Consider the following 57,671-nt stretch of genomic DNA (forward strand, 5'->3'; position numbering starts at 1 on the left):
GGAAAGAATTCACCAATTTCGAGATTCATTAAGCAAATCAGAGCAAAAAGTTGCTGATGCCATTTTAGCTGCACCACAAACAGCCATTCACTCCAGCATTGCTACCTTAGCTAAAATTGCTAACGTTAGCGAGCCAACTGTTAACCGTTTTTGCCGCCGATTAAATACCAAAGGCTTCCCCGATTTTAAACTGGCGCTGGCACAAAGTCTGGCTAACGGGACACCTTACGTAAATCGCAATGTCGATGAAAACGACACTACCGATGCCTTTACCCATAAAATTTTTGAGTCTGCCATTGCCAGCCTAAATATGACCAAGAGCAGTCTTGATATTATAGCCATTAATCGGGCAGTTAACTTACTGACTCAAGCGAAAAAAATATCATTTTTTGGCTATGGTGCCTCCTCGGTTGTGGCGCACGATGCCATGAATAAATTTTTCAGATTTAATGTCCCAGTGATCTATTTTGATGACCTTGTAATGCAACGAATGAGCTGTATGAATTCTAATCAGGGTGATATTGTGGTGTTAATTTCGCATAGCGGAAGAACCAAAAGTCTGGTTGAACTAGCCAACATTGCTAGCCAAAATGGTGCCACTGTTATTGCTATTACCTCTCAGGGAACGCCGTTGGCAAATGCTGCCACGTTATCTATTTTACTGGATGTTCCTGAAGATACCGATATCTATATGCCAATGGTTTCCCGTCTTGCCCAATTAACCATTATTGATGTGCTGGCAACAGGATTTACCCTACGCAGCAGCCTTGCCAGAGATAATCTGAAACGCGTGAAAGATGCCCTGAAAGAATCACGCTTTGATAGAGGTCTTTAATCTTTATTTTATCCCAGTTCTCATTCCGGTGAAGGAATTGCTAGTTCACAAAATCTGATAATTTGATATTAAGCAAGAGATTAGCGCGCTGTGATATGAAACCTGACAGCGCTTATTTGAGAAGCTAGCTATATAGTGGTATAAAACCCCACATAAAATCAGGTCAAAACTTATCATGTTGAATGGAGTGATACATGTCCAGAAGACTTAGAAGAACCAAAATTGTTACCACGTTAGGCCCTGCAACTGACCGTGACAATAATTTAGAAAAAATCATTGCCGCAGGTGCCAATGTAGTCCGTTTAAATTTCTCCCACGGAACCCCCGAAGATCACCAACTCCGCGCTAACAAAGTCAGAGAAATCTCAGCAAAATTAGGTAAACATGTCGCCATTTTAGGTGATTTGCAGGGGCCTAAAATCCGTGTATCTACCTTTAAAGAAGGCAAAGTATTCCTTAATATTGGCGATAAATTCCTGCTAGACGCCAACCTTTCCGTTGGTGATGGTGATAAAGAAAAAGTCGGTATCGACTATAAAGGCTTACCTGAGGATGTCGTCCCTGGCGATATTCTGTTACTGGATGATGGTCGCGTACAGCTGAAAGTTCTCGAAGTTCAGGGAATGAAAGTGTTTACCGAAGTGACCGTTGGTGGTCCACTATCAAACAATAAAGGAATTAATAAACTGGGTGGCGGTCTTTCTGCCGATGCGTTAACCGAGAAAGATAAAGCAGACATCATCACCGCAGCGAAAATCAACGTGGACTATCTGGCCGTCTCTTTCCCTCGCACCGGTGAAGACTTGAACTATGCACGCCGCCTAGCGCGTGATGCTGGCTGTAACGCTAAAATTGTCGCTAAAGTTGAACGTGCAGAGGCAGTTGCTACCGATGCAGCTATCGACGATATCATTCTGGCATCTGACTCTATCATGGTGGCCCGTGGCGATTTAGGCGTAGAAATTGGCGATCCCGAACTGGTAGCTGTGCAGAAAAAGCTGATTTTACGTGCTCGTCAGCTAAACCGCACGGTCATCACCGCGACCCAAATGATGGAATCCATGATTACCAATCCGATGCCAACCCGTGCTGAAGTGATGGATGTCGCCAATGCTGTGTTGGATGGTACCGATGCCGTGATGCTTTCTGCTGAAACGGCTGCCGGTCAGTATCCTGCCGAAACCGTCGCTGCAATGGCTCGCGTTTGCGTTGGCGCAGAAAAAATGCCCCGTCTGAACGTCTCCAAGCATCGTCTGGACGTTGAGTTTGATAACATTGAAGACACCATTGCCATGTCTACTATGTACGCGGCTAACCATCTGAAAGGAATTAGCGCGATCATCGCCATGACCGAGTCAGGTCGTACCGCATTGATGATGTCTCGGATCAGTTCCGGTTTGCCAATTTTCGCTATGTCTCGTCATGAGCAAACGTTAAATCTGTGCGCCCTTTACCGTGGCGTGACGCCAGTCATGTTTACCGGTGACTGCGATGGTCTGGCAGCCGCAATGGCCGCCACTAATCAGTTGCGCGATCGCGGCTTTTTGATGTCCGGCGATTTGGTTATCATTACTCAAGGCGACGTGATGGCATTAGTTGGCAGTACCAATACCTGTCGTATTCTGCGGATTGAGTGATTGAGTACTGATATGCAAAAGGGCCCAAATGGGCCCTTTTGCTTTCTATTAATGAAAAGTAGAGACTATTTATCTTTAGGCCACAGGTCTTGGCGTTTATAAGGTTCAGTATCCCCTTCTTTTCTGGTTTTCAGAAACTTAAGCACCCAAACATACTGTTCAGGATTGGGGCGAACCAATTTCTCAACTTCTTCATTCATTCTGCGGGCGATGGTATGTTGATCGGCGTCAGCGATATCGCTCATTTCGGGATTAATATAGATATCCAGAATTCCCTCGTCAGAACGGTAAACGGGGAATAGCGGCACAATCGCCGCATGGCATACTTTCATTAACCGCCCCACAGCAGGCAACGTGGCCTTATAAGTAGCAAAAAAATCAACAAACTCGCTGTGTTCTGCACCGTGGTCCTGATCCGGCAGATAATATCCCCAGTAGCCCTGACGTACTGAACTAATAAACGGTTTAATACCATCTTGACGGGCATGCATACGCCCCCCAAAACGGCGACGTACGGTATTCCACATCCAGTCGACCAGCTCATTTTTCTGGTTATGAAACATGGCGGCCATCGGCTGACCACGTGCAGCCATCATCATAGCCGGAATATCCACGCTCCAACCGTGCGGTACCATAAAGATCACATTACGTCCGGAAGCACGAATAGCATCTAACTGTTCATCACCATGCCAGCGTACCCGCTTCATCAGATATTCAGGGCTGCGTACGCTCTGTTCTACCATCAGCATGGTGGAATGTACGGCTGTCACAAACATCTGTTCAATAATTATTTCACGCTGTTGTTCACTTAACTCAGGAAAACAATAATATAGATTGATGCGAGCACGTCGTCTGGCACTACCAACAAATCGCCCGGCAAAATTAGCTAGCCAAGCTAACATCGGATTCCTTATTTTTACTGGCACATAGGCCAATAAGAGCATGACGCCAACCCCCAGCCAGACTCCCCAATATTTAGGCAGAAAAAAGGACTTTTTAAATAAAGGGATAAACTCAATATTTGAACGCTGTTGTTTTTGCATGCCAAAACTCATTAGATAGATGAGCAACCCTTCTGGTTGATAATAGTCTGCTCATCAGATGAATATAAAAAATTAAACAGTGCTAAAGAATGAAACGCGGCCAAATTATCGGCTGCGTTTCATTTTATTCTCAGAGATGAAGTTGTGGAACTACTTCTTTAACCTGGGCAAGGTATTCCGCTCGATCTTGACCAATCAAAGAGTCGGAACGTGGAAGCGTCGCGGTTAATGGGTTCACAGCCAGCTCGTTAACCCACAGTTCATAATGCAGGTGAGGCCCGGTGGAACGGCCTGTATTGCCGGATAATGCGATGCGATCGCCTCGTTTAACTTTTTGTCCCGGCCTCACCAAAATCTTATTCAAATGCATATAGCGAGTGCTGTACTGGCGTCCATGACGAATCGCTACATAGTTACCTGCCGCACCGCTGAATTTAGCAACGACCACTTCACCATCTCCAACCGCCAAAACAGGAGAACCAATCGGCATGGAGAAATCGACCCCTTTATGCGGTGCTACACGCCCCGTAATCGGGTGTAAGCGACGTGGATTAAACGGTGATGTCACTTTATATTGTTTCGGCGTTGGATAACGCATGAAACCTTTTGCTAAACCAGAACCTTCACGATCGTAGAATTTACCATCACCGGAACGAATAGCGTAATAATCTTTACCGGAGCTCTGCATTCTTACGCCAATCAGCTGGCTTTGTTCATTCTTACCATCCAGCACTTCTCTGGAAAGTAACACTGAAAAACGATCGCCATTACGCAATTTACGTAAATCCAACTGCCATTGAAGCGCTTTAGTGACTGCCCGAATTTCTGAGTTAGTTAAACCTGCGGCTCTGGCGCTGACCAAGAAGCTTCCATCCATTTTGCCCGTCACGATGGAGTTCTTCCACTCACCTTTTAAGGTGTTGATCGTCTCTTTAAAGCCATTCTCTGCGCGTTCATAAACACGAGTTTCACGACGAGAAACCACCCAAGTCAATGATTGAAGGACATCGTCATCATCCAGCACCCAGCTCAATTGTTGTCCAATCTTCAGGTTAGCTAATGCACTATTCTTATCGGCCAGTAAATAGATATCAGAAGCATCCATACCAAACTGAGTCAGAATGCTGCCAAGAGTATCACCGTTAGAAACAACATATTCATTCGGTGTCGACGCATCACCGGTTGTATCATCCAATTCATCCTTAGGAATTTCATCATCAGGTGTTGGCTGATCCATCGGTTCAGTATCATCAACATCCGTTGAAGTGCTACTGTCGGTTGCAGTCGTTGTGGGTATGGTGGGTAAAGGAAGCGGCGATTCCGTTATCGGTTTATATACTGCCGCCTGCCAAACCAACATGCTCCATGTGAGCAATAAAAGCGCCCCAAAGGTAAACTTATGAGGCCGGGGTAAATTGTTATAAAACAACGCAATGGTTCTAACTACTTGGAGCACTACTCGAATTCCTCGTTCTGTTACTCCAGACAGCTCGTAAACTGTTGGGATAGCTGAGTCAAAAACTGTATGTAGCTATCTTTACCTAACGTTACTTTGCTGCCTAACGGATCCAGTGTTCCGATGCGGACATTCGTCCCTTGGGCGACAGCGTTTATGACGGCTGGCTGGAATTGTGGCTCAGCAAAAACGCATACCGCTTTATGCTCAACCAACTGTGTTCGTATCTGGTGTAGACGCTGCGCTCCGGGCTGGATTTCTGGGTTTATTGTGAAATGCCCTAATTGGGTTAAACCAAATGTTTTCTCAAAATAATTATAAGCGTCATGGAAAACAAAATATCCTTTGCCGCGCAGCGGCTGCATTATATTAGCAATATTTTCTTTTGTCAGCTCTAGTTGTTTCTCGAACTGACTAAGATTAGCATCTAGTTTGTCCTTATTTTGGGGCATTAGTTCCAATAATTTATGATGAATTGCAATTGCGGACTGTTTTGCTATCTCCGGGGACATCCAAATGTGCATATTGTAGTCACCATGATGATGTTCATGCTCATCATGATTATTTTTATTATCAGTATGTTGACCCTTATTGGCTTCATCATGACCGTCGTCGTCACTGCCTTTAATCAATAATGGTTTTACTGAGTCCAAACTGGCTAATGGAATTTGTTTCTTTTCATCTACCTGTTGCAATGGTTTAGTCAGAAACGCTTCCATATCCGGCCCTATCCATACCACCAGATCCGCTGAGCGTATTTTCTGGACATCTGATGGACGAAGCGCATAATCATGCGGCGATGCGCCATCTGGAAGCAGTACTTCTACCGGAATGACCCCTTCGGTAATAGCTGACGCAATGAATCCCAGCGGTTTAGTTGAGGTTAAAACGGCGGCTGACGCGTTAATAGCCATACCTGCTGTTAATAATGTTCCAGCCAAAATCATGCGGTTAAACCATTTTGTATTTGCTGTTTTCTGCATTTGTTCTAATCTCATTTGAATAGTAATTGCCTTTGATATGTTATAATATAACACATCTTGAATTCTGCAAGAAAAATGAAACATGTCCAATTTGCTTAAGTTAGAACATATTTCTGTTGTTTTCGGTAACCGGAAAGTTCTTTCCGATGTCTCTCTGTCCCTGAATGAAGGACAGATTCTTACCCTACTCGGCCCAAATGGTGCCGGTAAATCAACGCTGGTTCGCGTGGTGTTGGGGCTGGTATCTCCCGCGTCGGGGAAAATTAGCTGCCCCAAAGATTTACGTATTGGGTATGTGCCACAGAAATTACATCTTGACCCGACCTTGCCATTAACCGTTGAGCGTTTTATGCGCCTGCGTCCGGGTGTTAAAAAAGAGGATATCCTGCCAGCCCTCAGCCGCGTTCAGGCCAAACACTTGGTAAAAATGCCAATGCAGAAGCTATCTGGTGGGGAAACCCAACGTGTTTTACTGGCCAGAGCTTTGTTAAATAGCCCTCAATTGCTGGTACTGGACGAACCGACCCAAGGTGTTGACGTTAATGGACAACTGGCACTGTATGATTTAATCGAGAAGCTACGCACCGAGCTGAACTGTGCCGTATTAATGGTTTCTCACGACCTGCATTTGGTGATGGCAAAAACGGATGAAGTCCTGTGTCTTAATCAGCATATTTGTTGTTCTGGCGCACCGGAAACGGTGTCAGAACATCCAGAGTTTATCGCGATGTTTGGCCATCGCGGTGCCCGCCAGTTAGCGATTTATCATCATAGACACAATCATCAGCATGACCTACAGGGTCGTATTGTTCTTAAAACTTCAGGCAGTCATAAAGCATGATAGAACTCTTATTTCCTGGCTGGATGGCGGGCGTATTGCTGGCTCTGGCCGCAGGTCCTTTAGGCTCCTTTGTCGTTTGGCGCAGAATGTCCTATTTCGGCGATACTCTGGCGCACTCTTCTCTATTAGGGGTGACTTTTGGCCTGTTACTCAACATTAATCCTTTTTACGCGGTGATTGCCATCACCCTGTTGCTGGCAGTTGGTTTGGTATGGCTGGAGCGTCGCCCTCAGTTTGCTGTGGATACGCTATTAGGTATTTTAGCCCATAGTGCCCTCTCTTTAGGTTTGGTCACGATCAGTTTAATGTCCAACGTACGCGTTGACCTGATGGCCTATCTGTTTGGCGACCTACTCTCTGTCACGATTAATGACCTATGGATGATTGGTGCGGGTGTGACTGTCGTTCTGGCGATTTTATGGTGGCAATGGCGTTCATTATTATCGGTCACCATTAATCCCGATCTGGCACAGGTTGATGGGATAAATCCTGAAAGAGTTCGGTTAGTGCTGATGCTGGTCACTGCATTAACCATTGGTCTGGCAATGAAATTTGTTGGTGCGCTGATCATCACCTCATTATTGATTATTCCTGCTGCCACGGCGCGCAGATTCTCGCGAACTCCAGAGCAAATGGCTGGTTTTGCGATTATTATTGGAATTATTGCCGTTACCGGTGGTTTGACACTTTCCGCGTTCCACGATACGCCAGCCGGCCCTTCTGTCGTGCTTTGCTCCTGCTGTCTATTCATCGTTAGCCTAATGAAAAGACAATCTGATTAATCTAATGAGAAATAACGAGAATATAAATTTATTATTCTCGTGAGGTAACGCCGTATTTTTTAGTATGAATGATACGGTAATAAGCTTTAAAATGGCCCGTCAGAAATATAAAGGTCTTGCAGATGACAGTTTTTTTGTCAGTGCAAGACTCTTTTTTATGTGGGTTATAAAGATGAATCCACTATTCATCCATTGCAAATGACGTAAAGTTAACACTGTGAATATAGATATTATCAGCCTGCTAAACAGTAACTACATTCTTTTACTGTTTGTCGTATTAGCATTAGGCTTGTGTTTAGGGAAAATTCGACTGGGTTCAGTTCAACTGGGCAGCTCGATTGGCGTATTGGTTATCTCCTTATTATTAGGCTACCAACATTTTACGATTAACACGGAAGCCTTGAGCTTGGGCTTTATGCTGTTCATCTTCTGTGTGGGTGTTGAAGCCGGTCCAAACTTCTTTGCCATCTTCTTCCGTGATGGAAAAAACTATTTTTTGCTGGCTCTGATTCTGGTTGGTAGTGCGATGTGCATAGCGCTAGGGTTAGGTAAAATCCTCAAATGGGATATTGGCCTCACTGCCGGAATGCTCGCAGGTTCGATGACTTCAACGCCAGTGCTGGTAGGGGCTGGTGACACGCTACGTCATACCACGTCTGATTCAACCTTATTAGCTACCGCTCAAGATCACCTTAGTCTGGGCTATGCCCTGACTTATCTGATTGGTTTGGTCAGTTTAATCTTTGCTGCTCGCTATATGCCAAAACTACAGCGACAGGATTTATCCACCTGTGCCCAGCAAATTGCCAGAGAGCGAGGTCTGGATCATGATAGCCAGCGCAAAGTTTATCTGCCGGTCATTCGCGCCTATCGAGTGGGTCCGGAGCTGGTCGCTTGGTCGGCGGGTAAAAACCTGCGCGAGTTGGGTATCTATCGCCAAACGGGCTGCTATATCGAAAAAATTCGCCGTAACGGCATTATCGCGTCACCAGACGGCGATGCGATTTTACAGATAAATGATGAGATTTCATTGGTAGGCTATCCTGATGCACACGCTCGATTAGATCCTAGCTTCCGTAACGGCAAAGAGGTGTTTGAGCGCGACTTACTAGATATGCGCATCGTCACCGAAGAGATTGTAGTAAAAAACAATAATGCGGTGGGTAAACGCCTAAGCCAGATTCACCTGACTGACCATGGTTGCTTCCTTAACCGGGTTATCCGCAGTCAGATTGAGATGCCTATTGATGACAATATCGTGCTGAATGCGGGTGATGTTTTGCAAATCAGCGGCGATGCTCACCGGGTTAAGAGCGTAGCGGAACGCATTGGTTTTATCTCTATTCATAGCCAAGTTACCGATTTGCTGGCCTTCTGTGCTTTCTTTATTCTTGGCCTGATGATTGGCCAGATTACCTTCCAGTTCAGTAACTTTTCATTCGGTATTGGTAACGCTGCGGGTCTGCTGTTCTCAGGAATTATGCTGGGATTCATGCGGGCCAATCACCCCACCTTTGGTTACATTCCTCAAGGTGCTCTCAACATGGTAAAAGAGTTTGGGTTGATGGTATTTATGGCAGGTGTAGGGTTGAGTGCCGGTAGCGGTATTGGTAATAATCTGGGGCTGGTTGGCGGGCAAATATTGATTGCAGGTCTACTGGTTAGCTTGGTTCCTGTAGTCATTTGCTACCTGTTTGGCGCCTATGTTTTACGAATGAACCGTGCCCTACTGTTTGGTGCCATTATGGGTGCCAGAACCTGTGCGCCAGCAATGGAAATTATCAGCGATACTTCCCGTAGTAATATTCCTGCGTTGGGTTATGCCGGTACCTATGCTATTGCCAACGTTTTACTGACTCTGGCGGGTTCATTGATCATTATCATTTGGCCAAGTTTACCGTAGATTAATTTAATATAAATCATATGATTACAATAAATAGTAAAAAAATGAAATATTTCTCCCTTAGGTGATGAACTATTTTGACCTATTCACGTCTTAAATAATGCCACTGCTTTACTTTAGAACTCCCTCATTGAGGTTGACCCGATAAGTCGTTTTTACGTTTCATACTTATCGGGTTTTTTATTGCCTGTAATTCAGTCACTCTCACGATTTGTTCATGCATGTCATTACACAATGGCATACAATGTAGGAAGTGCATTACCCCAAACTCATAGGGAAGCGTGATTTTTATGTCATTAATCAAAAAAATATTTATCGGTTATCTGATCTGTTTTGCTATCGGTACCGCTCTTCTTTGCAGCTTCTATCTGCCTTCAACGGATATTGTCAAAATCACCGGCTCTGAAGTTAAACGCGTGGATAACGATGGTCCAATTTCTGCGGAAAACCCGGCGGATGGCCCAACTCGCGATGTGTATTACATCTATACCATCGACAAAAACAAAAATATTATGGTTTATCGTAATGAAGATACCGGATGGAACTTCCCGTGGTATTTCAAATTCAACAGCGCTGATATTCAGGCTCAGGCTCAATCTGCTAATGATGCGAATCAAATCACTCGCGTAGTTCACTACGGCTGGCGCTTCAATATGGTTCACTTGTTCAAAAATATCATCTCGATTAAACCCGTTGATGGATTTGACGCGTCCGGTTTCTCTTTTTATACGATGATGAAAATATTAGGCTGGGTTATCTGGTTTGTTCTGATTGCCATTCAAGCTGTATTACCGTCGGTTATTACCAGCTGGCGCGACCGTAAAGATCTAAAACGGCCTGACGGCTCAATCGTTGAATAATTTATAGCGAATATAACGTGAAAAGGCAGCCAAAAGGCTGCTTTTTTTATCGCGATGGTTTATCAGAAACGGGGCTTTGTAGGTAGAACACGTTTTACTACTGATTACCCGATCACCACATCACGCCATAGCCTAAACGGGCCACCTTACCAAACCTTATCACTTTTCTTTCACTTTGATGTATTTTGAAACTCAAATTTGCTGTTTTTATCAGCCTAATGCTCTACACTGCTGCTATCTGCCTGCCGGCAAATCACCGTAGTTGGCTATATAATTTTGGCTCTGACATCGGTAGAATTCTGTCCCAGTCTCTAACAGCAGTAAATGTCGATAAATCGGCCTGTCGCTGAATCACTAAATCAATGAGTTTTGCATAATGTCCCAAACTACAACGCCCCATGCTCCAACAGTCGGATTTATTTCTTTAGGCTGCCCTAAAAATCTGGTTGATTCAGAACGCATTCTTACTGAGTTGCGAACCGAAGGTTATCAGGTTGTGCCAAGTTATGAAGGAGCCGATCTGGTTATCGTTAATACCTGCGGCTTTATTGAAGGTGCCGTACAGGAATCTCTGGAAGCTATTGGGGAAGCATTAACCGAAAACGGTAAGGTTATCGTGACGGGCTGTTTGGGCGCGAAGGAAGATCAGATCCGTGAAGTTCATCCTAAAGTGCTAGAAATCACCGGCCCTCACAGCTATGAACAGGTATTAGCCCATGTTCATACCTATGCGCCGAAGCCAGAATACAATCCATTTACCAGTCTGGTTCCTGCTCAGGGGGTTAAGCTAACACCTAAGCATTATGCTTATCTGAAGATATCCGAAGGCTGTAATCATCGCTGTACCTTCTGCATTATTCCTTCTATGCGTGGGGATCTCGAGAGCCGCCCTATTGGCTCGGTGCTGGATGAAGCAAAACGTTTGGTGGATGCTGGGGTAAAAGAACTGCTGGTTATTTCGCAAGACACTTCAGCTTATGGCGTAGATATAAAGCACCGTACCGGTTTCTGGAATGGTCAGCCGGTTAAAACCGACATGGTTAGCCTGTGTGAACAACTCTCTTCTATGGGGATCTGGGTGCGCTTACATTATGTTTACCCTTATCCACACGTAGACGATGTGATTCCACTGATGGCCGCCGGCAAAATTCTTCCTTATCTGGATATTCCTCTACAGCATGCCAGCCCAAAAATTCTGAAAGCGATGAAGCGTCCGGGTTCAGTAGAACGCACACTGGAACGCGTTAAGCGCTGGAGAGAAGTCTGTCCACAGTTGACATTGCGCTCTACCTTTATTGTCGGCTTCCCTGGTGAAACCGAAGAAGACTTCGTTATGCTGCTGGACTTCCTGCGTGAAGCGAAGCTGGATCGCGTAGGCTGCTTTAAATACAGTCCGGTTGAAGGCGCTGCCGCTAATGAACTTGCGGATCAGGTGCAGGAAGAGATAAAAGAAGAGCGCTTCCACCGTTTTATGCAGCTTCAACAACAAATTTCCACTCAACGATTACAGGACAAAATTGGCCTGACGCTACCGGTGATTATTGATGAAATTGATGAAGAAGGCGCTATTGGCCGAAGTATGGCTGACGCCCCAGAAATTGACGGCGTGGTTTATCTGAATGAAGAGCATCAGGTTAAAGTGGGTGACATTGTTCAGGTCACCATTGAGAATGCGGACGAATACGACCTGTGGGGCTCTGTAGCAAGATAACTCCGCAAGTACTTGATGTGATAACAATCCCGGCCTATACCGCCGGAATTGTTATGTCTGACAGGATAAAAAATCAGAGGCCCTGTGTAACGATTTTGGCTGCCGATGCCAAAACTTCTCTACGGGATTCTGCCTCTTTGTCATTCTGGGTAAAGTAAGTGACCAGAATTAATGGTGCTTTATCCTTTGGCCAAATAACCGCTATATCGTTAGTTGTGCCATAGGAACCGCTACCCGTTTTATCACCGACGACCCATTCAGCAGGCAGACCAGCACGAATACTGGCGGCTCCAGTAGTATTCCCTTTTAACCACTCCACCAGTTGAGCACGCTGCGGTGCAGCAAGCGCATCGCCCAGCGTCAATTTTTGCAGACTGGCAGCCATCGCTAATGGTGTTGTGGTGTCGCGTTTATCACCGGGAATCGCGGTATTTAGCGTTGGCTCAGTACGATCCAGACGAAACGCTGTATCACCGATAGAACGTGCAAAGGCGGTAGCTTTTTTCGTTCCACCTAATTGCGCTATCAGCTTGTTCATTGCCGCATTATCACTGTATTGCAATGTCGCAGCGCTTAGCTCCGCTAAACTCATTTTTGTATTCAACCGCTTTTCAGTAATCGGATTATAGTTAACCAAATCCGATTCTCGAATATCTACCTGTTTGTTCAAAAGATCTTTCTGTACTTCGCTCTGCTTTAACACACCTGAAACTACCATCATCTTGCTGGTACTACACATCGGAAAACGCTCATCACCGCGATAAGCAATGCGTGAATTATCTGCGGTGTTAATCAATACTACGCCCAATCGTCCGCCGGTACTTTTTTCCAAATCGGCCAGATTATGCTGAATTGTCAAAGTCTCGCTTGTTGTAACCGCCAGCAGAGGTGCAGAAAAAGTAATAAAAGGTACAAAAGCCGCCACTGCCAGCATGTTTTTACGTAGGATATTTTTAGTCATATTAGTCTCGTTAAATGAAAATACTTTACAATTATCACTATCTCAAAATGAGCAATAGGATTATGTATTATCACTTCATCAATAAAATGATGGTTAATCCGCATATTAAAATCACAAGAAATACTATTATCATTTTTTGCTTGCCTATTCACATCAATTGAATATATATTCATTTTGTGCGAATAAAAAGTCATCACCATTTTTTACTATCGGAGTCTGTACCATGAAGAAAGTTGTAGCCATTCTATTATTAGCCTGTGCCTCATTAGCTGCACAGGCTGCGGGTCCCATTCGTTTTGCCTCATCTGCAACTTACCCTCCGTTTGAATTTATGGATAAAGACAACACTATCACAGGCTTTGATCTCGATCTGGCTAAAGCGCTGTGCAAAGAGATGAAAACAGAGTGTACATATTCTAATCACGCATTTGATAGCCTGATCCCTGCCCTGAAATTTCGTCGTTATGATGCGATAATTTCCGGTATGGATATCACGGCTGAACGTAGTAAGCAGGTTCTGTTCAGCCAACCTTACTATGCTAACTCTGCGGTTCTCATTGTGCGTAAAGGTACCCTTACCTCAGTTGATCAAATGAAAGGTAAAAAAGTGGGTATGGAGAATGGTTCCACCCACCAAAAGTACATGAATGAAAAGCATCCTGAAATTAAAACCGTTCCTTATGACAGCTACCAGACCGCAGTTATCGACCTGAAGAATGGTCGTCTGGATGCGGTATTTGGCGATACTGCCGCAGTGAATGAATGGTTGAAAACCAGCCCTGAACTCGTCACTCTGGGGGAGCACATTACCGATCCTGCCTACTTTGGTGCTGGTTTAGGTATTGCTGTGCAGCAGGACAACGCTGAACTCATGAATAAAATCAACACGGCGCTAGACGCGATAAAGAAAGACGGTACCTATCAGCAAATCAGTCATAAATGGTTTCCACAGTAATTAATTATTTTATCGGTGGAAATGGCCTCTTTATGAGGCCATTTTTACTTTTAGTTCCGCAGTGTTAATATGCCTTTTCTCTCGTTTCCGGCTAAAGGTTAACCTGCTATGTATCATCTGCTCTATCTCTCCCCTGTTGGCCAATTGCGCATCGTGGCGGACGATATTGCTCTGCGTCAGCTTTGGTTACCCAATGAGGTGGAGAGCCGCAGACCAGAAAATACATGGGTTGAAAACGCCCATCATCCTATTATCAGTCAAGTCGTTGAAACCCTCTCCGATTATTTTGCCGGTAAGAAAGTCGATTTCAACGCAATCCCTTGTCAGCCGGAAGGCTCTGAGTTTCAAAAAAGCGTCTGGCATCAGCTAAAATCCATCGATTACGCAAAAGTCGTTAGCTATGGTGATATTGCCGCCGCGATCAATAAACCGAAAGGTGCACAGGCCGTAGGTGGTGCTGTGGGCGCTAATCCTATTGCCATTATTCTTCCCTGTCATCGAGTAATGGGAAAAAATAATTCGCTAACCGGATACTCTGGTGGTTTACACGTAAAAAAAGCGTTGTTGGAGCTGGAAGGTATTCCCTATAAAGAGAATAAGCGTTAAGAAATTATCTGACCTCGATACGTTGTAGCAAAGTCAGAACTTCATAATGAGCGGTATGGGGAAACATATCAAACAGCTGAACTTTTACTATCCCATAGCCGGTAAGCTGCTGTATGTCCTTTGCCATAGTTTGTGCATTGCAACTGGAGTAAAGGATCCAGTCTGGTGACATTTGGTTCAGATATTCACACAGTTCTTCACCAATTCCACGACGCGGTGGATTCACCAGTACCAAGTCCGGAATATTTTGCTGGTGTTTGCTACGAGCAAACTGAGTCGAATCCAACGAATCAAACTCAATATCACTTAACCCAATGGCGGCGGCCGAGCGTTTAGCACACTCAATGGCTTCAGCACTGATCTCAATGCCGGTCAGTTTAATTTTAGCGTTGGCGGCACAATGAAGACCGAAGCCCCCTACACCGCAAAACAGATCCCACATGCTATGAATATTCAGGATTGAGACCCATTCTGTTGCCGTGGCATAGAGTTTTGCTGCTACTTCAGGGTTGGTCTGAAAGAAACTGCGCGGTCGAATATACAGTGGAATATGGTTGAGCTGCTCTTCTAACACATCCTGCTGGGTGAGAATCACTTCCTGTTCACCTTCCAGCACCGCCATATGAACCGGCTGAATATTTACCGATATCACCTGTAATTGAGGTAATTGAGCCTGCAACCAAGGCAAAGCCTGACGTAACTGTTGAAGTTTAGTTTCTGAACGCAAAACAAAGCGCAGCATCAAACCGCCATTCAGACGGCTTTCAGTAAGCAGAATAAATTTCAGTTCTCCCCGCTTACGCTCCACGTTATAGGGCGTTAATCCAGCTCGGGCGATAAACTGTTTGAGATGCGGAAAAGCATCACGCATAGATTCAGGATAAAGCGGACAGCCACACAAATCGACAGCTTCGCCCTGTTTAACAGGTAGCCCCAGCACCGGGCGCTCAACGCTGCCACTCACAACCATTTTGGCTTTATTCCGACATCCTGCCTCAGCACCAGAAACGGGTATACCGATATGCTCAACAGGCACCGTTTCCAGTAGTGTTACTAACGCTTGCTGCTTCTCTTTCAGTTGCTGTGAATAGGGTTTATCTATCCATTGGCATGAATAGCAAAGCCCTGCGACGTGAAGTTGGCATTGCATCAGAACAGACTCCGGAACCACTGGATTAAGCAGAGATAGAAAAAATTAATGGATAGTATGGGTAATTGAGCGAAGCACCTGAATATCTTCTTCTGTTTCACGCTCGTTATCACTGGCCGTCAGTAGCTCGTTTGCTCTGGCTTCCATAATGATCTGAGTAGTTTGCTCTTCTGCTTCCTGAAGCAACAAGTGAAACTGTTCTAACGTAATACCTGCGGCGGCACTCAACGACTGACAAATAACCAGCTTAGGTAAATTGTCATCCTGAACATCAACAAATACTTTAGTGGTTAATGACGAGGAGTTAATCTGACTGAGATCCGCAACCAGAGGGATCAGTGCCACAGGACGAATTTCCGCTACGGCAGAGAACAAAATCACATTTTCGAGCAGATCGACTTTAGCATCAAAAATACCATCCACGCTTTGCAGGTACGGTAAATGTAACGCCTGACAAGAATCACATTCGAAAAAGGCGATGCCCAACTGTTCAAGCCAACTACGCATTAGGGCCAGATCAGGGACGATCAGCTTATCCATTATGGTATGTCCTCAGTAAATCAAAAAGAAAGTGCAATAACGCACGAATATTACCCTATTTATGACCTAATGAGGTAAGTTATTATCAATTTTTACGCTATCGCCGGAAAAAATATGCAACGTCAAAATTTTTTAGCTATGGATCCTCACCTGTTATTTAGCATCATTAATATGAAACTAAGAGATGAATATGAATCTCTCAACGACCTGACCCGTAGCTATGATATTGATCAGGAGGCACTAATAAAAAAGTTATCGGATGCTGGCTTTCAATACCAACCATCCAATAACCAATTTCGGTAACTCAGCGAGTTACCCATCCCTGCTTATGTAAATAGTCGAGAATAAATGGACGACGCTCTTTACCAACCGTCGCAGCGATTTGTTCACTCCAGCTCACATGCTTTTTATTTTCTGAGCGGGCCTCGTAATAAGCCACAATATGGGCGTCATACTGCGCCAGTAACGCCCGATTTAACGGCTGGTAGCTATTCTCATGCACCACAATCTCCGCAGGTAAACGCGGTTTCTGTTCAGGCTGTTGATCAGGATAACCCAAACATAAACCAAATAGCGGCAATACCTGTTTTGGCAATTGCAGTAACTCGGTCACTGCTGCGATATTATTCCTTAAACCGCCGATAAATACCCCGCCCAACCCTAATGATTCTGCTGCCGTTAGGGCATTTTGCGCCATCATAGCGGTATCTACCGCCCCCAACAGTAATTGCTCGGCATAGCCCAGATCGGCTTCAGGACAGATTTCCTGATTACGATGATAGTCAGCACAAAACACCCAAAACTCGGCTGCCTGAGCTACATGCTTCTGACCACCACTATATTCAACCAATGCCAAACGTAAATCTCGCTCGGTCACCCGAATAATCGAACTGCATTGCAAAAAGCTGGAGCTCGATGTTGATTGCGCTGCCCGAATGATTGCTTGGCGTTGTTCATCGGTTATCGGCTGAGGCGTAAAAGCGCGGATCGAACGGTGAGAACAGATAAGATCGATAGTCGGCGTCATAAAAAATCCTGATATTCTGTTGACATAGCCTAGAATAGGCTTAAAACAGGGGAGATCGTAACATAAGCAACACCTTTGTCAGAAGGTGATCCCCCATTGATTGGCTACAATATGTTTTTTTACACAAATTTTTCTTTATAAATTGATGCAGTTAGTGTCAGATAGATAAGATTTATCAAACTGACAGGTAATTCCTGCTTTTTTTTACTGCCTATGACGGGCATAGTAGCGGCTGATTTTATCATATTGGCTAACGGCGAAAACCGAACATATCTAATAATTTCAAGGAGTATTCATGTTTGTTGTGATTTTTGGACGTCCTGGATGTCCTTATTGTGTTCGTGCTAAAGAATTAGCAGAAAAATTAAGTCAGGAACGTGACGATTTCAGCTATAACTATGTTGATATTCACGCGGAAGGTATTACTAAAGCTGACTTGGAAAAAACAGTCGGTAAACCAGTAGAAACCGTGCCTCAAATTTTTATCGATCAGGTTCACATTGGCGGCTGCACCGATTTCGAAGCTTACGCAAAAGAAAACCTGAGCCTGTATCAATAATTATTGATAACAAACCTGACGCAATAAAAACCGGAGCTATGTTTTCTCCGGTTTTTTTATTTTTAATGACCGCTAAATTAACGCCGTTCATCGTCTCTGGTAATGCCAAAATGCTGATAAGCATGTTGAGTTGCCATCCGCCCTCTTGGGGTGCGCTGAATAAAACCCTGCTGAATCAGATAGGGTTCGATAACGTCTTCAATGGTTTCTCGTTCTTCACCAATTGCTGCCGCCAAGTTATCTAGCCCTACCGGGCCACCCAGAAACTTATCGATAATGGCCAGCAGTAGTTTGCGGTCCATAAAATCGAAACCTTCAGCATCGACATCCAGCATATCCAAAGCGCGCATTGCCACGTCACCATCAACCGAGCCATTAGCCCTAACCTCAGCAAAATCACGCACCCGGCGCAGCAGTCGGTTAGCGATACGTGGTGTTCCACGTGCTCGACGGGCTATCTGATTGGCGCCTTCCGGTGACAGGTTGAGATCCATACACTTAGCACTACGTGAAACGATCGATTCCAGATCGGCGACCTGATAAAACTCCAAACGCTGCACAATACCAAAGCGATCGCGTAATGGCGAAGTTAATGAACCGGCTCGCGTGGTGGCTCCTACCAGAGTAAATGGCGGTAAATCAATTTTGATAGAACGCGCGGCCGGGCCTTCACCAATCATGATATCTAGCTGATAGTCTTCCATCGCAGGGTATAAGATCTCTTCCACTACCGGCGAAAGCCGGTGGATCTCATCAATGAACAGCACATCATGAGGTTCAAGATTGGTTAACATCGCCGCCAGATCCCCTGCTTTTTCCAAAACGGGCCCTGAAGTGGTTCTCAGGTTTACCCCCATCTCATTGGCAACAATATTAGCTAATGTGGTCTTCCCTAGTCCGGGAGGGCCAAAAATCAGCAGATGGTCTAGGGCATCACCACGCAATCTTGCCGCTTGAATGAAGATCTCCATCTGCTCACGGACATGGGGTTGCCCCACATACTCATTCAGCAGTTTGGGGCGCATCGCACGGTCGATAGGGTCTTCTTCTGCAAACTGCGCTACGGGTGAAATCAAACGATCGGCTTCAATCATGCTTTTTCTCTTTCTACTTACAGTGCAGAACGTAATGCTTCACGGATCAGAGTCTCGCTATCAGCACCTGGCCTTACCACTTTGCTGACCAGCCTGCTGGCTTCCTGCGGTTTGTACCCCAGAGAAACCAGTGCGGATACCGCTTCCGACTCTGCATCGTTATCCGCGCTTTTCGACGGACTGAGCGGAGGCAAATCGTTATTGTTATTAAACAGATCGCCATTTAATCCTTTGAAGCGATCTTTCATTTCTACCACCAGACGTTCTGCGGTTTTCTTACCTACGCCCGGCAGTTTAATCAATATACTAATTTGTTCCTGCTCAACCGCATGAACAAACTGCTGCGCTGACATGCCAGAGAGAATAGCTAATGCCAGTTTTGGCCCGACACCATTCACTTTAATTAACTCGCGAAACAGCGCCCGTTCCTGCTTATCGTTAAAACCATACAGTAATTGAGCATCTTCACGCACCACAAAATGAGTGAAGATAATCGCTTCCTGACCCCGATCGGGTAATTCATAAAAACAGCTCATTGGCATAAATACTTCATAACCTACACCATTCACCTCAAGTAGAACTTCAGGGGGCTGTTTCTCCAGAATAACTCCACGTAAACGACCAATCACGACTCAGGCTCCTTATGGCTTACACAGGGCAGAAACTAAAGATAAACGTTCATCTTAAGTGTCCTGCCGCTCAACGTCTCTATTTATACACGTATTACAAACAAAAGCTGGATAAATATCCAGCTTTTGTTTTATTTATTTGATCGCCGCATCGCTTAACTTCAGCGTTTCACCCAGTCATTCCCCAACCCGACCGCGAGCCAGCGTTAATCTGGCGTTACCCATACGGATGGTATTTTGGCTTAAGTGACAGTGGGTAATGGCAATTGCTAGCGCATCGGCGGCATCGGCCTGTGGGTTCGCAGCCAGTTTAAGCAATGTTCTTACCATGTGCTGTACCTGTGATTTTTCTGCTGCACCGTGCCCTACCACCGTTTGTTTAACCTGACGGGCTGCGTATTCAAATACCGGTAAATCCACGTTGACTGCCGCAACAATGGCAGCGCCGCGCGCTTGCCCCAGCTTTAATGCCGAGTCCGCATTGCGAGCCATAAACACTTGTTCGATAGCGAAAAAGTCTGGCTGGAACTGGGTGATGATTTCACTGACGCCAGCATAAACCAGCTTAAGACGGGTAGGAAGATCGTCAACAGCGGTGCGAATGCAACCGCTGCCGAGATACTCTAACTTGCGCCCCTGCTGACGAATTACACCGTAACCAGTAATTCGCGAGCCGGGGTCAATGCCAAGAATAATGGCCATTAAAGGGTTGCCGCAACCTCATCAGAGATTTCACCATTGTGATAAACCTCTTGAACGTCGTCGGAGTCTTCCAGCATATCAATCAGACGCAGCAGTTTTGGTGCAGTTTCGGCATCCAGATCTGCTTTGGTTGATGGAATCAGGGAAACTTCTGCCGCGATAGCAACCAAACCCGCAGCATCCAGCGCATCTTTCACATCACCAAAACTTTCCGGTGTGGTGAAAACATCGATAGCGCCGTCATCATAAGTGACAACGTCGTCTGCTCCAGCGTCTAACGCCGCATCCATTACCGCATCTTCATCGGTACCTTCCGCGTAGGAGATAACGCCTTTCTTGGTAAATAGATAAGAAACAGAGCCATCAGTACCTAAATTACCGCCGGTTTTAGTAAACGCGTGGCGAACCTCAGATACGGTACGGTTACGGTTATCACTCAAACACTCAACCATAACCGCTGTGCCGCCAGGGCCGTAACCTTCATAAATGATGGTTTCCATATCATTATCGTCATCACCACCCACTCCGCGGGCTATGGCACGGTTTAAGGTATCCCGCGTCATGTTGTTTGATAACGCTTTATCGATAGCAGCACGTAAACGCGGATTCGATCCTGGATCACCACCGCCTAACTTGGCAGCTGTTACCAGTTCACGAATGATTTTTGTGAAAATTTTACCGCGTTTTGCATCTTGTGCCGCTTTACGATGCTTGGTATTGGCCCATTTACTATGACCTGCCATAAAAAATCTCCAGTCGAAAGCCGATTAAGGCTTAATGAGAAATAATAAATTCTTCAATCGCCTGCCGGTTGCTCCACGATTTTGTCAGTTGAGCCGCTTGCATTTTATCCAGCCATTGATAAGCATGGTGCTCAGACAATGCAATCTCACGCTCTGCGGGTAATGCCAGACAAAACCAATGCTCCAGATTATGCGTAATACCCGGCGCATAACGGTGGCGAAAGTGTGTGAAAATTTCAAATTCAACGCTACGCTGACAGTCTTGCAGAATCAGTTGTTCTGCCTGAATATCAATACCAACCTCTTCCTTGACTTCGCGCAGTGCCGTTTGTTGCGTAGACTCTCCTGCTTCCAGACTACCGGTAACCGATTGCCAAAAATCAGGATCATCGTTACGTTGTAACATAAGCACCCGGCCGCTATCTCGGCTGTAAATCACAACCAGCACAGATTCCGGGCGCTTAAACTGCTTCATATTACTTATCTGACTTCTCAGTCACTACGCTAATAGATAACTCTTTCAGCGACGCCGGATTAGCATAGCTTGGCGCTTCAGTCATCAGACAGGATGCTGCTGTCGTTTTCGGGAAGGCAATAACGTCACGAATATTTTCGGTACCGGTTAGCAACATGACTAAACGGTCCAAACCAAATGCGATCCCTGCATGCGGTGGTGTACCATATTTTAGCGCATCCAGTAAGAAACCGAATTTTTCACGCTGTTCCTGTTCATTAATTCCCAGAATACCAAATACAGATTGTTGCATTTGACTACTGAAAATACGCACCGAACCGCCACCCACTTCGTAGCCATTCAGTACCATATCATAAGCATTCGCAATGGCTGATTCCGGATTGGCAACCAACTGCTCTGGCGTCATCTCTTTCGGTGACGTGAACGGATGGTGCATAGCCGTTAAGCCACCTTCACCGTCATCTTCAAACATCGGGAAGTCGATAACCCACAGCGGAGCCCAACTATTCTCGTTAGTGATCTTCAGGTCACGACCCATTTTCAGTCGCAGCGCGCCCATGGCGTCGGTCGCCACTTTAAAGCTGTCAGCGCCAAATAACAGTATATCGCCATCTTTCGCCTGAGTACGATCCAGCATCGCTTCGATAATTTCTGCGGTGAGGAATTTAGCTATCGGACTCTGAACGCCATCCATTCCGCCATTGCGATCGTTGACCTTCATCCAAGCCAGACCTTTGGCACCATAAATAGAAACAAACTGAGTGTAGTCATCAATTTGTTTACGCGTCAGTTGTGCACCACCCGGTACACACAGCGCAGCGACACGACCTTTAGGATCGTTTGCCGGACCAGAGAAAACTTTGAAATCGACGTCTTTCAGCAAATCTGCAACGTCGACCAGTTCCATTGGGTTACGTAAATCTGGTTTATCTGAACCGTAACGACGCATCGCTTCCGCAAAGGTCATGCTAGGGAACTGGCCTAAATCGACGCCTTTTACTTCTGCCCACAGTTCACACACCATTTTTTCCATAATGGCCCGAACCTGCTCTGCGCTCATAAATGAGGTTTCTACGTCGATTTGGGTGAATTCTGGCTGACGATCCGCACGTAAATCCTCGTCGCGGAAACACTTCACGATTTGATAGTAGCGGTCAAAACCGGACATCATCAACAGTTGTTTAAACAGCTGAGGTGATTGAGGCAACGCATAGAACTTACCTTTATGTACCCGGCTTGGTACCAGATAGTCACGCGCACCTTCCGGCGTTGCTTTAGTCAGCATTGGGGTTTCAATATCCAGAAAACCGTTGCCGTCCATGTAGCGGCGAACAAATGCGGTAATACGCGCACGGGTTTTCAGGCGATCGGCCATCTCTGGACGACGCAGGTCGAGATAGCGATATTTCAGGCGCTGTTCTTCAGTATTGGTTTGATTAGAATCCAACGGCAGTGGTTCTGAACGGTTAATGATATTCAGCGTGTGAGCCAAGATTTCTACGCCACCCGTCGCCATATCTTTGTTTATTTGGCTTTCAGGACGGGCTCGTACGGTTCCAACGATCTGGATGCAGTACTCATTACGTAACTCAGAGGCTTTCTCAAATGCAGCCTTGCTATCAGGATCAAAAAACACCTGCACAATACCTTCGCGGTCACGCATATCGATAAAAATTAAGCCGCCTAGGTCACGACGACGATTTACCCAGCCGCACAGGGTTACTTCTTGCTCAACGTGAGTGGTGTTGAGCTGTCCACAATAATGAGTACGCATAACGATCTATCCTTTTATTCTGCCAATGCTGCGCCCGGGCAATTCGCCTGACAGGCCCCAGCACAAGGGGTATCTGATGAAGTATTCTTACGGCTTTGCGGGGCTTCACTCGCATACCAGCCGGAACCTTTCAAATGAAAATTTCCGGGGGAGACCAATTTAACTAACGCTGATTCACCACACTCTGGGCATTCCACCAAAGGGGCATCCGCTAACTTCTGTAATTTATCCAGACGATGGTGGCAAACACCACACTCATATTCATAAATAGGCATAATAATAATTCTGAATACCAATCGTTCGTTATTTTGTTCAATCAGGATGAGGCTGAACTGTTGACAATAGCGACACCCAAAAGGCGGTTATTATAAAGGAAATTATCACTGCCGATAAGTGCTACATCAGGTGACATCAACCAGATTCGAACTAATTTATGCCTAAATGAACAAAAAATCAGCACTCTTGTTTTTAAAACCGGCTTATCCGCGCGCCTCGAACAAAAATTACCTCTCTGCCCCATCCATAATTGTGTTTATTCTTTCCCTGAAAATTAAATATGATAATCATTCAACCTTATTGTCAGATTTTTTACCTTATAAAATAGTACATAAGCTAAAGTTATTTCTTTCATGGCGGAATTTTTTGTTATATCCCGTTATTATTCTGTTGCAAAAATCATATCTATGGGGTGATGAATGGTTAGCGCACTGTATGCGGTGTTGGGCGCACTTCTACTATTTAAGCTGTCTCTCGATGTCGTAAAACTTCGTAATCAATATCGTGTTCCTTTTGGTGACGGTGGTTTTTATGAGTTGCAGATGGCCGTGCGTATTCATGGCAATGCCGTGGAATATATTCCTATTGCACTTATTTTAATGGTAATTATGGAAATGAACGGAGCCAACATATGGTTGGTTCACGTTAGTGGAATGATGTTATTCGCGGGTCGTCTAAGCCATTATTATGCTTTACGCCACCGCGACTGGTCTTGGCGTCGTTCCGGTATGATCGCTACCTATATTTCTATGGTCATGATGATCTGTGCCAATATCTATTATTTGCCGTGGGAACAAATTCTGATTCTGTATTAATCCCGTATCGCAAAAATACAAAAATGTCGTTACCGCGCTCGTGGTTATTTGCCGTCGGGTTTACAGACTTTCCCCCACTGCTCTGATAAACTGTGCCTCTTATTCATTGTTCTGACTCTTTCTATTGCTATGTCAAACCGCGATACCTTATTTGCTGCCCCAATAAATAAACTGGGCGACTGGACTTTCGACGAACAGGTTGCCGAAGTGTTCCCGGATATGATTCAACGTTCTGTGCCCGGTTATTCCAATATTATTTCTATGATTGGAATGCTCGCTGAACGCTTTGTTCGCCCCAAGACTCACATTTATGATTTGGGCTGTTCTCTCGGCGCAGCAACCTTGTCGGTTAGACGTAATATTCAAGTTGATGGTTGCCATATTATCGCTGTCGATAACTCACCGGCGATGGTTGAACGCTGCCGCCGTCATATTGATGCGTTCCGTGCGGCCACGCCGGTGGATGTCATTGAAGCGGATATTCGTGATGTTGAAATTCAAAATGCCTCGATGGTAGTGCTGAATTTTACCCTACAGTTTCTCGAACCCGATGACCGCCAGCGTTTACTGAATAGAATCTATCGAGGGATGCTGCCCGGTGGCATTCTGGTGTTATCGGAAAAATTCAGTTTTGAAGACCATCAAATTGGTGAATTACTGTTTGATATGCACCACGATTTTAAACGTGCCAATGGTTACAGCGAACTGGAAATCAGCCAGAAGCGCAGCATGCTGGAAAATGTGATGCGTACCGACAGCGTAGAAGCCCACAAAACTCGCCTGCATCAGGCGGGTTTCAACCATGCGGAAATCTGGTTTCAATGTTTTAACTTTGGCTCACTAATTGCGGTAAAAGAGGAGTCTGATTCATGATTGAGTTTGGTGATTTTTATAGCCTGATTGCTAAAGGCCCTCTCAGCCACTGGTTAGAAACCCTACCGGCCCAAATTGCTACCTGGCAGAAAGGTTCCCATCATGGGCAATTCAAACAGTGGTTTAACGCGGTTGATTACCTGCCAGCCATTAAACCCGAACGACTGGATTTATTACATAGCGTTACCGCAGATACCACTCCCGGCCTGAGTGAAGGCCAGCAACTGGGGATATATACCCATTTGAAAACATTGATGCCCTGGCGTAAAGGGCCGTTCGATCTGTATGGCATCCATATTGATACCGAATGGCGCTCAGACTGGAAATGGGAGCGTGTAGTTCCCCATATTTCCTCGTTAGCCGGTCGTACCGTGTTAGACGTTGGCTGCGGTAGCGGTTATCACATGTGGCGCATGATTGGTGCTGGTGCACATTTAGCCGTTGGTATTGATCCTACTCAGTTGTTTCTGTGCCAGTTTGAAGCTGTACGTAAACTGTTAGGCGGCGACCAGCGAGCGCACCTGCTGCCATTAGGCATTGAACAGTTACCAGAATTAAAAGCATTTGATACCGTCTTCTCCATGGGGGTGCTCTATCACCGCCGCTCTCCTCTGGATCATCTGTATCAGTTAAAAAATCAGTTAGTTTCTGGTGGTGAATTGGTACTGGAAACCATCGTTATTGAAGGCGATGAACACCAAGTTTTAGTACCCGGAGATCGCTACGCTCAAATGCGTAACGTCTATTTTATTCCATCGGCAGCGGCACTGGTTAACTGGTTGGAAAAGTGCGGCTTTATAGATATTCGCATTGTTGATGTTTGCACTACCACCATTGAAGAACAACGAAAAACCGATTGGATGACCAGTGACTCTTTAGCTGAGTTTCTTGATCCGCAAGATCACAGTAAAACCATTGAAGGATACCCTGCACCAATCAGGGCTGTTATTGTAGCAAAAAGGCCTTAAGTGTCGATTTGTTAAGTGTAATGTATTAAGGGATTAAGCATGTCATTTCTCAAGCCCACTATTTCTCTGTTTGCCATTGTGTTCAGTGGCTGCTTTTTGCTTAGCGGCTGCACTATGCAAATTTCTGAAAAAGAAGATAACCCACTCAGTGCCGCGAATACGCTACCGGTAGAAATTCAAATGCAGCGCCTTCACTCCTATCCTGAAGGCGGAAGTCTGGTGATTCCAGCTACAGAAATGGCCGCCGGTGATATTTTGTTAACCTCACCTTATGGGCCAACCTCCTTGGGAATCCGCCTGTTTAGTGCTTCTACCGTTAGCCATGCCGCTATCTATTTAGGTAACGATCAGGTGGTTGAAGCTGTCGGTGGCAGCGGTGTACAAATCGTTTCTCTCGATAAAGTGATGGATCATAACTCCAAGATCATTGTCTTGCGGGTACCTGAATTATCCGCGGAGCAAGCTTTAGCGATTCGTCACTTTTCAGAGTCTCAGGTCGGTCAACGCTATAACTATAATGGCGTGGCGCTGATGGCGCCGTTTATGATGACGCGTCAGCTATGCAGCCTGAATCCATTCTCTGAAAAATTCCGCAATGGTTGCATTAGCACATTGGCTAAACTTCAACTGGGCTCAGATGAGGATGCCAAAGGAAGCTTCTTTTGTTCTCAGTTTGTGATTGAAGCCTACAATCAGGCAGGACTTCCCATCACGACTTCTGACCCAGTGTGGGTCAGCCCGGTAGATCTGCTTCATATGCGCCAAGGTGATGTCGCATCGTTAACGCCGAATAACCCACTGTTATATATAGGTCATTTGAAAAAGGGTATTATTGAAAGCACCACCGCATCAATCCGGAACGGATTTAGCGCCAAGTAATGTAATGGGCTACGCCAAATTTTAGCGTTCACCAAAACTTGCTCGAGTAACAAACGTAAAAAGGCCAGAATCAATCTGGCCTTTTAGCAATCACCAAGCGATTACCCTATCTGTTGGCGAAATCGCACCACGCAGGGCGCGAAAACTTCCTTCATGGCGGCGACCATATCACTATCAACCTGAAACTGAGCAAATTCATCTGCTTCACTATCGGTGTTCATACTCACTCCTGCCTTACGATAACGCATACTAGACGGTATGGTCTGACAGGCAGAGGTATGAATTTCCTGAACACCAGCTTCAATAAACTTGTGAATATTCGTCAGGCGAATACCACCTCCAGGCATAATTACTGGCCGCTGGCTTTGTTGAATCAGCGTACGAATTAAGGGTAAACCAACCTCGGCCGTTTGCTGTTGTCCCGACGTCAAAATACGGTCTACGCCCAAATCCGTCAGTTGACTTAATGCCAATAACGGATTCGCACACATATCAAACGCCCGATGAAAAGTAATCGACATTCCTTCCGTCTGTCGGAGGATTTTCTGCATACGTTCAACGTCAATATGGCCGTCTTCCGTCAGGATCCCAATCACTATGCCGGGGAAACCAAGAGCACGGATCTGGTCAATATCACGTTTAATAATGGCAAACTCATTTTCGCTATAACAAAAATCCCCACCTCTGGGACGAACAATCGGATGAACCGGAATAGAAACCTGATGAGAAACCCAGTCAAGCATACCGATACTCGGCGTAATTCCCCCTTCTTGCTTGCCTGCACAAAGTTCTATGCGATCCGCGCCAGCGCGTTCGGCCTTTACGGCACAATCGGCGCTATAACAACACACCTCCAGTTTTGACATCTTTCCCCCTAAATCAAGTAAAAATAAAACAATTCTTGAGCAAGAGAACACATCTGGCGTAGTCTACACTTTAATCAATGACACCAATCTAAGGCGCACTAAAGGTTTTATTATGGCATCTAATTTTGATCTGTATGTGGAGCGACGTCACACCGATAGTGATAAGTGGCACAAATATGAAGATACGGAGATTATTCCCCTGTGGGTAGCGGATAGTGACTTTAAATCTCCTCCCGTGGTCATTGAAGCCCTGCAAAAACGCGTAGCGCATGGGGTATTTGGTTATGGTTACCCTTCCCCTGCGCTGATTGACGTGTTTATTCAGCGCATGAAACAGCGCTACCAATGGGATATAAAATCAGAGTGGCTGGTTTTTCTACCCGGCTTAGTGTGTGGATTAAACTTATGCGTTCGGGCCTTGACTACGCCTGAGCAAGGAACTATTGCACCACATCCAATATATTCTCCATTTATGAAAGCGGCCCGGTTTGCTAACCGTAATCAGATTTCTGCACCGGTTAAGCTACAAAATAAACGTTGGGTGCTCGATCTGGAAGCGACTGAAAATCAGCTCTCCGGTTCAGAAAAGATGTTGCTGTTATGCAATCCGCAAAATCCTGGGGGAACCGTTTACCGTCGTCATGAATTAGTGGCCCAGCTTGATTTTGCCCAACGACATAATTTGATTGTCTGTTCAGATGAAATCCACTGCGACCTGCTGTTGGATGAAGGATTAAAACATATTCCTTTCGCCTCTCTCAGCGAAGATGCCGCTCAACGTTCTGTAACGTTAATGTCTCCATCCAAAACCTTTAATATCGCCGGATTAGGTGCATCAATTGCCGTAATTCCCAATACCGCGTTGCGCCATCGCTTTATCGAAGCACGTTCTGGCATTGTTCCCAGTGTAGACATTCTAGCTTATGTGGCTGCAACTGCCGCCTACCAAGGGGGAGAGGAATGGCTTTCTGAACAACTCGTTTATCTACGCGGTAACCGGGATCTGGTGCTAGAAAGAATTAATGCGATTCCCGGACTAAAACTGATGCCCATTGAAGCGACATATCTGGCTTGGATTGATGCTTCAGGATTAGCCGTAACCAATCCACATGCCTTCTTTGAGCAAGCGGGTGTTGGGCTATCTCCTGGCAGTGACTTTGGTAATCCGAACTTTGTTCGCCTGAATTTTGGCTGCCAACGCGCACTACTGGAACAAGCGCTAACCCGTATGGCAAATGCCGTGGCAACCTTACCCGCTTTAGCTTGACAGATGATGGCCATCATCGGCTCAGATGGTGGCCCTTTTTCCTTTACTACCATTAGCTAGCTTTCACTTCTCACCACATCCTGAATACTGTATGGGTGAAACTTAATGGTGATCCCATTATCGGTTACCGCCAGTGTTGGATTGGGCAATCGTTCTCCTTCACCTACCGGATTACTGAATTTTAGTTTTAGCTGTGGCATCAACAGAATATCGTCTGAAAATAACGCCAACGCCGTTTGATGAAAACTGTCTGGATCGCCGGGTACGACCCATTCTACGTGTTCCCAATCCTCTTGCGGATAAAGCTTATCGCCCGGATAGGGTAGCTCAATGCAGCCAATTTGCCATTGACCAACCGGTAACGGCTCATGCAGATTAAACAAACAGATAAGACGGCCATTGATCATTTTTTCTGACAGCAGATCACCACACTGCATTAAGCCCTGACGCCAGCGTTCCGCCGTGGTTTTCTGAAAACAGCGCACAGAGATATGATCCGCATGATAAGTTTCCAGCGACAGTTCCAATTGCGTCAGCAATTGGTGTAACCGATCAACAAACGCCGGTAAGCTCTGATGTAAGTCATTTAGCTCTTCAATATCCTTAAATGATGACACTTCTGTTCTCCGCCTTTAGTACGCTAATAACAGCAACTATTATTCATAATATCGTCACTTACGCAAAATGAGAGTGATTAGCCGTCGGTATTTTGAGTTTGCTTCATTTTTACTTTACACTGCGATTTACTATCTGACTCCAGACTCAGGGCGTTATGCAAGAGATTACGACCAAAACACCGGCTATTGATAAAACCACCCGCATTTTAAAGTATGTCTCTACGCAAGGCAGCGTTACCTTTAGCCAAATTCATCAAAGTCTCGATTTAGCTCAAAGCTCAACGGCCACATTGCTTAATAGTCTGGTCGCCCATGGTTTTCTACGCCAAGAAAAAGGTCGCTACTATTTAGGATTGACGCTGTTTGAATTGGGTATTCGTGCCATTGAAAGTTTTGATATTCGTGAACTGGCTATTGCTCCAATGACTTTTCTGCGAGATAGCACCGGATTAGCCTGTCATTTAGGCGTTCTAGATAATACTTCTGCTATCTATCTAGCAAAAATTGAAAGCCCTGGCTCGATAGTGGTACGAAGCTGGTTAGGAAAACGATTGTCATTACACAGTTCCAGCTTGGGGAAATGCCTTCTAGCCTGGTTACCTGAGGCCGAGGTCGAACGTTTGCTTCCAGAAGAAATATTAGAAGCCAAAACCAAGACCACCATCACAACCCGTAGCGCATTGAAAACAGAATTAGCGATTGTTCGTCGCCAAGGCTGGGCATTTGACAATGAAGAGGATTATGACGGCGTAAGCTGCATCTCTGCACCGGTATTTGATAGAAATAATAAAGTCATCGCGGCAATGAGTATGTCTGGCGTTAGTTTTCAGGTTCCTGAAGAAAAAATCCCTGAATTTGTTGAATTAGTAAAAACCGCCGCCAACATGTTATCTGAATCCATTCGTTAATTCTTATCCTCTACCAACCGCAGAGCATTTCTTCTGCGGATTCATCATTCAATTCTGTGATCTGCCCCCGCCTATTGCCATTTTGTTGCTTTAACAACGTTTTTATCTTCGGTATATTCATAACTCTTGCATACGAGATTTAAACTCCATTATACAAGAGTTAATTTAAACGATAGAAAATAACCCGTGATGACCGCATTCTAGCTCTAAGCGATCAGAACAGACATCCGGGTCTGATATGTCATTAATCATTTGGTGGCATCGTATCCGGGAAATTATATTGAGAATCATCAGAGGAACAAAAGATGAATAGTAATGCCCTGTTTTCCGGTGCCTGGTGCCCTTCGGTTATACCATTTAAAACCAGCGGTGAAATTGATTACGACGCACTACAAAAGCATTTTGATCGTCTGGCCGCTTCAGGAACCGATGGTATCTTATTGATGGGGACGATTGGTGAGTTTGTCACCATGAGCCTCAGCGAGCGTGAGGTATTGCTGAAAAAAGCACGTAAGATGACTAAGCTCCCAATGATCGCTCACGTATCGACGACTTGTGTCAATGATATGGTTCATCTGGCAGATATCGCTTATGCCGAAGGCTATGAAGCGGTTATGGCACTACCTCACTATTATTACGCCCAAACGCCCAAGCAGCTGTATGACTATTTTATCGATCTGAATAATCGCTTTAAAGGAAAGTGGCTGATTTATAACTTCCCTGCCCGTACCGGCTGTGACGTAGATGCCACATTGGTACTAAAATTAGCTAAAGAATGCCCTAATTTTGTTGGTATCAAAGACACCGTAGACTGCTCTTCCCATACCCGTCTTATTGTTCGAGCTGTGGCACCGGTACGTAAAGATTTCTCCATATTTGCCGGTTACGATGAATACTTTGTACCTAATCTGATGAATGGCGGTGCAGGCGTACTTTCTGGCTTAAATAATGTCGTGCCTGAACTGTTTACAAAAATTAAAGCTGCCTACCGAGCTAACGATCTTGCTGAAGTTGCCGCACTGCATGAAGAAATTGGACGGTTATCTGGTATCTATGCTATTGGCGACGATTTCGTTACTACGATTAAAACGACCGTAGCCAGAAAATACAAATACCTTGAGCCTATCTCTCGCAACTATGGCGGCAAACTCAATGCGGAGCAACTGGCTGCTGTTGATGTGTTATTTGATATTAAATAGTATTATCTGAACCCAGTCAAAACCCCCACATAAACTGTGGGGTTTTTATTGTTCCCGCATATTAATACGACATCATAGACTAGATGATTGGTCTACGAGATCCCATCAAGGCCCTAAAACAGGGCGATTCATAAATAAATGGAGTTGCGATCGGCTCATCGAATGACACTAAGGCTATTGCAATAATCCAAAATAGTTAGTTAAAGCTATTAGATTATTAGAAATTAATATCACGATTAAATAATATAAGTTTTATTAAAAGAATATAAAAATTAATTGAATAAGAAATGAAGTAATCTAAATAAGTTACCAGATATATTAAGGTGATTATCGTAAGGTATTATAGGTGTACTTAATAAGTGAATTAATTATAGATACAGTTAAAATGAAAGCCCGTTAAAAAACGGGCTTCTCAATAAAATAAACAGCGCTAACCTATTTATTCAGTAGATGTTTTTCAATTATATTGATACGCCACCTCACAATTATAATTCCGGAGATAACTAATATTATTCATTTTATTATCATGTAGTTACTAGCATGGTAAAACAAAAATCAAGATGCTAATTAGCATCCGTATGATTTATAACTCAGCTTAGAATATGACAATTGACTTTAGAGAATAATTTCCAATAGCTTTTACCGTTAGGATAAAGCTGGCTCTGGATTTTTGTAATAAGCTGAGTAGACATATTTCACTTGGAATGTACGACTACAATTTACACAATAAAAACGTTGATAACCGGCACGTCCTTTTCCATGTTTTCTGACAGATTGATTGTCCTGACAATAACGACATGGTGTCTTCTTCTTAAACATAATGCGCTCCTGCTTTAGTTTAGGTTCAATGAAACAACACGAACAATGTAATATATGTTCTACCATTCTGTTATCCAAAAAACGAAAAAATCATAGGAATTATATTTTTGGATATTTAGTCATTTAATAATTAATGATAACAATCAAACTGAAATAATAGATTTTACTAATATTAAACTTGGCATAAGAGTACTTTTACTTATCCAAGAGGGTTCTGGGAAATGATATTTACAAAAGCAAAATCAATTGGTTATAACTTTATTTGACTATCAAGTTCTCTTTCAGAGAAAACTAATTTATCTCTTTTCTTGCTACGATTTAATGTGTGGCTCGGGTATTCGCCAAACGCTTTCCGGTATTGCTCTGAAAAGCGCGAGAGGTGCTGAAACCCCCAACGAGTGGCAATACCGGATACGGTACTCATCGGCGTTGCCATCAACAAATCACGTAACGTTCCGTTTAACCTCAGATTTAAAAACCATTTTCCCGGTGACATTCCTACTGAGTTACGAAAAATAAGTTCGAGCGCTCTCAGACTATACCCGGTCCGCTGGGCTATATTGATCAAACTGGCACTGACATCGTCACAAGACATAACGAAATATTCACTATCTAAAATAAGATTATTGTGGCGCTGAGATACGCTGCTCTTCTTTTCAATTGAAGATTCCAACATAGCATCGCAGATAACCTGACTATAAGTAGCCAGTAACTGTTCTAGACTTTGTTTAAGCGTCTCTTTTCTATGCCCTGATTTTGGGCAATTTTGGGCGATAGTGAAGACTTCATTGGTTTGTTTCAGTAACCTATCGATGCACCCTTCAGGCAGTTTCAACGAAACAATATTCTCTTTTGATAAGAGGATATCCTGACCGCTGTACGCCAACATCGCTTGCAGAAATATCGTGCGAGGAACCCCATAGATAATCCAACGAGATGGCCCGGATGATTGATATAACAGCTCGGTCCCTTCTGGATAAATTTGTATTTCATTCGAACCAATTGGCACCGTATTATAACGGGCCATATCACCACCATGAGCCATAAAACCAATACATATGATATCCGAGGGAGTACATCCTCTAGCAATGATAGGGAAACTATAGTTTCCAGTTTCCAATCGGATATCATCATATTTAACTCTTTGATGATAAAGACTTAATTGAGCAGAAGAAGACAGTCGATGTTCAAAATACCCACCATAAAGAATATCTGAAGCCCGAGCGACATCCAGCCCAAAATAAACATTACATTGATAAATTGATGATGAAGACATTTGGCACTCTTTCTCACTAAAACTTCGTTTTCAGGATATTAAAAATGTTGCCTTATTATCCAATTAATCCTACGAAGCTTTTTGATAAAATTTAAAAATAATTACTTGGCACTGCTATGTTTTTACTAAATAAAATTACGATGAAAATAATCTGATTAAATAGCCTATACACAACAGACAAGTATTTCCCGAAGGCTGTTTGCCATCCCGATCAAAAAAATTAATTTTTATTTTTGTCGAGTTCCATTAATTGTTTGAAAAGTGGTCTATAGTTACTCAGCATGCTGATATAACTGCCAGTTTCCAAACGCCGCTAACCTCAAAGCCATTACAAGTTAGACTAGTTTAAGAAAAGTCGTTATCCAAAAAACGAAAAAATAGCCGAGATCTTACATTTTATATTTTAATGGACGACTTAAGGTTGATTAAATTGATAGATTGAATTCAACTAGGAAAAATTTGATAGGCAAGCGCATGATAAAACATGGCCTGATAAAGCTAACTTTATAGATGAAAATGTTGAAATATTATATTAGGTCTAACACCTACGCATGGTTTCAAAAATACCTAATACAAACAAAAACTTTTCTCCATTAATGAGGGTATATAACAAAAAAGCGTCCGTGTGATGGACGCTTTTTATCATTAAAATTTATTTAGTTACCGTTCACTTTGCTACAAAACAGCATAAGCTTCGATTATTCCCTAAAAAGCCGATTTAATCGCGAACTTATCAGGGTCGAATATCGATGTGATACCGTTGACTTAAACGTCCTACCATACCGGAAAATGGATTCCCTATTCGTTTAGATGCGTTTAATGGCGGATTGTAGAAATAATGAACGGGAAGCGAAGATCGCTTCCCGTCAAATGTGTTCACCCTCAAGCTGAACTAAGAGCCGATGCATGATATGAATAATAATCTCGATACCTTGCCGTGATACACAAAAGTACCTAGATCAACCTTAACGTCAACTTCAGCAAGCATCTGACGTTTTCGCTTAGTCACCAACCTTCTCTTCTTCTTCCAGCGTAATTAAGTATATGTGACGGTCGATAATTCCTTGGCTGACCCCTAATGTCTGGCTGATTTCTACTCGACTCTTTCCTTCATCCAGCAAGGCCTTAACCTGACGCAGGATGTTAGTTTCATTTCCCAGATAGATATAACGAACCTGAAATGTTCTTTTACAGGATGTGCAATAGTAACGCTGCACTCCCGAGCGGGCTAATCCATGCTTACGTATGCAGTCCATCTTACTGCAATGGTGACAAACAGGCAGATTTTCCTTCATCTTACTTCTCCTTATATACTTCTGATAAAAAGAGCGTGTAACAAACCACCCCATATCCTTTTTCATCATAGAGATAGGACACTTTCACCATTCCATATTGGATTCCAGCTGTCGCTCTCTTTGGCCGTTATGTCACAACAAAAAATTCAACCTTTTTATTATGTTTACTTCATTATTCACATTGTGAATGCTGCCTTTTTCCGGCTACGGATCCCTCCTAGCCGAAAACCGAGATTGTTTGGCTGTAATCCCGGTAATTATTTAACTCTTTAAAAAATAAGTAAATATACTCTTATTTTAAATCCGAATATCAGCGTATCAAGTGCATCACAATAAAAAAGCAATCCACTTCACCATTATTTTTAATGATCGTTCTTAAGCTCCAACGGGTCATAAAAAATCTGGATAAACTAAAAAAACACGGTATTAGCTGGCTTTAAACATGCGTTTAAACGAGGTGTATGATTTAATTATTAGGCAGAAATTAAAACCATCATTCTAATAAACAAACACCTTTATTGCTGTTGAGGGTATTATTTAAAACCACTTTATTACAAATCGTTATTTTCTAAATTAAAATTAAATTCAATAGGTAATGACTATTGAATTTAATTTTACATATTTATTACATTCAAAAAATAAATTTTATCTATTTGTTTTTATTAAATTAATTTTTATTCATTATGCCTTCAGATAACTAAATGAAAATCACTTACTCCTCTTTTATGAAAAGACCCAAAATTTTGAATTACTATTTAAGGCATAAATATAGGGGGAATTATAGAAATAAATAGTAACAGCCAAATAGTATTTACTGCCAATTTCATTGAAATAATTATGTGAAAAATAATTAATCACTCTCGATTGACCAAATTTTAATTTAGTTAGGTTCATACTTCCGCACGGCTTGTTCTATTATAAATATAACGTCGTAAACTGTAATTTAGCTTTATCTCTCTGGTAAAAAATAGCCACGAAAGTGCGTATTCTTGCATAGCGCTTGATAAGTATGGTGATACTGTAATTTGATAGTGCTATGCTGGCATTTACCGAAACGTTCTCAATAAATGTAAGTTATGCCATAGAGTCTTATGTCACAATAACTGACGGGGATAACTTACATCACATCAGACAGGTATCATTAACGTGGATATTGGTTTAATAAATAAGAACAATGCATTATCCGATCTGGTGTTCGGAGCATCTCTCTACTTCCCCCCAATATTTAAAGCACTTTTTCTTGGTTTCATCATCTGGCTATTAGTTCATCGTGCCATTCGCGGCTGGTTGTATTCTGGCGATATTTGGCATCCTACCCTGATGGACCTTTCTATCTTTATTATTGCCGTCAGCGGCTCTATGTGGATGCTAACCCATTGGTAATCATATGAAGATTAATGTCATAAAATACTTCTCTACGGTCATTATTTTTGCCATTGCGCTAAGTGCTGGTTGGTTGTTATGGAATTACTATATGCAATCACCCTGGACTCGCGATGCTAAAGTCAGGGCAGAGCTGGTTAATATTACGCCGGAAGTTTCAGGCAGGCTGACGCTGGTTAACGCCACAGATAATCAAATGGTCAAAAAGGGCGACTTGCTGTTTACCCTAGACCCCAGTGCTTACCAAATTGAAGTTGCTAAAGCCGAAGGGGCTTTAGCAAAAGCACAGTCAGATTTAGGCAAAGCCAATCATGAGGCTGAACGCCGAGGTCGATTAAGCGGTGGTGTCATTTCTAAAGAAGAGCTGGATGATGCCAATTTAAACGTTAAGGCTATGCAAGCAAACTATAACGCAGCACAAGCCAGTCTCGATCAGGCTAAATGGGATCTCGCCCATACTAATATCTATGCGCCAACGGATGGTTATCTGACCAATTTGCAAATTCGGGCCGGGAGCTACGCGACATCAGGCACACCTCTGGTTGCTCTGGTTGACATTCACTCTTTCTATGTAATGGGCTATTTCGAAGAGACCAAACTAAGCCATATTAAACCCGGTTATTCAGCCAGCATTACACTGTATAACGGCAACACCCCCTTGAATGGGGAAGTTGAGAGTATTGGCCGGGCTATTTCTGACCAAAGCGTCGATGGCGATGTGGATATGCTAATGAATGTTAAACCTAACGTTCCTTGGGTTCGCCTTGCTCAACGAGTACCGATCAGAATAAAACTCACCAAGGTTCCCGAAAACGTTTTATTGATTGCCGGAACCACTTGCTCCGTCTCGATTCATCAATAGGCGCATGATGTGAATCTTTCTTGGCTTGAATGGAAAAATACCCCTTGGGGGAAAGCGACTCAAGCACAGTGGCGCTATGCGTTACGCAACGCTATTGCAATGTGCTTGGCGCTTGGCGTCGCCTTTTTATTGGATTTAGATGCGCCTTATTGGGCTATGACATCCGCGGCGGTCGTCAGTTTTCCTACCATTGGTGGCGTTATCAGTAAAAGCATTGGGCGAATTCTGGGGAGTTTACTGGGCGCACTGGCCTCAATGTTAATTGCTGGTTCATGCCTGAACGATCCCTGGCTGTTTACTTTTGCCATTGCTGGCTGGCTATCGCTATGTACCTATATCTCTAACCACTATCAGAACAATGTTTCTTATGCTTTTGCGCTGGCGGGCTACACCGCAGCTATTATTAGCTTCTCACTGACTAACAGTACCGACTCCCTACAAGTTTTTAATACCTCTCAGGCTCGAGTATGTGAAGTTGTGACGGGCATTCTCTGTGGTGCCGTTATGATGATGATTCTACCCAGTACTTCTGATGGCTCCACCCTGCTTGACTCACTGAAAAAGATGCACAGCCGTTTGCTGGAACACGCAGAAAGCTTATGGCATGCAGAAATGACACCTCAAGTACGCACATCTCATGAAGGTATTATTAACCAAATTCTGACCATGAACGTATTGAGAATTCAGGCTGTCTGGAGCCATTACCGTTTGCGGCGGCGTAATAATATTCTTAACTACATGCTACACCAGCAATTGCGTCTTACCAGTGTGATTTCAGGCATTCGCCGTTTGATAATCAACTGGCCGGAGCGGCCAGAAAACTTGCCTGAAGTTCTGCACCGTTTACTGACCGAGCTAAACAAACCCGATACCAATAAGTATCGCCTAGCTAAGATTTTACAAGAGATCTACCCGCCAGATGAACGCGATTTCCGCCATCGTACAGTTTGGCTACGGTTGCGTCACTTTTGTTGGCTCTATCTGGAGTCCAGCCGTTGGTTACTTCGTCTGGAAGCTACCGCTCCGGATAGCGATCTGCAACCACCAAAAGTTAAAAGTATCGCTCAACATACCGATTCTACTGAAGCCGCTTATAACGCATTAAGAACATTTTTATGTATTGTGATCGGCTGCGCCTATTGGATAAATACCCAGTGGGATGCGGGCGCATCTGCATTAACATTAACGGCTATCAGTTGCGTTCTTTATTCTGCGACTCCCTCGCCCATCAATAGCGTCATGACGTTGATTAAAGCCATCGTACTGCTTTCCATTGCCTGCTATATGGTTAAGTTTGGCCTGATCATTCAAATCGATGATTTTTGGCTGTTCTGCGCCTTTTTGCTTCCGATATTGCTGACCATGCAGATGTTAAAATTGCAGCATCCTCGCTACGCATCCCTTTGGGGGCAGCTCATCGTTTTTATGGGATCATTTTTAACTATTACCAATCCGCCAGATTATGATTTTAGCAGTTATATTAATGATGACTTTGGCAAACTAGCCGGTGTTATTCTTGCCGGCGCAGCCTTCCAAATATTAAGACCAAGCTCTGATAAAGTGAAAAGCCGACGGATTATTCAGGCATTACGACGTGACTTTATGAACCAGTTGAGCCAGAAACCGTCTCAAACTGAAAGTTATTTCGAGTCTATGGTCTATCACCGCATTAGTCAGCTAACCCAAAGTAAAGATGAACAGGCCCGCATTTGGGTATTGCGCTGGGGTGTTGTTCTGCTTAACTGTAGCCATGTTGTATGGCAACTACGAGATTGGGAAATCCGCTCAGACCCACTGGTAGTGGTACGAGAAGTCTGTATTCGTTGTTTAAAAGGCATTATGACGGAAAAAGGCGTTCAACAACGTTCGCTGGAAATAGCCCTAGAAGAATTATTAAAGATGAGTACCGTTCTTTCCCATCATCATGATGCCTCCGCCAGAGAGTTGGCAGGGTTGATCTGGCGTCTCTATTGTTCCCTGTCTCAGCTACAGCAAGCCACGAGTGATATACCAGCGACCTTGCCGGAACAAACGAAACCGGCCTGAGAATAAAAGTGTAAGCCCCCGATTTTGGGGCTTACACTTATTTTGATAAGAAGATATTACTTAACTTCAGCAACGGCTCCCGGCATGGTTTCTGAAACTTTATCTTTTTTCAGCGCCATAATCACTATAGCCCCCACCACCGTCAGTACTGCTAATGTCAGCAGACCCGCCATTGAGTTATTCATTACCGTTTCAGCTTTGACTCGAATCAACGGTGCCAGAAAACCACCGATTGCACCAAACATATTGACGAATCCGATCCCTGCCGCCAGTGCCACACCCGATAACATACTGGTTGGCATGGTCCAATACACTGGTTGAACGGCAATAAAGCCTGCGGCTGCAAAGCACAGTGCAATAATAGCCACTACCGGAGGGGCAAAAGCCGACACGCCAATACCGATACCAGCAACCGCCAGCGTAAACGCCGCAAGATTGCGACGATTTCCAGTTCTGTCTGAATAACGGGGAATATAGTAAGTCCCAAACATCGCCGCAATCCATGGAATCGCCGCCACCATTGAAGCCTTAAAGCCCACCGTGGTCCCCATCAATGCCGCAACCTGAGTTGGCAGGAAAAAAATCAGACCGTATACACTAATCTGAATCAACATATAGATAATTGCCAAATGCCACACCTGCACATTATTAACCACATCCATTAACCTTGAGGTTTGTTTCTTCGACTCTTCGCTGGATATCTGCTCGATTAACGCTTTTTTCTCCTCGGCGGTTAAAAAACGTGCTTTTTGCAGATTGTCGTCCAAATACCAAAAGGTCCAAAAACCAGCCAGAACGGCCAGAACCCCTTCAATCATAAACATCCAAAACCAGCCCGGATGTCCGGCAAAACCATGCATTTCTAATAGCGCGCCCGATAGCGGAGAACCCAGTGTTAACGCCAATGGCGCGCCCATATAGAACAGCCCCATTACGCTGGCACGAGTACGCTGAGGAAACCATTGCGAGGTCAGATAGATCATTCCTGGGAAGAAGCCCGCTTCAGCCGCCCCTAATAAAGTGCGAACCGTCAGGAATTTCCATTCGGTATCACAAAAAGCCATTGCCGAAGATAAAACTCCCCAACATAGCGTCGTAACACCGATCCATTTTCTGGCACCAAATTTTTTCATTAACAGATTGGCTGGAGCCCCCAGACAGGCATAAGCAATAAAAAAGATACCCGCACCCAACGCGTAGGCTTCATTACTTAAACCGGTATCTAACTGGTAAGACTGCTTGGCAAAACCAATATTGGCACGATCTAAAAAGGCCAAAATATACAGCGTCAGCATAAAGGGAACCAGACGCCACCTTGTTTTAGTTACAGCCGTGTTGAGAACCGTAGTCATGACTAGATCCTTAATGATATAGAGTTTGATATTGCCTGCCCGTTCACCGGCAGGCTTATTATTTAATTAACGGCTAATCAAATATCAGTGTGTGTATGGGCGGGTTAATTTACACGCCGGATTCAACTCAACACCGAAGCCGGGTTTATCCAGTACTGATTTATGCATCCGTCCATTAATCGGTACCGGCTCATTAAGCAGGATCGGATCAAACTGTGGACGCATGGTTGAGCAGTCCGGGCTAGTCATCAGGAACTCACTGAACGGCGTATTGGTAAATGTGATTACCGCATGATGTGAATACACAGAAGAGCCATGAGGAACCACCAGTTGACCACGCGATTTGGCGATAGCGGCAATTTCTAACAATGTGGTTAAGCCACCGCACCAGCCAACATCTGGCTGCATGATATCAATACCCGTTTCAGACAAGGTTCGGAACGACTGTAATGTCCCGTGGTGTTCACCGGAGGTGACCAACATTCCTAGAGGGGCGTTACGTTTCAGCTCCGCATATCCTTCGAACTGCTGTGGAGGCAGACACTCTTCAATCCATTTCAAGTTGTATGGGGCACAAGCATGGGCCAGTTTAGTGGCATAATTCACGTCCTGACTCATCCAACAGTCCAGCATTAGCCAAAAATCAGGGCCGCATTTCTCACGCATATCGGCGACCATAGCCGCATCTTTGCGAATACCCGCATCACCATCATGCGGCCCCCAATGGGTTGGCATTTTACCACCGATGAAACCCAATCCTTTTGCTAGGTCGGGGCGTGCGCCAGTCGCATAAAACTGAATTTCATCACGAACAGCACCACCTAGGAGTTTATACACCGGCAGATCAACCACTTTGCCGAACAGATCCCATAACGCCAGATCGACACAGGAGATGGTGTTCATTACGAGGCCGCCAGAACCAGAATAGTACATGGTGGCGTTCATCATTTGATCGTTAATCAGCTTGATGTCCGATACGCATTTGCCTTCAATAAAGCGATTCAGATGTTTTTCTACAATAAAACATCCCATTTCACCGCCAGTGGAAACCGCAAAGCCTTTTACGCCGTTTTCAGCTTCCACTTCAACAATCAGTGTTCCCAGCACGTTAATCCCAAACGACTGACGGGATTGCTCATACTGCTTATATTTACTCATAGGTGTCGCAATATGATCGTCAATCCAGTGTTTATCGCCCTGGTCATGATAATCTGCACCGCCAGACCCCTTCTCTGCGGTAGCTCCACCCATAAAATAGGCTCTAACCTGTTTGATTTTAGGTAAGTTCATGGTTATCCTCTGTTTCGCTAGTTGGCAATACTTAGAAGTTGTTGCAGGGCTTTCTCTAGTTTATTTTTTATTGAGTTAGCCTTTTCTTTTACTGAATCAACTTGTGGGAATGGTGTTTCCCCCATGTTGAACCCTCTTATTTCCATCCCCAGTTTGTAACCCAGCGGGAATGGTAATGAAGACAGCATCATCATGACTGGCAATGCCGCCATTTGTAATTGATGAGCCTGTTGATCTTTTCCTTCCATCGTCAGGCGATAAATTTTTACCATAACTTCAGGTAATACACCGGCTGTTGCCGTCATACAGCCTTTCCCCCCCGCTTTGAGCGAGGGATAAAGAAACTCTTCACGTCCGGTCAGCACGTTAAATGGTGGATTCACTTCGCTGCAAAGAGAGAGCATCTGCATAAACTCAACGGCATTACCCCCCGAGTCTTTAATACCTACAACGTTGGATAACTGTGCCAACTCCGCAACCATTGCTGGTGTGATGGCATCAGCAAAGAATGGGATGTTATACAGACATACCGGTAGCGTTGTGCTTTCGATAATCTGTTTCATGGTGGCAACAATCACTTCTGGAGAATGGCGATAAAAAACCGGTGGCATTAACACTAAACCCGCAGCGCCCTTTTCTTTGGCAAATTTTCCCAGTGCAATACTTTCCTGAGCGGTACTGGCTGGTATACCGCACCAGACCGGAACTCGTCCGGCGGCTTGGTCAATAACCGTTTCCATCAGCGCACACTTCTGTTCAAACGACATCAGACCCGATTCTCCAACCGAACTCACAGGAAATAATCCGGTTAATCCCGCTTCGATTTGAAAATCAACAATTTTTCTGAGTTCCGCTAAATCAGGTACCCCATTTCTCCATGGGGTCAGCATCGCACTATAAATACCAGAAGGTCGAATCATGACTATTTTTGCTCCTTATTTGTGACTATGGCCCAGCTCTTTGGAAATCAGTTCTGCTGCATGCATTACTCTTTCCGCTAACATCTGCAAATTATTTTCGTTAACTTGCAAAGTGGTTCCTACCGCTGAAATCGCGGCAATAATATTGTTGGATGAATCAAATATTGGGGCAGAAATACACTGGATATTCAGTAAGTCTTCCTGATTATCGAAACTCCAGCCGCGCTGCCGAATGAGACCCAGCTCATTCACCAGCGCTTCTTCAGAGGTCAAGGTGTAAGGCGTGACTACCTTGAATTCAAGGGCGGAAATTAATGCACTTTGCCGCTCAGTACTTATCCAAGCTAATAAGCATTTACCTAATGCTGAGCTATATAACGAAAGGCGCTTCCCTTCCCATGAACGCACCTGAATGGTGCTTTTGGAATCAACTTTCAGCAGATAAATAGGATCGTTACCATCCAGTATCCCTAAATGGCAAACCAATCCAGTCTCCAGCATTAGCTGGGTGAGATAATCTTTAGCAATGCGGCGCAGGTCCAGTTGTTCAACAGAACGGCTGCCTAGCTCCATCAACTTCAGTCCTAAACGTAGAGAACCATCATCACTTTGGGCTAGCAGCCGAAGATTTTTCAATTCATCAATCATTAAATAGAGCGAACTTTTCGGCAGAGAGAGATTGCCAGCGATATCCGTCACCGAACAATGACCATTTTCCGCAACAAAGTTGAGAATATCGATAGCTCGGGTCAATGCGGGTACTTTCGATTTCTTGTTAATTTCCATTATATTGGAACCAATTCTCTTATATTAGACCTCATATTTATCACGTCTAACTGGGCAAACAATAGCCAAGTTGCCAATTTGTGATACTCATCTCACGGTATATTATTCACCCAACTTTCTTACCTTAATTATTCCAATATGATGGAAAATATCAGCTTATAATTCATTAAATACAATAGGTTGGAAAAACAGAAAGGGCTTATTATCGGAATGGGTAGTGGTTTATTTATGGGCAAAAAGCAGTGAATGCGTCGCGGCCTGTTATCAGAGATTAAACGTTAAGGTAGCCGTTCATTCAAATAGCAACACACTTCTGCTCCAGATGAAATAAATTCAACTTCGTTATGATAAATAACCAATATATTATTGGTTTTTCGCGGGTAAACTAGGGTTCCCTTTCATATCAATATATGGGTATTGCCATGATAAAAAAATTCAACTGCCGAGCATGGTTATGTGGTCTGCTGATTTCTCTTCCTTGTTCAGTTGCGGTATCAGCAACCCCTGAAGGATATCAGCTAGAACAGGTCGTTTTATTCAGTCGTCATGGCCTGCGAGCCCCTTTAGCTAATTCTGGTAGTGTGCTTGCAATATCAACACCAAAAAGCTGGCCCGCATGGGAGACTAAAGGCGGTTATCTCACCACTAAGGGCGGTATTCTGGAGAGTTACTTTGGTGAATATGTCCGTTCTTGGTTAACACAGGAAAATCTCTTTATTAATGATACCTGTCCTCAAGCTAAAGATACTTTTATCTATGCCAACAGCCTGCAAAGAACACTTGCCTCAGCGCAATATTTTACTCTGGGAGCATTTCCTGGGTGCGAAGTGAAAATTTTTCATCAAACAGACCTTGGCGTGATGGACCCAAACTTTAATCCAATTATTCACGATGGCTCAGATGAGTTTAAACAGTCGGCACTTGCGGCGATGAATGCAGAAGCCAGCGTTGATGGATTAGCGGGTTTAAATCGGGAGTTAAAGCCTGCTTATGACTTACTGAGTAAAATTACCGATTATAAGAATGGTAGTGTCTGCCTGACTGACAAACGCTGCGACTTAAACAGTGAACCTGCCGAATTTATCGTTACTAAAGATAAAGAGCCTGGAGTGAGCGGTCCTCTACGCATTGGTACCTCTATTTCTGACGCCTTTATTCTACAGTATTATGAAGGCTTCCCGACACAAGACATTGCCTGGGGTGCCATACAGTCAGACAGTGAATGGAAAATGCTGGCAGCGATTAAAGATCGCTACAGCGAAGTACTGTTCGGCTCGCCTTTGGTGGCCAAAGACGTTTCTGCCCCAATGATTCGCTATATTCATGCCATTTTTACTCAAGACGTAATGCGTCAACCAGCAAAATTTAACCTGTTAGTGGGCCATGACTCTAATATCGTCTCCTTACTTTCGATATTAAAGATTAAGCCATATCAACTTTCCGGCCAGTTCGAAAAAACACCCATTGGTGGGAAAATTGTTTTTGAACGCTGGAAAGATAAGGCCACCGATAAAAATTTAATGAAGATTGAATATCTCTATCAAACCAGAGAACAAATTCGTCATGGTGATAGGCTAACCCTGAGTCATCCCCCTAAACGAGTTGTACTGGAGATGGCTGATTGCCCTATCGACGCCAATGGTTTCTGTTCGTTCGAAGATTTCGCCAAAGCACTTGGCGCATTGCAGCAAGCCGCGCAAAAAAAGGAGTAGCACCCATTTTTTATTCAGCAATCACTTTGTGATTCACGAGGTGATTGCTATTCAGCAAACAACATTTTAATCTGCTCAAATATTTTCATATTTTTGTGATAGCCAATAAATTATTTACTGATAAGCCAATAAACCACTTACCAGATATACTTTATACTCATCTCATCAACTCTTACTGACAGTAACTCACTATGCTGAAAAACATGATAGGCGCTTTGGTTGTTATGCTTGGTCTTTCCTTCTCTCCTGTCATTGGTGCACAGGAAGCGTCAGCGACAGAAAGCCGTTACCAGTTTGACCAACATTCAGATTTCACTATTTTCTGGCATGATTTACAGCTTGCCGTCAGCACGCAAGATAAGGAAGCTGTTGCTAAAATGATGAGCTTCCCATTTAGCGATTATGAACACTCACCCATGATCTTTCAGAATGAAGCCGAGTTTCTAGCCCAATATAATGAGTTATTTGATGCAGAGATGATGAGGCTGATTCAAACCAACCAATACCGTCAGGGTGACGCGGATCAAAGCCAAGTACTTGATGCGGTTAGTCCTGAAGGCTACATCATTGAACATGAAAATAGCGATAATGGCTATAATCTGGTGATTGAAAAAGTAGATGGCATATACAAGCTGGTGCGTATTGCTTTTTATTCATAGCGCTTGATTCGAAAATTATTACGGGAGATAACCTGTTATACTCCCTTTAGTGGTCTCTGTTAGTTCATTTTTCTGCTTCAATTTGCATAACCGTTAAACACGGCCTTAACTCATTAATGTACTCACCCACCATAGGAAAACATCATGAGTCACGATCAGAAGAAAAAACCGCTAAAAACCCCGGAAGAAAAACGTCGAGAAAAACATGAGAAAAAGCATCCTCATGAAGAGGACAAGAAGAAGTAGCTGATTCTTACTCCTTATTACTGTCTTATGATGAACCTGGGCTACCCGGGTTCATTCTCTGACTGGACGCTATCACTACATCCGAGTAAGATTCCCTTTTTCTTTCAGAGGATGAACTCATGGCTCAGCAGCGCAGTCGTCGTTTACGCAAAAAATTACATCTTGATGAGTTTCAGGAAATTGGCTTTACCGCTAACTGGAACTTCGCCCAAGGTACTGATATCGATACTATTGACGCTTTTATTAATCGCATGATTAAAGAAGTGATTGAGCCTAACGGTCTAGGTTTTGGTGGCAGCGGTTATTTAGACTGGGAAGGTATTATCTGCCTGCAAAAAATCGGTAGCTGCACCGAAGAACACCGTACCCTGATTGCTAACTGGTTAACACAAAATGGCATGGAAAATGTCGAAACCAGCGAGCTGTATGATATCTGGTGGGAATAACATTCACCTATTAGCCTTAAGGCAACATCGTCTGGCGGTTAATTAAGTCGCCAGACTTTCCTTAGTCTCGTTGTTTTGCTCCCCTTCTGAATTTGATTCATTGACTCACCTTTCTTGAATCGTTTCGTGCAAATACCATTATTATGATAAATATCAATCTTTATCGTACACATTCCTCTGTTTCGCCAAGCCAGTCACAATTTTAATATCGGTTTTCTCTATGATAAATTTATCTGTATCTGAGCCAGATTGACGATACAAAGATAAAAATGATTAACCAATAAGCGCTATAAACACCTGTGCAAGGATGGTTATAATGAGTGATATTGCCCTAACAGTCAGTCTGTTAGCGCTGGTTGCCGTTCTCGGTTTGTGGATTGGCAACTGGAAAATTCGTGGCGTTGGGTTAGGCATTGGTGGCGTGCTATTTGGCGGCATCATTGTGGGTCACTTTACCCATACATATCATATTGAACTTGACGAAAACATGCTGCATTTCGTGCAAGAGTTTGGCCTGATTCTGTTTGTTTATACTATTGGCATTCAGGTTGGCCCTGGCTTTTTCTCCTCATTACGCCGTTCTGGATTGCGCTTAAATAGCTTTGCTTTCCTTCTGGTTATCCTCAGTTGCGTGGTAACCGCCGGATTGCATAAACTGTTCGATATTCCTCTACCGATTGTCTTAGGCATTTTTTCCGGAGCGGTAACCAACACGCCGTCTCTCGGTGCCGGACAGCAGGTATTAACCGATCTTCATGCCAATGGCGTCTTAGTCAACCAAATGGGTATGGCTTATGCGATGGCTTATCCTTTTGGTATTTGCGGTATTCTGCTGGTAATGTGGATTATCCGACTGGCATTCAAAATAAGTATTGACCAGTCCGCTAAAGAGTTCGATCACCAATCAGGCGCTTCTGCAGATAATTTGCAAACCATCAACGTAGAGGTATGTAACACCAATCTAAATGGCTTACAGCTACAAGATATTCCGCTTATAAACGGTGATAGTATTATTTGCTCGCGATTGAAACGAGATAATTTACTGATGGTGCCTTCTACCTCTACCCGAATACAGCTTGGCGATTTATTGCATCTGGTTGGCGATCGGCAATTACTCAATCAAGCCAAGCTTCTTATTGGTAATGAAGTTGACGTTGCGCTGTCTACTCGAACCAGCGATCTGAAAATGGCCCGAGTGGTAGTAACCAGCGAAAATGTCATGGGTAAGAAAATTGGCGATTTAAATCTGCACCGTTATGACGTGGTCATTACGCGCCTCAACCGTACTGGCGTTGAGCTAATGGCGGGGCGAAGCCTTTCATTACATTTTGGCGATATTCTTAATCTGGTCGGTAAACCCTCTTCCATTGATATGGTGGCTGATATTGTTGGCAATGCTCAACAGCGCCTTCAGCAGGTACAGATGTTACCCGTATTCATTGGTATCGGGCTGGGTGTTTTGCTGGGCTCGATTCCACTGTTTATTCCCGGCTTTCCCGCGGCTTTACGTTTAGGCTTGGCTGGCGGCCCGCTGGTGATTGCACTGATTCTTGGTCGCATCGGTACGCTGGGAAAAATGCACTGGTTTATGCCCCCCAGCGCTAACCTAGCCTTACGTGAGCTAGGGATTGTGCTGTTCTTATCCGTTGTTGGGTTTAAATCCGGAGCCAACTTTATTCATACCCTGCTCAATGGTGACGGTATTATCTGGATGGGGTATGGCGCACTTATCACCACTATCCCATTATTGATCGTAGGCCTGTTGGCCCATACCGTAGCAAAAATGAATTATCTGGTTATCTGCGGGTTGCTGGCAGGCTCTATGACTGACCCTCCAGCACTGGCCTTCGCCAACGGTATGCACCCTACCAGCGGCGCTGCCGCTCTTGCTTATGCCACGGTATACCCATTAGCCATGTTTCTAAGAATTATGTCACCACAAATTCTGGCACTGATGTTCTGGATTTAGACATAACAACCTAAAAATGGCTCATCAACTAAAAGGGCATCCTATAGCTGGATGCCCTTTTTACGTCAAATTAACGGTCTTGCTACTCGATTAACTCAGTTTCTTCTGCCAGAAAACGGCTTTTCCCATCTGCGGATCCAGCTCATAACCTGAAAAACCAAATTTACTGTAACTGCCTTTAGCTACGTCATTACCTTCAAGTACTTCCAGCGTCATCTTGCAGCAGCCTTTATCTCGGGCAACTTGTTCAACTTTTGCCATCATTTTATGACTCAATCCCAACCCTCTAAATGATGGGCTCACCACCACATCATGAATATTCACCAGAGGTCGAGCTGCAAACGTTGAAAAACCTAAGAAACAGTTAATTAAGCCTGCAGGTTTATTATCAACATAAGCCAAAATGGTAAAGGCATGAGGTAATTTCGCCAATTCCTCTAGCAGGCTTGCCTTTACGGATGGTTCCAACGCTTCACCACCCCCCATAGGATCTTGAGCGTAACCATCTAACAGCATCAGCAGATCTTTTCCCTGAGTGGGGTTCTGGTAATCAGCAATAACAATATCAACATTCATAACTAAAAGCGGATCCCGATATTTATCATTAAACAATCTTATTCTGCATCAGCAGGTTTTTTGCGAATAAATTTGTTTAGTAAATTACTTAAATCTTCTGGCGGAGCAGGACTCAGGCATTCATCTAAAGAAACGCCCAGTTCATTACCCTCTTTTCTCTTTTCTTCTGTCGTCAGCTTTTCATTGTCTTCGTCATTATCGTCTTCCACCATCACCGTGGCTTTCTTCTCTGCCGATTCTTTAGCTTCGACTTTAAGTACTTCAGACTTTTTTCCCTCTTCCGACGCCTCCGTTACTTTCGCTTCTAGCGCTAATGTTGTAGCCGAATTGGTATACATGACTTTGGCATAAGGCATATCCAATTCTGTTGCATCTTGCTGAGAATCCTGACTATCAAAGAAGATGTGAGGTTTAAATGCCTTAAGGAAACGGGTCTTCTGTAAACCACCAAGGAAGAAAATATCATTTATATAGATACCCCAATGTTTCAGTGTATCAACCATGGTCATTTCAGCCGGATCGCTGGAACTGTTTTGAGAGGTAATCAACGCCACCCGCAGCGGTGAATGATCCAGACTTTCAGAAATGCGTTCTTGTACTTTAGATAATTTAATCAATAAATTAGCATGAGGACCTGGATTAACTGAAGCTTCGGATTCATGACCCGTAATCGCGTTAAAGATCCCCGCATCGCCATCAAAAGCGAATCTCAGTTGAGGTAATGCAGTCTGCTCAAGCGTCTTCTTCGGTGCATACACCAAAGCGGTAGCACACTGATTATTATCCATTATCCGCTTAGCTTCTTGCATGTCGGTTGTCAGGAACAGATCGATATAATATGCATCCAGATAATCGCTAATCGATTCACCAGAAGTAAAAGCCGAACGCGAAATATTTAATCCGCGCTTTTTGATCTCTTTTAATACTCGGTAACCAACCTCTGGCGCATTGCGAGAGACGACAACAATTTCAACAACAGGCCCGTCATCATTAGATTTTTTATGTTCATTCAAGGCCAGTATCGATTTTACCAGCGGCATGCCTGCACCATCATTTAACGGCTTATCTTCATTTCCACGCAGATAGAGCCGAAATTCTTTCATGGCCGAATCAGGATCTTGCTGTAACTTTTCCTGGTACATATCGTTGTCGGCTGATAAATCAAATAGCGCTGTAGCTGAGATGCCTATCACCAACGTTTTAGATAGATCGAATGCCATAATGTTTTTATTTCCCTTTGAATATTGTAGATGCTCAACCATCCATAGCATGGATTTCAGACATATGGCTTTTTTTAGATAAATTCACTAACTTTCTGGTTAGTCATTTTTAGCGCTCAATGTCTGTGTTCGCTATGTTGTAATCAGGTGTCAATTTAACGTTTGTACCACCGAAATCAAATTTATTTTCATTAAAACAAAGCGACTGAATCTCAGTATTCATTATTTCTCCTTTTTGTTCCAGTAAGGTTGATAAATGTATCTCATTTTTCACAATTTATTTCACTACCGCAAGATTGAGATCTTCTGATAAATACTGGCTACCGTAGCGATTCCAAGGCGGTTTCTCACCAATATCATTACCGCGATCAAAAACAACACATAAGCGTGTTTAACAATATTTGGATTTTCCGGGCCTGGGATGCTTTGTGCGTGGTTTGATTGTTATAGAAATTAGCACCACGGGCGTTGGCAGTGGTGTCGCTATTTTACCCGTATTAATCTGGTTAAGCCTGACTGCGGTTACAACGGCAAGTCTGATGTCGATGCGAATGAAGATACCGTCAACCCGCGTTCACTTCTGCTTAGGTAATCGCCTGTTGACATTACACTAACGCCTACCCCTTATCTAACTTAAGATAGGCATAGCGTCTCATTGATGGTATTACTGCGCGATTATCTCGTGCTTCATGTATTGACGTACGGATGTCAAGGCAATCTTCAGTTCATAACTTATTCTTTCGGGCGAATAACCATCCTCTGACATACGTTTTATTTGTCTCAGGATATTCTCTTCATAGCCTTTATAGATATAACTGGTTTGAAATGTTGTTTTACACGATTTGCAATAAAATCTAGGGTAGCCATTTTGAGCTGTTCCATGCCGGTTAACTGTTTTAGATTCGCCACAGTAATGACAAATCGGTTTATTACCTTTCATATTTCCCTCCCAGCAAAAGCCTGCCTTAAAGTTTCAACACGCTTTATATTTACTTCCACTTTATAGAAAAAAGACTCAGGTATTCTGAATTATTTTTTTAAGAACATGACTGTTATTTACAATATAAGGCTATTGCAATACTTAAAGTGAATTATCCAAAGTTATTTTATTCAATCATACTTGGGTATGTTCCCCCAATAGAATTTAATATTAAATTGAGAGTAAAATCAAAATAAATCGTTCTTACCGCCCAATCAATCAAAACCATCAGCTAAATTAAATTTAATCAAAAAAATCAATTGATTGAAATAAAAAAGGACACCTGAAAAAATCAGTTCTTATTTTAAATAAATTATTATTTATTTTTTTAAAGTAAATTAATTAAAATTAATCATATTTAAATTATACCTAAATACAAAATCGTAAAATTTAAATCATAAAAACAAAGTTAGAAATGAACTTAAAAGCATAGGTGAAAAACATCATCGGAAAACACCAAAAAATACATAAGTAAATTTTAGCCATTTACTTTTAAATTAGGCATGCGTGACATTAAAGATAAGTTATTACTTAATAAATGGGCGTTAATTTTTTAGACTGGAAAAATAAAGAGGGCACTCATATTAGAGTGCCCTTATCTGGTGTTATCCATGCTGCCCGATAGATTTCTTTCGGTTTCACTGTCTTTGAATGTTTACTTCAATTCCCTGATGTACAGATTGAATATCAATACGGCAATTTAGAAACTGACCGATAACGAAAGCATTGGTAGAAAGATGGTCAGTTATCACTGGTGTTGTAAAACTCCCTTCCCCTGCTATAGCCATTGGTAACAGTAATTGGTCGGCTAAATACTCACCCACCGCCGCCGCCGACTTCAAATAGACTTGTGCTTCATCACAAGCTTCCTGTGCCACTTTCGCTGCCGCTTTTCCTTTAGTACCAATCGCACAGAATAGTTCGGTTAAATGCTCAAATTGCAGCTTTACTAACAGCGCATTACCGGCACAACGTGCTGATGAAACATCAACCGAGCACAACATTGATTCGTCAGCCTTTAACTGCTGTTTTACGATGTTCAATTCTCTGAAAGCAACGGATTCAGGTACGCCAGCGATCAGTGATTGTGCACCGATATCAATCAGTTTACCGCGCTGAGGCAAATGTAGCGCCTGCCATTGTTTAACCGGATCAATGGTCACTTCAACCTCACCGCCACCCGCAGGATAAAAGCCACAGCGATGTACCACTAAGGTTGCTTTTGCGCCCATTTTCGCCATTAATGGCAGCCAAACCTGCTGCAGAAAACTGGCTGATGGTGCCATAGGGTTATGTGTACCACCGATCAATTTCACTCGACTTTCACCATTGGCTGACCATAAGGCCGGTAACAGCGTTTGTAATACCAATGCACAACTGCCTGCACCACCTAAATCAAACTGATAGTCTCCTGACTTAATTTGACCGGGAATAAACGTCAACTCAGTTGAATTTAATGTTGCTCCACTCACCTGAGCAGCACAAACCTGTTGTGCTGCCAGAATCGCGGTTAAATGTTGGCGCATAATACCGGGCTTACTTCGCCCGGCTCGAATATGGGTAAAACTCACGGCTTTACCGGTGATCATAGACAGCGACAACCCGCTGCGGAGAATTTGCCCCCCACCTTCACCTTTTGAACCATCAATTTCAATCCATTGCACTTTACGCTCCTGTTTAATCTTATACTTTGCGCATCAGGTAATTACCCTTTAACACAAACTACCTGCTTTAAAGTATGAACAATTTCTACCAGTTCTGACTGTGCGGTCATCACTGCATCAATATCTTTATAGGCCATTGGTATCTCATCAATAACGTCTGAATCTTTACGGCATTCAACGCCAGCCGTCGCCTTGATTTGATCTTCTATCGAGAAACGACGTTTGGCTTCGGTACGGCTCATGGTTCGACCCGCTCCGTGGCTACAGGAGCAGAACGCGTCCGGGTTACCTTTTCCTCGCACAATAAAGGATCTTGCCCCCATGGAGCCTGGAATAATCCCTAATTCACCCGCCTGAGCGCTCACTGCACCTTTACGCGTTACCAAGACCTCTTGACCAAAATGCTGCTCTTTCTGTACATAGTTATGGTGACAGTTCACCGCTTGCATCTCTAAAGTAAAGGGCTTGGTGATAACACTACGTACTGCGGCAATCACATTATTCATCATGGTTTCACGGTTTAATCGGGCATAACGTTGCGCCCAATCAACGGCAAAAACGTAATCGTTATAATGTTCGCTCCCTTCAACCAGATACGCTAAATCTTGATGTGGTAGGTTAATGAAGTGTCGTTGCATATCCTTTTTAGCCAGTTCAATGAACAGGCTTCCGATAGCATTACCGATACCTCGTGAACCGGAGTGCAACATAAACCACACTGCCTGGTTCTCATCCAGACAAACTTCAATAAAGTGGTTACCGGTTCCCAAGGTTCCTAAATGAACACGGTTATTGGTATTTTTTAACTTCGGATATTTATCAATAATCTGCTTAAAGTCAGGATCTAACTGTAACCATGCGCGGTTTACTACTTCAGGCACATCATTCCAGGCACCTTTATCTCGTTTGGATCGATTAACGTCTCGTCCATGTGGAACCGCTCGTTCTATGGCGTCACGCACGGCAGATAAGTTATCCGGCAAATCGCTGGCGTGCAGAGAGGTTCTTACCGCAATCATGCCACAACCAATATCCACGCCCACTGCGGCCGGAATAATCGCCCCCACAGTAGGAATAACGGATCCAATGGTTGATCCTTTACCTAAATGCACATCCGGCATCACCGCAATATGTTTAAAGATAAACGGCATTTTGGCCGTGTTCTCTAACTGGCGTTTAGCCTCGTCTTCAACCGGCACCCCCTGAGTCCACATTTTCACCGGGCGGCCATTCTCAACGTTCATTACCTGAATTGAAGGTTTCATTATTTATCCTTTACTCTTTTCCATTTCTTCGTTTGTCTTATCATTTCAACAAACGGTATTCATTGAGGTCGGGCAACAAGTTTTAGTGAAACATTCACAATGCTCTATCCAACTGAGCTACGGAACCTGGTTAGATTCCGGCGGGAGTCGAACCCGCGACCTTTGCACTTGGATGTAGTTCCACCGGCATTTGCCCTGTATTTAGCTGCGGTAACAAGTATTATGCGAAACACGTGCTCTACCACTTGAGCTATTACTGATGACTCAGTAACCCGGGCTCGAACCGGGAACAATGTAGTTTCGCCTGCATTTACCGCTTATTCATAAAGCAAACCGATAACAACCAACGATGCTGAGATTTCGCCTTACCGAGGCCGGATTTGAACCGGCTAAGCTATGTAATCCCTGCGGGCATTGGTTACCCGTTTGCGTTGTTCTGCAATGGTGCTAACTATTATTTTTACGATTAATCTAACAATCTAACTCTGGCCCTGAAAAAGCGGAGGACAACAGTGATGAAACGTATTGGATGCAAGCATCCGGTGCTCTGCCTCTGAGCTACGGTTCCATTGTGGCGGAACCGACGGGATTCGAACCCGTGACCTCCTCATTCGTAGTGATGTAGTTCCATCGGCATTCCTCCTTTATCAGGCGAGGCATAACATTATGGTGATCGGGAAAGTAAATTCCTTATCATTTAGTTCTAGCGGTTATGCCACGATGCTCAGTTATTGTGACAATGTCACTTTATCAATTTCACCTAACCAATGTTGAGATTGCATTTGTCCTTGGGAAAATGCGCTAATCAACTGAAATACGGTGTCAGAAAACCCACCAATATTCAGAATGTCATCCCGTTCCTTTGCCTGTGTGGTGGCATTGGGCTGGATATCCAGACAAACCAGTCTGGCCGACGGATTAAAACGCTTAAACATTTCCCACTGGCGCATGGTTTCTGTTGCGCCACTTCCCTTACGATTTATACTTCCCCAAGACTCGTTATCCGAAACCAACAGTACCAAATCAGCACGAATGCCTTTAGCATTTAACCATTTCAGCGGTGCGCTACAATCTGTTCCACCACCGCAGGCCGCAGCCAACTTGGCGGCATTGGTCAGTACCGTATCTCTTGGATTCAATGTTACCCGGTTGCTCTCTACCACTTGATACTCAAAGGGTAAAATTACCGTATCTCGCTGCTTACGCAGATAAGTGGCAGCAATTAATGCCGCAATATCAACGCAGCGGGTTACGGTTGTTGCTCCAGGGCGAAAACCGGTTGCCGGCGAATGCATAGAACCAGATACATCTGGACATACCACCATTTTCCCCACCACGGGTAATACATTTTCTAATGCAATTTCTAGCGCATCCTGTAATGCTTCGCGCACCATCAGCGGGATCGCTTTACTGGATGACTGATATGCCGTCATTAGCTGATATGGGAACACGTTTGCCTGCATGATGTTCTTTCTATCACTCAACTTGTCAGCAACCATTTTTGCCATGCCCGGCAATTCAAACACGCCGTGACGGGCAAAGGTATTCAGATTCATTCGCACCATTTGCCAGCTACCCTGCTTTGCGATCTCCGCCCAGTCAGCCGTGGTTAAATTCAAGGACGTCAACATCTGAAACGGCACTGCCGGTAATCCACCCTCATCACAGCTACCTTGGCGTTTATATTGTTCAAACGCACGAGTAATGGGAGGTAATGCATTTTCATCATAAGGTTTCCCAATTAACCAAGCAAAGAAGGCTTCTCTCCAGCTTTCTTGAGGTTTCGGGTGCACCATTTTTACCACATCAGCTAACGATGGATTATTACCGACTGCTGCCGATAATAAAGCTCGCTCGCTAGCGTTATTTAACCAATCCTGCACTAATTTTTTAGGACGAGTCCCTAAAGATTTACGTCCAACGGTGCCACTACGTAATATTTGCACAAAGTTACGCAACATTTTGCCGTTATCCACCACCTGTGGAAACGCCATCGGTAAATACGCTTTTCCCTTAACTGAAAGCACCGCTAGCAGCAATGCCGGCATATCTTTCATGTAGCCGTATTGACGGCAGTACACCGCTATTTTTGCCAGCATTAACGGGTCAACTTGAGAACACAACGTCATCACTGTTTCTAACTGAGTTTCTGCCGAGGCGTAATAAGTACCGTTTAAGCACCCTGTCGCAGCGTACTGGGCCAGAGCATGTTCCGCACTAAACGGGTATGCCGTTCCACCTGCTTGGTTCAGGCTATTGGCTTTTGGTAACAGGCGACCCTTTAATGATTTAAATAGTTGAATATTCGCCATGCTCATTCTCCTTTGAGACAAATTTAATCTGGTGGACAAAACGCAACCTTCTGTTGTTATCACTACCAGTTAATCTTTGATGGTGTGTTCTAACGTTGCTGCCCTTCATGCCAGATATATAGCGATAAGCGTGCCAACTTTTAAAATCAACGGAAAAATAAATTTAATCACATGAATTAAAAGAAAATTAAATTTATTTTTAATTTTGAGGGATACCTCAACGGAAAACCAGCTGGGGATATAACTATCTATAAGGATAAATAATTATCTATTAATATAAAAAATGGCAACGCAATCGGGTTATCGCCTTGCCATTCAGCACGCTCTTTTCAATTATGAACAAGATACGTCTATTTTAACTGCTGTATTGCATGCCAAACTTCGTTCAGCGTATTAACCTGCACATCAGCTAATCCAAATCGCTTATCCTGACGCGCTTCTGGCGCAGGCATAACAATCACTTTCATCTGGGCCGCTTTGGCCGCCACCATACCGTTTACCGCATCTTCAATCACGATACACTCTTCCGGGCTAACGTTAAGTATCTCTGCCGCTCGTAAAAACACCGCCGGATGAGGCTTACCATTGATCATGCCTTCAGCAGAAATTTGGTGAGAAAAGTAATGGCTAATATTTAACGCTTCCAATACACAGGCAATT

Annotated in this window: 55 protein-coding genes and 1 tRNA gene (2 of these 56 cut by a window edge); 26 read left to right on the forward strand and 30 right to left on the reverse strand. The window is 43.9% G+C overall.

Going from position 1 to position 57,671, the window contains the following annotated elements:
• A protein-coding gene (locus HYN51_RS08020) for a MurR/RpiR family transcriptional regulator (RefSeq protein ID WP_192878477.1) crosses the window boundary here: on the forward strand, nt 1-835 show its 3' portion. The gene continues 11 nt to the left of window position 1, outside the view; the window shows 835 of its 846 coding nt (coding positions 12-846); the start codon falls outside the window, past its left edge; its stop codon occupies nt 833-835.
• 194 nt (nt 836-1,029) lie between these two features.
• Nucleotides 1,030-2,472 carry a pyruvate kinase gene (gene pyk / locus HYN51_RS08025; protein ID WP_108899552.1) on the forward strand — a complete coding sequence of 481 codons (1,443 nt, stop codon included), beginning with the start codon at nt 1,030-1,032 and terminating at the stop codon, nt 2,470-2,472.
• A 65-nt stretch (nt 2,473-2,537) separates the two neighbouring features.
• Here the strand turns inward: pyk and lpxM are convergent, their stop codons facing one another.
• From lpxM to znuA, 3 genes are all read right to left on the reverse strand, one after another.
• Entirely contained in the window at nt 2,538-3,515 is a 978-nt protein-coding gene (gene lpxM / locus HYN51_RS08030; RefSeq protein WP_108901996.1) for a lauroyl-Kdo(2)-lipid IV(A) myristoyltransferase, read from the reverse strand.
• A gap of 130 nt (nt 3,516-3,645) precedes the next feature.
• Nucleotides 3,646-4,971: a murein DD-endopeptidase MepM gene (mepM, locus tag HYN51_RS08035; RefSeq protein ID WP_108899553.1), complete on the reverse strand. Its 1,326-nt coding sequence runs from the start codon at nt 4,969-4,971 to the stop codon at nt 3,646-3,648.
• Nucleotides 4,972-4,991: 20 nt separating this feature from the next.
• A complete protein-coding gene (znuA, locus tag HYN51_RS08040) occupies nt 4,992-5,954 on the reverse strand; it encodes a zinc ABC transporter substrate-binding protein ZnuA (protein ID WP_108901997.1) in 963 nt (320 codons plus the stop codon).
• 82 nt (nt 5,955-6,036) lie between these two features.
• On the opposite strand from znuA, the gene znuC reads away from it, so the two are divergent.
• The 5 genes from znuC (at nt 6,037) to rimO (ending at nt 12,051) form a co-directional block, all read left to right on the forward strand.
• Nucleotides 6,037-6,795, forward strand: a complete 759-nt coding sequence (gene znuC / locus HYN51_RS08045; protein WP_108899554.1) for a zinc ABC transporter ATP-binding protein ZnuC — start codon at nt 6,037-6,039, stop codon at nt 6,793-6,795.
• Nucleotides 6,792-7,577 (forward strand): zinc ABC transporter permease subunit ZnuB, encoded by a 786-nt coding sequence (znuB, locus tag HYN51_RS08050; RefSeq protein ID WP_108899555.1) that lies wholly within the window; start codon nt 6,792-6,794, stop codon nt 7,575-7,577. Before znuC ends, znuB begins: the two co-directional genes overlap by 4 nt.
• A 217-nt stretch (nt 7,578-7,794) precedes the next feature.
• Nucleotides 7,795-9,480, forward strand: a complete 1,686-nt coding sequence (locus tag HYN51_RS08055) for an aspartate:alanine antiporter (protein WP_108899556.1) — start codon at nt 7,795-7,797, stop codon at nt 9,478-9,480.
• A gap of 290 nt (nt 9,481-9,770) precedes the next feature.
• Nucleotides 9,771-10,340, forward strand: coding sequence for a DUF1523 family protein (locus HYN51_RS08060; RefSeq protein WP_108899557.1), 570 nt, complete (start codon nt 9,771-9,773; stop codon nt 10,338-10,340).
• Between the two features lie 376 nt (nt 10,341-10,716).
• On the forward strand, nt 10,717-12,051 hold the full coding sequence (rimO, locus tag HYN51_RS08065) for a 30S ribosomal protein S12 methylthiotransferase RimO (RefSeq protein ID WP_108899558.1): 1,335 nt from the start codon (nt 10,717-10,719) through the stop codon (nt 12,049-12,051).
• A 73-nt stretch (nt 12,052-12,124) separates the two neighbouring features.
• Here rimO and bla read toward each other — a convergent pair whose 3' ends face one another.
• The gene (gene bla / locus HYN51_RS08070) at nt 12,125-13,012 is read right to left on the reverse strand and encodes a class A beta-lactamase (protein ID WP_108899559.1); all 888 of its coding nucleotides are present in this window, start codon (nt 13,010-13,012) and stop codon (nt 12,125-12,127) included.
• 223 nt (nt 13,013-13,235) lie between these two features.
• Here bla and HYN51_RS08075 point away from each other — a divergent pair, with 223 nt between their 5' ends.
• Together HYN51_RS08075 and HYN51_RS08080 are read left to right on the forward strand one after the other, a co-directional pair.
• Entirely contained in the window at nt 13,236-13,967 is a 732-nt protein-coding gene (locus HYN51_RS08075; protein ID WP_108899560.1) for an arginine ABC transporter substrate-binding protein, read from the forward strand.
• 108 nt (nt 13,968-14,075) lie between these two features.
• Entirely contained in the window at nt 14,076-14,573 is a 498-nt protein-coding gene (locus HYN51_RS08080) for a methylated-DNA--[protein]-cysteine S-methyltransferase (protein WP_108899561.1), read from the forward strand.
• A 4-nt stretch (nt 14,574-14,577) separates the two neighbouring features.
• On the opposite strand, the gene rlmC is transcribed toward HYN51_RS08080, so the two are convergent.
• Complete coding sequence (gene rlmC, locus HYN51_RS08085; RefSeq protein WP_108899562.1) at nt 14,578-15,723, reverse strand: 23S rRNA (uracil(747)-C(5))-methyltransferase RlmC; 1,146 nt, start codon at nt 15,721-15,723, stop codon at nt 14,578-14,580.
• A 45-nt stretch (nt 15,724-15,768) separates the two neighbouring features.
• Complete coding sequence (locus HYN51_RS08090; RefSeq protein WP_108899563.1) at nt 15,769-16,263, reverse strand: YbjN domain-containing protein; 495 nt, start codon at nt 16,261-16,263, stop codon at nt 15,769-15,771.
• A gap of 114 nt (nt 16,264-16,377) precedes the next feature.
• On the opposite strand from HYN51_RS08090, the gene HYN51_RS08095 reads away from it, so the two are divergent.
• Nucleotides 16,378-16,566, forward strand: coding sequence for a DUF4250 domain-containing protein (locus HYN51_RS08095; protein WP_108899564.1), 189 nt, complete (start codon nt 16,378-16,380; stop codon nt 16,564-16,566).
• 1 nt (nt 16,567) lies between these two features.
• Here HYN51_RS08095 and nfsA read toward each other — a convergent pair whose 3' ends face one another.
• Nucleotides 16,568-17,290, reverse strand: a complete 723-nt coding sequence (gene nfsA, locus HYN51_RS08100; protein WP_108899565.1) for an oxygen-insensitive NADPH nitroreductase — start codon at nt 17,288-17,290, stop codon at nt 16,568-16,570.
• A 295-nt stretch (nt 17,291-17,585) separates the two neighbouring features.
• Here nfsA and HYN51_RS08105 point away from each other — a divergent pair, with 295 nt between their 5' ends.
• The gene (locus HYN51_RS08105; protein WP_108899566.1) at nt 17,586-17,849 is read left to right on the forward strand and encodes a GrxA family glutaredoxin; all 264 of its coding nucleotides are present in this window, start codon (nt 17,586-17,588) and stop codon (nt 17,847-17,849) included.
• 77 nt (nt 17,850-17,926) lie between these two features.
• Here HYN51_RS08105 and ruvB read toward each other — a convergent pair whose 3' ends face one another.
• The 7 genes from ruvB to HYN51_RS08140 form a co-directional block, all read right to left on the reverse strand.
• The gene (ruvB, locus tag HYN51_RS08110; RefSeq protein WP_108899567.1) at nt 17,927-18,943 is read right to left on the reverse strand and encodes a Holliday junction branch migration DNA helicase RuvB; all 1,017 of its coding nucleotides are present in this window, start codon (nt 18,941-18,943) and stop codon (nt 17,927-17,929) included.
• Nucleotides 18,944-18,960: 17 nt separating this feature from the next.
• Complete coding sequence (gene ruvA / locus HYN51_RS08115; RefSeq protein ID WP_108899568.1) at nt 18,961-19,572, reverse strand: Holliday junction branch migration protein RuvA; 612 nt, start codon at nt 19,570-19,572, stop codon at nt 18,961-18,963.
• Nucleotides 19,573-19,749: 177 nt separating this feature from the next.
• Nucleotides 19,750-20,274 carry a crossover junction endodeoxyribonuclease RuvC gene (ruvC, locus tag HYN51_RS08120; protein WP_108899569.1) on the reverse strand — a complete coding sequence of 175 codons (525 nt, stop codon included), beginning with the start codon at nt 20,272-20,274 and terminating at the stop codon, nt 19,750-19,752.
• Nucleotides 20,274-21,017 (reverse strand): YebC/PmpR family DNA-binding transcriptional regulator, encoded by a 744-nt coding sequence (locus tag HYN51_RS08125; protein ID WP_108899570.1) that lies wholly within the window; start codon nt 21,015-21,017, stop codon nt 20,274-20,276. The genes ruvC and HYN51_RS08125 overlap by 1 nt, the downstream gene beginning before the upstream one ends.
• A gap of 31 nt (nt 21,018-21,048) precedes the next feature.
• Nucleotides 21,049-21,492, reverse strand: a complete 444-nt coding sequence (gene nudB, locus HYN51_RS08130; protein ID WP_108899571.1) for a dihydroneopterin triphosphate diphosphatase — start codon at nt 21,490-21,492, stop codon at nt 21,049-21,051.
• 1 nt (nt 21,493) lies between these two features.
• Nucleotides 21,494-23,266, reverse strand: a complete 1,773-nt coding sequence (aspS, locus tag HYN51_RS08135; protein ID WP_108899572.1) for an aspartate--tRNA ligase — start codon at nt 23,264-23,266, stop codon at nt 21,494-21,496.
• Nucleotides 23,267-23,280: 14 nt separating this feature from the next.
• Nucleotides 23,281-23,541, reverse strand: coding sequence for an FmdB family zinc ribbon protein (locus HYN51_RS08140; protein ID WP_108899573.1), 261 nt, complete (start codon nt 23,539-23,541; stop codon nt 23,281-23,283).
• 420 nt (nt 23,542-23,961) lie between these two features.
• Here HYN51_RS08140 and HYN51_RS08145 point away from each other — a divergent pair, with 420 nt between their 5' ends.
• The 4 genes from HYN51_RS08145 to HYN51_RS08160 all read left to right on the forward strand — a co-directional run bounded on the left by HYN51_RS08145 (nt 23,962) and on the right by HYN51_RS08160 (nt 27,077).
• Nucleotides 23,962-24,357, forward strand: a complete 396-nt coding sequence (locus tag HYN51_RS08145) for an MAPEG family protein (RefSeq protein WP_108899574.1) — start codon at nt 23,962-23,964, stop codon at nt 24,355-24,357.
• A gap of 129 nt (nt 24,358-24,486) precedes the next feature.
• The gene (gene cmoA / locus HYN51_RS08150; RefSeq protein WP_108899575.1) at nt 24,487-25,230 is read left to right on the forward strand and encodes a carboxy-S-adenosyl-L-methionine synthase CmoA; all 744 of its coding nucleotides are present in this window, start codon (nt 24,487-24,489) and stop codon (nt 25,228-25,230) included.
• Entirely contained in the window at nt 25,227-26,198 is a 972-nt protein-coding gene (gene cmoB / locus HYN51_RS08155; protein ID WP_108899576.1) for a tRNA 5-methoxyuridine(34)/uridine 5-oxyacetic acid(34) synthase CmoB, read from the forward strand. Before cmoA ends, cmoB begins: the two co-directional genes overlap by 4 nt.
• A 39-nt stretch (nt 26,199-26,237) precedes the next feature.
• On the forward strand, nt 26,238-27,077 hold the full coding sequence (locus HYN51_RS08160; RefSeq protein WP_108899577.1) for a YaeF family permuted papain-like enzyme: 840 nt from the start codon (nt 26,238-26,240) through the stop codon (nt 27,075-27,077).
• 101 nt (nt 27,078-27,178) lie between these two features.
• Here HYN51_RS08160 and cutC read toward each other — a convergent pair whose 3' ends face one another.
• Nucleotides 27,179-27,943, reverse strand: coding sequence for a copper homeostasis protein CutC (gene cutC / locus HYN51_RS08165; RefSeq protein WP_108899578.1), 765 nt, complete (start codon nt 27,941-27,943; stop codon nt 27,179-27,181).
• 112 nt (nt 27,944-28,055) lie between these two features.
• Between cutC and HYN51_RS08170 the strand changes: the two genes are divergently transcribed.
• Nucleotides 28,056-29,210: a MalY/PatB family protein gene (locus tag HYN51_RS08170; protein WP_108899579.1), complete on the forward strand. Its 1,155-nt coding sequence runs from the start codon at nt 28,056-28,058 to the stop codon at nt 29,208-29,210.
• A gap of 56 nt (nt 29,211-29,266) precedes the next feature.
• On the opposite strand, the gene HYN51_RS08175 is transcribed toward HYN51_RS08170, so the two are convergent.
• Nucleotides 29,267-29,827 carry a VOC family protein gene (locus tag HYN51_RS08175; protein WP_108899580.1) on the reverse strand — a complete coding sequence of 187 codons (561 nt, stop codon included), beginning with the start codon at nt 29,825-29,827 and terminating at the stop codon, nt 29,267-29,269.
• 155 nt (nt 29,828-29,982) lie between these two features.
• Between HYN51_RS08175 and HYN51_RS08180 the strand changes: the two genes are divergently transcribed.
• Complete coding sequence (locus tag HYN51_RS08180; RefSeq protein ID WP_108899581.1) at nt 29,983-30,735, forward strand: IclR family transcriptional regulator; 753 nt, start codon at nt 29,983-29,985, stop codon at nt 30,733-30,735.
• 305 nt (nt 30,736-31,040) lie between these two features.
• Nucleotides 31,041-31,934 (forward strand): dihydrodipicolinate synthase family protein, encoded by an 894-nt coding sequence (locus tag HYN51_RS08185; RefSeq protein ID WP_108899582.1) that lies wholly within the window; start codon nt 31,041-31,043, stop codon nt 31,932-31,934.
• A gap of 645 nt (nt 31,935-32,579) precedes the next feature.
• On the opposite strand, the gene HYN51_RS16860 is transcribed toward HYN51_RS08185, so the two are convergent.
• The 3 genes from HYN51_RS16860 to HYN51_RS08195 all read right to left on the reverse strand — a co-directional run bounded on the left by HYN51_RS16860 (nt 32,580) and on the right by HYN51_RS08195 (nt 35,324).
• Entirely contained in the window at nt 32,580-32,819 is a 240-nt protein-coding gene (locus HYN51_RS16860) for an IS1/IS1595 family N-terminal zinc-binding domain-containing protein (protein ID WP_456237233.1), read from the reverse strand.
• Nucleotides 32,820-33,003: 184 nt separating this feature from the next.
• Nucleotides 33,004-34,029, reverse strand: coding sequence for an AraC family transcriptional regulator (locus HYN51_RS08190; RefSeq protein ID WP_108899583.1), 1,026 nt, complete (start codon nt 34,027-34,029; stop codon nt 33,004-33,006).
• 1,001 nt (nt 34,030-35,030) lie between these two features.
• Nucleotides 35,031-35,324, reverse strand: a complete 294-nt coding sequence (locus tag HYN51_RS08195; protein ID WP_108899584.1) for an IS1/IS1595 family N-terminal zinc-binding domain-containing protein — start codon at nt 35,322-35,324, stop codon at nt 35,031-35,033.
• Between the two features lie 1,146 nt (nt 35,325-36,470).
• Here HYN51_RS08195 and HYN51_RS08200 point away from each other — a divergent pair.
• Genes HYN51_RS08200 through HYN51_RS08210 form a run of 3 tightly spaced genes read left to right on the forward strand, consistent with a single transcriptional unit; the run spans nt 36,471 to nt 39,615 of the window.
• On the forward strand, nt 36,471-36,707 hold the full coding sequence (locus tag HYN51_RS08200; RefSeq protein WP_108899585.1) for a DUF1656 domain-containing protein: 237 nt from the start codon (nt 36,471-36,473) through the stop codon (nt 36,705-36,707).
• 4 nt (nt 36,708-36,711) lie between these two features.
• Nucleotides 36,712-37,569 (forward strand): efflux RND transporter periplasmic adaptor subunit, encoded by an 858-nt coding sequence (locus HYN51_RS08205; protein ID WP_108899586.1) that lies wholly within the window; start codon nt 36,712-36,714, stop codon nt 37,567-37,569.
• 9 nt (nt 37,570-37,578) lie between these two features.
• Entirely contained in the window at nt 37,579-39,615 is a 2,037-nt protein-coding gene (locus HYN51_RS08210) for an FUSC family protein (RefSeq protein WP_108899587.1), read from the forward strand.
• 56 nt (nt 39,616-39,671) lie between these two features.
• Here the strand turns inward: HYN51_RS08210 and HYN51_RS08215 are convergent, their stop codons facing one another.
• From HYN51_RS08215 to HYN51_RS08230, 4 genes are all read right to left on the reverse strand, one after another.
• Nucleotides 39,672-40,967, reverse strand: a complete 1,296-nt coding sequence (locus tag HYN51_RS08215; protein ID WP_108899588.1) for an MFS transporter — start codon at nt 40,965-40,967, stop codon at nt 39,672-39,674.
• An 84-nt stretch (nt 40,968-41,051) separates the two neighbouring features.
• Nucleotides 41,052-42,257, reverse strand: a complete 1,206-nt coding sequence (gene rhmD, locus HYN51_RS08220) for an L-rhamnonate dehydratase (RefSeq protein WP_108899589.1) — start codon at nt 42,255-42,257, stop codon at nt 41,052-41,054.
• 17 nt (nt 42,258-42,274) lie between these two features.
• Nucleotides 42,275-43,177, reverse strand: a complete 903-nt coding sequence (locus HYN51_RS08225; protein ID WP_108899590.1) for a dihydrodipicolinate synthase family protein — start codon at nt 43,175-43,177, stop codon at nt 42,275-42,277.
• 15 nt (nt 43,178-43,192) lie between these two features.
• Nucleotides 43,193-43,957, reverse strand: coding sequence for an IclR family transcriptional regulator (locus HYN51_RS08230; RefSeq protein ID WP_108901998.1), 765 nt, complete (start codon nt 43,955-43,957; stop codon nt 43,193-43,195).
• 428 nt (nt 43,958-44,385) lie between these two features.
• Here HYN51_RS08230 and agp point away from each other — a divergent pair, with 428 nt between their 5' ends.
• From agp to HYN51_RS08250, 4 genes are all read left to right on the forward strand, one after another.
• The gene (gene agp, locus HYN51_RS08235) at nt 44,386-45,675 is read left to right on the forward strand and encodes a bifunctional glucose-1-phosphatase/inositol phosphatase (RefSeq protein ID WP_108901999.1); all 1,290 of its coding nucleotides are present in this window, start codon (nt 44,386-44,388) and stop codon (nt 45,673-45,675) included.
• Between the two features lie 224 nt (nt 45,676-45,899).
• Complete coding sequence (locus tag HYN51_RS08240) at nt 45,900-46,334, forward strand: hypothetical protein (RefSeq protein WP_157953007.1); 435 nt, start codon at nt 45,900-45,902, stop codon at nt 46,332-46,334.
• A gap of 365 nt (nt 46,335-46,699) precedes the next feature.
• Nucleotides 46,700-47,026: a YggL family protein gene (locus HYN51_RS08245; RefSeq protein WP_108899592.1), complete on the forward strand. Its 327-nt coding sequence runs from the start codon at nt 46,700-46,702 to the stop codon at nt 47,024-47,026.
• A gap of 316 nt (nt 47,027-47,342) precedes the next feature.
• Complete coding sequence (locus HYN51_RS08250) at nt 47,343-48,995, forward strand: putative transporter (protein WP_108899593.1); 1,653 nt, start codon at nt 47,343-47,345, stop codon at nt 48,993-48,995.
• Nucleotides 48,996-49,085: 90 nt separating this feature from the next.
• On the opposite strand, the gene HYN51_RS08255 is transcribed toward HYN51_RS08250, so the two are convergent.
• Together HYN51_RS08255 and HYN51_RS08260 are read right to left on the reverse strand one after the other, a co-directional pair.
• Nucleotides 49,086-49,571 (reverse strand): GNAT family N-acetyltransferase, encoded by a 486-nt coding sequence (locus HYN51_RS08255; protein WP_108902000.1) that lies wholly within the window; start codon nt 49,569-49,571, stop codon nt 49,086-49,088.
• Between the two features lie 38 nt (nt 49,572-49,609).
• On the reverse strand, nt 49,610-50,791 hold the full coding sequence (locus HYN51_RS08260; protein ID WP_108899594.1) for a 5'-nucleotidase: 1,182 nt from the start codon (nt 50,789-50,791) through the stop codon (nt 49,610-49,612).
• A 428-nt stretch (nt 50,792-51,219) separates the two neighbouring features.
• Between HYN51_RS08260 and HYN51_RS08265 the strand changes: the two genes are divergently transcribed.
• Nucleotides 51,220-51,405: a hypothetical protein gene (locus HYN51_RS08265; RefSeq protein WP_108899595.1), complete on the forward strand. Its 186-nt coding sequence runs from the start codon at nt 51,220-51,222 to the stop codon at nt 51,403-51,405.
• Between the two features lie 1,003 nt (nt 51,406-52,408).
• Here HYN51_RS08265 and rtcA read toward each other — a convergent pair.
• The 5 genes from rtcA to hxpB all read right to left on the reverse strand — a co-directional run.
• Nucleotides 52,409-53,434, reverse strand: coding sequence for an RNA 3'-terminal phosphate cyclase (gene rtcA, locus HYN51_RS08275; RefSeq protein ID WP_108899597.1), 1,026 nt, complete (start codon nt 53,432-53,434; stop codon nt 52,409-52,411).
• A 41-nt stretch (nt 53,435-53,475) separates the two neighbouring features.
• A complete protein-coding gene (locus HYN51_RS08280; protein WP_108899598.1) occupies nt 53,476-54,699 on the reverse strand; it encodes an RtcB family protein in 1,224 nt (407 codons plus the stop codon).
• 135 nt (nt 54,700-54,834) lie between these two features.
• Nucleotides 54,835-54,951 (reverse strand) — tRNA-OTHER (locus HYN51_RS16330).
• Between the two features lie 476 nt (nt 54,952-55,427).
• Nucleotides 55,428-57,011: a vWA domain-containing protein gene (locus HYN51_RS08285; protein WP_108899599.1), complete on the reverse strand. Its 1,584-nt coding sequence runs from the start codon at nt 57,009-57,011 to the stop codon at nt 55,428-55,430.
• Between the two features lie 350 nt (nt 57,012-57,361).
• A protein-coding gene (gene hxpB, locus HYN51_RS08290; protein WP_108899600.1) for a hexitol phosphatase HxpB crosses the window boundary here: on the reverse strand, nt 57,362-57,671 show its end. It continues 347 nt past the right edge of the window; 310 of the gene's 657 nt are visible here — the last part of the coding sequence; the start codon falls outside the window, past its right edge; it ends in the stop codon at nt 57,362-57,364.

It is taken from the genome of Limnobaculum parvum (assembly GCF_003096015.2).
In the GTDB taxonomy this organism is placed as follows: Bacteria; Pseudomonadota; Gammaproteobacteria; order Enterobacterales; family Enterobacteriaceae; genus Limnobaculum; species Limnobaculum parvum.

What these genes read in the sequence shown, in the direction of transcription:
- HYN51_RS08225 (WP_108899590.1), bottom strand. Translation starts at nt 43,177, where the DNA reads ATGATTCGACCTTCTGGTATTTATAGTGCGATGCTGACCCCATGGAGA.
- ruvB (WP_108899567.1), bottom strand. Translation starts at nt 18,943, where the DNA reads ATGATTGAAGCCGATCGTTTGATTTCACCCGTAGCGCAGTTTGCAGAA.
- HYN51_RS08185 (WP_108899582.1), top strand. Translation starts at nt 31,041, where the DNA reads ATGAATAGTAATGCCCTGTTTTCCGGTGCCTGGTGCCCTTCGGTTATA.
- pyk (WP_108899552.1), top strand. Translation starts at nt 1,030, where the DNA reads ATGTCCAGAAGACTTAGAAGAACCAAAATTGTTACCACGTTAGGCCCT.
- bla (WP_108899559.1), bottom strand. Translation starts at nt 13,012, where the DNA reads ATGACTAAAAATATCCTACGTAAAAACATGCTGGCAGTGGCGGCTTTT.
- lpxM (WP_108901996.1), bottom strand. Translation starts at nt 3,515, where the DNA reads ATGCAAAAACAACAGCGTTCAAATATTGAGTTTATCCCTTTATTTAAA.
- HYN51_RS08255 (WP_108902000.1), bottom strand. Translation starts at nt 49,571, where the DNA reads ATGAATGTTGATATTGTTATTGCTGATTACCAGAACCCCACTCAGGGA.
- cmoB (WP_108899576.1), top strand. Translation starts at nt 25,227, where the DNA reads ATGATTGAGTTTGGTGATTTTTATAGCCTGATTGCTAAAGGCCCTCTC.
- HYN51_RS08060 (WP_108899557.1), top strand. Translation starts at nt 9,771, where the DNA reads ATGTCATTAATCAAAAAAATATTTATCGGTTATCTGATCTGTTTTGCT.
- ruvC (WP_108899569.1), bottom strand. Translation starts at nt 20,274, where the DNA reads ATGGCCATTATTCTTGGCATTGACCCCGGCTCGCGAATTACTGGTTAC.
- agp (WP_108901999.1), top strand. Translation starts at nt 44,386, where the DNA reads ATGATAAAAAAATTCAACTGCCGAGCATGGTTATGTGGTCTGCTGATT.
- HYN51_RS16860 (WP_456237233.1), bottom strand. Translation starts at nt 32,819, where the DNA reads ATGGTAGAACATATATTACATTGTTCGTGTTGTTTCATTGAACCTAAA.
- rlmC (WP_108899562.1), bottom strand. Translation starts at nt 15,723, where the DNA reads ATGCAATGCCAACTTCACGTCGCAGGGCTTTGCTATTCATGCCAATGG.
- nfsA (WP_108899565.1), bottom strand. Translation starts at nt 17,290, where the DNA reads ATGACGCCGACTATCGATCTTATCTGTTCTCACCGTTCGATCCGCGCT.
- HYN51_RS08105 (WP_108899566.1), top strand. Translation starts at nt 17,586, where the DNA reads ATGTTTGTTGTGATTTTTGGACGTCCTGGATGTCCTTATTGTGTTCGT.
- HYN51_RS08250 (WP_108899593.1), top strand. Translation starts at nt 47,343, where the DNA reads ATGAGTGATATTGCCCTAACAGTCAGTCTGTTAGCGCTGGTTGCCGTT.
- HYN51_RS08240 (WP_157953007.1), top strand. Translation starts at nt 45,900, where the DNA reads ATGCTTGGTCTTTCCTTCTCTCCTGTCATTGGTGCACAGGAAGCGTCA.
- HYN51_RS08180 (WP_108899581.1), top strand. Translation starts at nt 29,983, where the DNA reads ATGCAAGAGATTACGACCAAAACACCGGCTATTGATAAAACCACCCGC.
- rimO (WP_108899558.1), top strand. Translation starts at nt 10,717, where the DNA reads ATGTCCCAAACTACAACGCCCCATGCTCCAACAGTCGGATTTATTTCT.
- HYN51_RS08245 (WP_108899592.1), top strand. Translation starts at nt 46,700, where the DNA reads ATGGCTCAGCAGCGCAGTCGTCGTTTACGCAAAAAATTACATCTTGAT.
- HYN51_RS08195 (WP_108899584.1), bottom strand. Translation starts at nt 35,324, where the DNA reads ATGAAGGAAAATCTGCCTGTTTGTCACCATTGCAGTAAGATGGACTGC.
- rhmD (WP_108899589.1), bottom strand. Translation starts at nt 42,257, where the DNA reads ATGAACTTACCTAAAATCAAACAGGTTAGAGCCTATTTTATGGGTGGA.
- cmoA (WP_108899575.1), top strand. Translation starts at nt 24,487, where the DNA reads ATGTCAAACCGCGATACCTTATTTGCTGCCCCAATAAATAAACTGGGC.
- znuA (WP_108901997.1), bottom strand. Translation starts at nt 5,954, where the DNA reads ATGCAGAAAACAGCAAATACAAAATGGTTTAACCGCATGATTTTGGCT.
- HYN51_RS08090 (WP_108899563.1), bottom strand. Translation starts at nt 16,263, where the DNA reads ATGGATAAGCTGATCGTCCCTGATCTGGCCCTAATGCGTAGTTGGCTT.
- HYN51_RS08080 (WP_108899561.1), top strand. Translation starts at nt 14,076, where the DNA reads ATGTATCATCTGCTCTATCTCTCCCCTGTTGGCCAATTGCGCATCGTG.
- znuC (WP_108899554.1), top strand. Translation starts at nt 6,037, where the DNA reads ATGTCCAATTTGCTTAAGTTAGAACATATTTCTGTTGTTTTCGGTAAC.
- HYN51_RS08075 (WP_108899560.1), top strand. Translation starts at nt 13,236, where the DNA reads ATGAAGAAAGTTGTAGCCATTCTATTATTAGCCTGTGCCTCATTAGCT.
- HYN51_RS08145 (WP_108899574.1), top strand. Translation starts at nt 23,962, where the DNA reads ATGGTTAGCGCACTGTATGCGGTGTTGGGCGCACTTCTACTATTTAAG.
- cutC (WP_108899578.1), bottom strand. Translation starts at nt 27,943, where the DNA reads ATGTCAAAACTGGAGGTGTGTTGTTATAGCGCCGATTGTGCCGTAAAG.
- HYN51_RS08190 (WP_108899583.1), bottom strand. Translation starts at nt 34,029, where the DNA reads ATGTCTTCATCATCAATTTATCAATGTAATGTTTATTTTGGGCTGGAT.
- HYN51_RS08140 (WP_108899573.1), bottom strand. Translation starts at nt 23,541, where the DNA reads ATGCCTATTTATGAATATGAGTGTGGTGTTTGCCACCATCGTCTGGAT.
- HYN51_RS08205 (WP_108899586.1), top strand. Translation starts at nt 36,712, where the DNA reads ATGAAGATTAATGTCATAAAATACTTCTCTACGGTCATTATTTTTGCC.
- HYN51_RS08280 (WP_108899598.1), bottom strand. Translation starts at nt 54,699, where the DNA reads ATGAAACCTTCAATTCAGGTAATGAACGTTGAGAATGGCCGCCCGGTG.
- znuB (WP_108899555.1), top strand. Translation starts at nt 6,792, where the DNA reads ATGATAGAACTCTTATTTCCTGGCTGGATGGCGGGCGTATTGCTGGCT.
- HYN51_RS08170 (WP_108899579.1), top strand. Translation starts at nt 28,056, where the DNA reads ATGGCATCTAATTTTGATCTGTATGTGGAGCGACGTCACACCGATAGT.
- HYN51_RS08215 (WP_108899588.1), bottom strand. Translation starts at nt 40,967, where the DNA reads ATGACTACGGTTCTCAACACGGCTGTAACTAAAACAAGGTGGCGTCTG.
- HYN51_RS08125 (WP_108899570.1), bottom strand. Translation starts at nt 21,017, where the DNA reads ATGGCAGGTCATAGTAAATGGGCCAATACCAAGCATCGTAAAGCGGCA.
- nudB (WP_108899571.1), bottom strand. Translation starts at nt 21,492, where the DNA reads ATGAAGCAGTTTAAGCGCCCGGAATCTGTGCTGGTTGTGATTTACAGC.
- HYN51_RS08260 (WP_108899594.1), bottom strand. Translation starts at nt 50,791, where the DNA reads ATGGCATTCGATCTATCTAAAACGTTGGTGATAGGCATCTCAGCTACA.
- HYN51_RS08095 (WP_108899564.1), top strand. Translation starts at nt 16,378, where the DNA reads ATGCAACGTCAAAATTTTTTAGCTATGGATCCTCACCTGTTATTTAGC.
- HYN51_RS08160 (WP_108899577.1), top strand. Translation starts at nt 26,238, where the DNA reads ATGTCATTTCTCAAGCCCACTATTTCTCTGTTTGCCATTGTGTTCAGT.
- aspS (WP_108899572.1), bottom strand. Translation starts at nt 23,266, where the DNA reads ATGCGTACTCATTATTGTGGACAGCTCAACACCACTCACGTTGAGCAA.
- HYN51_RS08285 (WP_108899599.1), bottom strand. Translation starts at nt 57,011, where the DNA reads ATGGCGAATATTCAACTATTTAAATCATTAAAGGGTCGCCTGTTACCA.